The 55,691-nt window shown below is 72.5% G+C and carries 54 protein-coding genes and 1 tRNA gene (1 of these 55 running past the window's edge); 38 read left to right on the forward strand and 17 right to left on the reverse strand.

Annotated elements, in window-relative coordinates; translation table 11 throughout:
• Positions 1-527: 527 nt before the first annotated feature.
• The 7 genes from ACGFNF_RS16145 (at position 528) to ACGFNF_RS16175 (ending at position 6,295) form a co-directional block, all read left to right on the forward strand.
• Positions 528-803 (forward strand): hypothetical protein, encoded by a 276-nt coding sequence (locus ACGFNF_RS16145; protein WP_393168650.1) that lies wholly within the window; start codon positions 528-530, stop codon positions 801-803.
• The gene (locus ACGFNF_RS16150; protein ID WP_393168652.1) at positions 803-1,039 is read left to right on the forward strand and encodes a hypothetical protein; all 237 of its coding nucleotides are present in this window, start codon (positions 803-805) and stop codon (positions 1,037-1,039) included. Before ACGFNF_RS16145 ends, ACGFNF_RS16150 begins: the two co-directional genes overlap by 1 nt.
• 104 nt (positions 1,040-1,143) lie before the next feature.
• Positions 1,144-2,499: an ATP-binding protein gene (locus tag ACGFNF_RS16155; protein WP_393168952.1), complete on the forward strand. Its 1,356-nt coding sequence runs from the start codon at positions 1,144-1,146 to the stop codon at positions 2,497-2,499.
• On the forward strand, positions 2,463-3,440 hold the full coding sequence (locus ACGFNF_RS16160; protein ID WP_393168954.1) for a hypothetical protein: 978 nt from the start codon (positions 2,463-2,465) through the stop codon (positions 3,438-3,440). Before ACGFNF_RS16155 ends, ACGFNF_RS16160 begins: the two co-directional genes overlap by 37 nt.
• A 137-nt stretch (positions 3,441-3,577) precedes the next feature.
• Positions 3,578-4,873, forward strand: a complete 1,296-nt coding sequence (locus ACGFNF_RS16165) for a replication initiator (protein WP_393168956.1) — start codon at positions 3,578-3,580, stop codon at positions 4,871-4,873.
• Positions 4,870-5,055: a helix-turn-helix transcriptional regulator gene (locus tag ACGFNF_RS16170; protein WP_393168654.1), complete on the forward strand. Its 186-nt coding sequence runs from the start codon at positions 4,870-4,872 to the stop codon at positions 5,053-5,055. The genes ACGFNF_RS16165 and ACGFNF_RS16170 overlap by 4 nt, the downstream gene beginning before the upstream one ends.
• Position 5,056: 1 nt before the next feature.
• Positions 5,057-6,295, forward strand: a complete 1,239-nt coding sequence (locus ACGFNF_RS16175) for a tyrosine-type recombinase/integrase (RefSeq protein WP_393168656.1) — start codon at positions 5,057-5,059, stop codon at positions 6,293-6,295.
• Between the two features lie 62 nt (positions 6,296-6,357).
• Here the strand turns inward: ACGFNF_RS16175 and ACGFNF_RS16180 are convergent.
• Positions 6,358-6,432: transfer RNA gene (locus ACGFNF_RS16180), tRNA-Lys, on the reverse strand.
• Positions 6,433-7,041: 609 nt separating this feature from the next.
• On the opposite strand from ACGFNF_RS16180, the gene ACGFNF_RS16185 reads away from it, so the two are divergent.
• The 10 genes from ACGFNF_RS16185 (at position 7,042) to ACGFNF_RS16230 (ending at position 18,131) form a co-directional block, all read left to right on the forward strand.
• Positions 7,042-8,097 (forward strand): ROK family transcriptional regulator, encoded by a 1,056-nt coding sequence (locus tag ACGFNF_RS16185; RefSeq protein ID WP_393168658.1) that lies wholly within the window; start codon positions 7,042-7,044, stop codon positions 8,095-8,097.
• 73 nt (positions 8,098-8,170) lie between these two features.
• Entirely contained in the window at positions 8,171-9,691 is a 1,521-nt protein-coding gene (locus tag ACGFNF_RS16190; RefSeq protein ID WP_357576893.1) for an ABC transporter substrate-binding protein, read from the forward strand.
• Between the two features lie 81 nt (positions 9,692-9,772).
• Positions 9,773-10,714, forward strand: coding sequence for an ABC transporter permease (locus ACGFNF_RS16195; protein ID WP_357576892.1), 942 nt, complete (start codon positions 9,773-9,775; stop codon positions 10,712-10,714).
• Positions 10,711-12,498 carry a dipeptide/oligopeptide/nickel ABC transporter permease/ATP-binding protein gene (locus tag ACGFNF_RS16200; protein WP_393168661.1) on the forward strand — a complete coding sequence of 596 codons (1,788 nt, stop codon included), beginning with the start codon at positions 10,711-10,713 and terminating at the stop codon, positions 12,496-12,498. Before ACGFNF_RS16195 ends, ACGFNF_RS16200 begins: the two co-directional genes overlap by 4 nt.
• Positions 12,495-13,337 (forward strand): ATP-binding cassette domain-containing protein, encoded by an 843-nt coding sequence (locus ACGFNF_RS16205; protein ID WP_357576890.1) that lies wholly within the window; start codon positions 12,495-12,497, stop codon positions 13,335-13,337. Before ACGFNF_RS16200 ends, ACGFNF_RS16205 begins: the two co-directional genes overlap by 4 nt.
• Before the next feature lie 29 nt (positions 13,338-13,366).
• Positions 13,367-14,254, forward strand: coding sequence for a sugar phosphate isomerase/epimerase family protein (locus tag ACGFNF_RS16210; RefSeq protein WP_393168663.1), 888 nt, complete (start codon positions 13,367-13,369; stop codon positions 14,252-14,254).
• Entirely contained in the window at positions 14,251-15,312 is a 1,062-nt protein-coding gene (locus tag ACGFNF_RS16215; RefSeq protein WP_393168665.1) for a Gfo/Idh/MocA family protein, read from the forward strand. Before ACGFNF_RS16210 ends, ACGFNF_RS16215 begins: the two co-directional genes overlap by 4 nt.
• A gap of 28 nt (positions 15,313-15,340) precedes the next feature.
• Positions 15,341-16,417: a Gfo/Idh/MocA family protein gene (locus ACGFNF_RS16220; protein ID WP_393168958.1), complete on the forward strand. Its 1,077-nt coding sequence runs from the start codon at positions 15,341-15,343 to the stop codon at positions 16,415-16,417.
• A 274-nt stretch (positions 16,418-16,691) separates the two neighbouring features.
• Positions 16,692-16,970, forward strand: a complete 279-nt coding sequence (locus ACGFNF_RS16225) for a hypothetical protein (protein ID WP_393168667.1) — start codon at positions 16,692-16,694, stop codon at positions 16,968-16,970.
• A gap of 78 nt (positions 16,971-17,048) precedes the next feature.
• Positions 17,049-18,131, forward strand: coding sequence for an NAD-dependent epimerase/dehydratase family protein (locus ACGFNF_RS16230; protein WP_393168668.1), 1,083 nt, complete (start codon positions 17,049-17,051; stop codon positions 18,129-18,131).
• A 25-nt stretch (positions 18,132-18,156) separates the two neighbouring features.
• Here ACGFNF_RS16230 and eis read toward each other — a convergent pair whose 3' ends face one another.
• From eis to ACGFNF_RS16255, 5 genes are all read right to left on the reverse strand, one after another.
• Positions 18,157-19,341: an enhanced intracellular survival protein Eis gene (gene eis, locus ACGFNF_RS16235; protein WP_393168670.1), complete on the reverse strand. Its 1,185-nt coding sequence runs from the start codon at positions 19,339-19,341 to the stop codon at positions 18,157-18,159.
• 81 nt (positions 19,342-19,422) lie between these two features.
• Positions 19,423-20,115: a hypothetical protein gene (locus ACGFNF_RS16240; RefSeq protein WP_357576883.1), complete on the reverse strand. Its 693-nt coding sequence runs from the start codon at positions 20,113-20,115 to the stop codon at positions 19,423-19,425.
• Complete coding sequence (locus ACGFNF_RS16245) at positions 20,112-20,930, reverse strand: ATP-binding cassette domain-containing protein (protein ID WP_393168673.1); 819 nt, start codon at positions 20,928-20,930, stop codon at positions 20,112-20,114. Before ACGFNF_RS16245 ends, ACGFNF_RS16240 begins: the two co-directional genes overlap by 4 nt.
• Positions 20,927-21,265 carry a PadR family transcriptional regulator gene (locus tag ACGFNF_RS16250; protein ID WP_151452587.1) on the reverse strand — a complete coding sequence of 113 codons (339 nt, stop codon included), beginning with the start codon at positions 21,263-21,265 and terminating at the stop codon, positions 20,927-20,929. The genes ACGFNF_RS16245 and ACGFNF_RS16250 overlap by 4 nt, the downstream gene beginning before the upstream one ends.
• Before the next feature lie 80 nt (positions 21,266-21,345).
• Entirely contained in the window at positions 21,346-22,065 is a 720-nt protein-coding gene (locus ACGFNF_RS16255; protein WP_151452588.1) for a PP2C family serine/threonine-protein phosphatase, read from the reverse strand.
• Between the two features lie 63 nt (positions 22,066-22,128).
• Here ACGFNF_RS16255 and ACGFNF_RS16260 point away from each other — a divergent pair, with 63 nt between their 5' ends.
• A complete protein-coding gene (locus ACGFNF_RS16260) occupies positions 22,129-23,166 on the forward strand; it encodes a LuxR C-terminal-related transcriptional regulator (RefSeq protein WP_393168675.1) in 1,038 nt (345 codons plus the stop codon).
• 18 nt (positions 23,167-23,184) lie between these two features.
• Here the strand turns inward: ACGFNF_RS16260 and ACGFNF_RS16265 are convergent, their stop codons facing one another.
• Complete coding sequence (locus tag ACGFNF_RS16265) at positions 23,185-23,652, reverse strand: helix-turn-helix domain-containing protein (protein WP_357576879.1); 468 nt, start codon at positions 23,650-23,652, stop codon at positions 23,185-23,187.
• Between the two features lie 149 nt (positions 23,653-23,801).
• On the opposite strand from ACGFNF_RS16265, the gene ACGFNF_RS16270 reads away from it, so the two are divergent.
• Positions 23,802-25,274, forward strand: coding sequence for a benzoate/H(+) symporter BenE family transporter (locus ACGFNF_RS16270; RefSeq protein ID WP_393168679.1), 1,473 nt, complete (start codon positions 23,802-23,804; stop codon positions 25,272-25,274).
• Here ACGFNF_RS16270 and ACGFNF_RS16275 read toward each other — a convergent pair.
• The 4 genes from ACGFNF_RS16275 to ACGFNF_RS16290 all read right to left on the reverse strand — a co-directional run bounded on the left by ACGFNF_RS16275 (position 25,216) and on the right by ACGFNF_RS16290 (position 27,231).
• The gene (locus ACGFNF_RS16275; protein WP_393168681.1) at positions 25,216-25,590 is read right to left on the reverse strand and encodes a hypothetical protein; all 375 of its coding nucleotides are present in this window, start codon (positions 25,588-25,590) and stop codon (positions 25,216-25,218) included. The genes ACGFNF_RS16270 and ACGFNF_RS16275 overlap by 59 nt on opposite strands.
• Positions 25,591-25,716: 126 nt before the next feature.
• The gene (locus ACGFNF_RS16280) at positions 25,717-25,953 is read right to left on the reverse strand and encodes a hypothetical protein (protein ID WP_132232264.1); all 237 of its coding nucleotides are present in this window, start codon (positions 25,951-25,953) and stop codon (positions 25,717-25,719) included.
• 81 nt (positions 25,954-26,034) lie between these two features.
• Complete coding sequence (mscL, locus tag ACGFNF_RS16285) at positions 26,035-26,508, reverse strand: large conductance mechanosensitive channel protein MscL (RefSeq protein WP_311412197.1); 474 nt, start codon at positions 26,506-26,508, stop codon at positions 26,035-26,037.
• Positions 26,509-26,547: 39 nt separating this feature from the next.
• The gene (locus tag ACGFNF_RS16290; RefSeq protein WP_393168683.1) at positions 26,548-27,231 is read right to left on the reverse strand and encodes a FadR/GntR family transcriptional regulator; all 684 of its coding nucleotides are present in this window, start codon (positions 27,229-27,231) and stop codon (positions 26,548-26,550) included.
• Between the two features lie 50 nt (positions 27,232-27,281).
• On the opposite strand from ACGFNF_RS16290, the gene ACGFNF_RS16295 reads away from it, so the two are divergent.
• Positions 27,282-28,619 carry an MFS transporter gene (locus tag ACGFNF_RS16295; protein WP_393168685.1) on the forward strand — a complete coding sequence of 446 codons (1,338 nt, stop codon included), beginning with the start codon at positions 27,282-27,284 and terminating at the stop codon, positions 28,617-28,619.
• 10 nt (positions 28,620-28,629) lie between these two features.
• On the opposite strand, the gene ACGFNF_RS16300 is transcribed toward ACGFNF_RS16295, so the two are convergent.
• On the reverse strand, positions 28,630-28,986 hold the full coding sequence (locus tag ACGFNF_RS16300; RefSeq protein WP_091624489.1) for an STAS domain-containing protein: 357 nt from the start codon (positions 28,984-28,986) through the stop codon (positions 28,630-28,632).
• 162 nt (positions 28,987-29,148) lie between these two features.
• On the opposite strand from ACGFNF_RS16300, the gene ACGFNF_RS16305 reads away from it, so the two are divergent.
• The 12 genes from ACGFNF_RS16305 (at position 29,149) to ACGFNF_RS16360 (ending at position 40,886) form a co-directional block, all read left to right on the forward strand.
• Positions 29,149-30,006: an STAS domain-containing protein gene (locus ACGFNF_RS16305; protein WP_357576875.1), complete on the forward strand. Its 858-nt coding sequence runs from the start codon at positions 29,149-29,151 to the stop codon at positions 30,004-30,006.
• Entirely contained in the window at positions 30,006-30,419 is a 414-nt protein-coding gene (locus ACGFNF_RS16310) for an STAS domain-containing protein (protein WP_357576874.1), read from the forward strand. The genes ACGFNF_RS16305 and ACGFNF_RS16310 overlap by 1 nt, the downstream gene beginning before the upstream one ends.
• Positions 30,416-30,835 (forward strand): ATP-binding protein, encoded by a 420-nt coding sequence (locus ACGFNF_RS16315; RefSeq protein WP_357576873.1) that lies wholly within the window; start codon positions 30,416-30,418, stop codon positions 30,833-30,835. Before ACGFNF_RS16310 ends, ACGFNF_RS16315 begins: the two co-directional genes overlap by 4 nt.
• Complete coding sequence (locus ACGFNF_RS16320; RefSeq protein ID WP_393168689.1) at positions 30,823-31,851, forward strand: SpoIIE family protein phosphatase; 1,029 nt, start codon at positions 30,823-30,825, stop codon at positions 31,849-31,851. Before ACGFNF_RS16315 ends, ACGFNF_RS16320 begins: the two co-directional genes overlap by 13 nt.
• A 29-nt stretch (positions 31,852-31,880) precedes the next feature.
• Positions 31,881-33,209: a sensor histidine kinase gene (locus tag ACGFNF_RS16325; protein WP_393168960.1), complete on the forward strand. Its 1,329-nt coding sequence runs from the start codon at positions 31,881-31,883 to the stop codon at positions 33,207-33,209.
• Position 33,210: 1 nt separating this feature from the next.
• Positions 33,211-34,749 carry a SpoIIE family protein phosphatase gene (locus ACGFNF_RS16330; RefSeq protein WP_393168691.1) on the forward strand — a complete coding sequence of 513 codons (1,539 nt, stop codon included), beginning with the start codon at positions 33,211-33,213 and terminating at the stop codon, positions 34,747-34,749.
• Between the two features lie 52 nt (positions 34,750-34,801).
• A complete protein-coding gene (locus ACGFNF_RS16335) occupies positions 34,802-35,377 on the forward strand; it encodes a TIGR03086 family metal-binding protein (RefSeq protein WP_357576871.1) in 576 nt (191 codons plus the stop codon).
• 85 nt (positions 35,378-35,462) lie between these two features.
• A complete protein-coding gene (locus ACGFNF_RS16340) occupies positions 35,463-35,999 on the forward strand; it encodes a PadR family transcriptional regulator (protein WP_393168962.1) in 537 nt (178 codons plus the stop codon).
• Complete coding sequence (locus tag ACGFNF_RS16345; RefSeq protein ID WP_132232244.1) at positions 35,996-36,697, forward strand: ABC transporter ATP-binding protein; 702 nt, start codon at positions 35,996-35,998, stop codon at positions 36,695-36,697. The genes ACGFNF_RS16340 and ACGFNF_RS16345 overlap by 4 nt, the downstream gene beginning before the upstream one ends.
• A complete protein-coding gene (locus ACGFNF_RS16350) occupies positions 36,694-38,217 on the forward strand; it encodes an FtsX-like permease family protein (protein ID WP_393168694.1) in 1,524 nt (507 codons plus the stop codon). The genes ACGFNF_RS16345 and ACGFNF_RS16350 overlap by 4 nt, the downstream gene beginning before the upstream one ends.
• Positions 38,218-38,322: 105 nt before the next feature.
• Positions 38,323-38,745 carry a hypothetical protein gene (locus tag ACGFNF_RS16355; protein ID WP_393168696.1) on the forward strand — a complete coding sequence of 141 codons (423 nt, stop codon included), beginning with the start codon at positions 38,323-38,325 and terminating at the stop codon, positions 38,743-38,745.
• 2 nt (positions 38,746-38,747) lie between these two features.
• Positions 38,748-40,886: a bifunctional polysaccharide deacetylase/glycosyltransferase family 2 protein gene (locus ACGFNF_RS16360; protein WP_393168698.1), complete on the forward strand. Its 2,139-nt coding sequence runs from the start codon at positions 38,748-38,750 to the stop codon at positions 40,884-40,886.
• Between the two features lie 12 nt (positions 40,887-40,898).
• Here the strand turns inward: ACGFNF_RS16360 and ACGFNF_RS16365 are convergent, their stop codons facing one another.
• Positions 40,899-41,090 carry a hypothetical protein gene (locus ACGFNF_RS16365; RefSeq protein WP_393168700.1) on the reverse strand — a complete coding sequence of 64 codons (192 nt, stop codon included), beginning with the start codon at positions 41,088-41,090 and terminating at the stop codon, positions 40,899-40,901.
• A gap of 159 nt (positions 41,091-41,249) precedes the next feature.
• On the opposite strand from ACGFNF_RS16365, the gene ACGFNF_RS16370 reads away from it, so the two are divergent.
• Entirely contained in the window at positions 41,250-42,467 is a 1,218-nt protein-coding gene (locus tag ACGFNF_RS16370) for an alpha/beta hydrolase (protein ID WP_393168702.1), read from the forward strand.
• A 37-nt stretch (positions 42,468-42,504) separates the two neighbouring features.
• On the forward strand, positions 42,505-43,446 hold the full coding sequence (locus ACGFNF_RS16375; RefSeq protein WP_393168704.1) for a threonine/serine dehydratase: 942 nt from the start codon (positions 42,505-42,507) through the stop codon (positions 43,444-43,446).
• Between the two features lie 49 nt (positions 43,447-43,495).
• Here ACGFNF_RS16375 and ACGFNF_RS16380 read toward each other — a convergent pair whose 3' ends face one another.
• Positions 43,496-45,592, reverse strand: coding sequence for a S9 family peptidase (locus tag ACGFNF_RS16380; RefSeq protein WP_393168706.1), 2,097 nt, complete (start codon positions 45,590-45,592; stop codon positions 43,496-43,498).
• Positions 45,593-45,682: 90 nt separating this feature from the next.
• On the opposite strand from ACGFNF_RS16380, the gene ACGFNF_RS16385 reads away from it, so the two are divergent.
• A complete protein-coding gene (locus tag ACGFNF_RS16385; RefSeq protein ID WP_393168708.1) occupies positions 45,683-47,032 on the forward strand; it encodes an FAD-binding oxidoreductase in 1,350 nt (449 codons plus the stop codon).
• A gap of 61 nt (positions 47,033-47,093) precedes the next feature.
• On the opposite strand, the gene ACGFNF_RS16390 is transcribed toward ACGFNF_RS16385, so the two are convergent.
• On the reverse strand, positions 47,094-47,525 hold the full coding sequence (locus tag ACGFNF_RS16390) for a hypothetical protein (protein ID WP_357576862.1): 432 nt from the start codon (positions 47,523-47,525) through the stop codon (positions 47,094-47,096).
• 45 nt (positions 47,526-47,570) lie between these two features.
• Positions 47,571-49,646 carry a SpoIIE family protein phosphatase gene (locus tag ACGFNF_RS16395; RefSeq protein ID WP_393168710.1) on the reverse strand — a complete coding sequence of 692 codons (2,076 nt, stop codon included), beginning with the start codon at positions 49,644-49,646 and terminating at the stop codon, positions 47,571-47,573.
• Positions 49,647-49,945: 299 nt separating this feature from the next.
• Between ACGFNF_RS16395 and ACGFNF_RS16400 the strand changes: the two genes are divergently transcribed.
• Together ACGFNF_RS16400 and ACGFNF_RS16405 are read left to right on the forward strand one after the other, a co-directional pair.
• Entirely contained in the window at positions 49,946-54,313 is a 4,368-nt protein-coding gene (locus ACGFNF_RS16400) for a HAMP domain-containing protein (protein WP_393168712.1), read from the forward strand.
• Complete coding sequence (locus tag ACGFNF_RS16405) at positions 54,310-54,864, forward strand: two-component system response regulator (protein ID WP_151455014.1); 555 nt, start codon at positions 54,310-54,312, stop codon at positions 54,862-54,864. The genes ACGFNF_RS16400 and ACGFNF_RS16405 overlap by 4 nt, the downstream gene beginning before the upstream one ends.
• 124 nt (positions 54,865-54,988) lie before the next feature.
• On the opposite strand, the gene ACGFNF_RS16410 is transcribed toward ACGFNF_RS16405, so the two are convergent.
• Positions 54,989-55,324, reverse strand: a complete 336-nt coding sequence (locus tag ACGFNF_RS16410) for an STAS domain-containing protein (RefSeq protein ID WP_089002478.1) — start codon at positions 55,322-55,324, stop codon at positions 54,989-54,991.
• A gap of 224 nt (positions 55,325-55,548) precedes the next feature.
• Between ACGFNF_RS16410 and hemL the strand changes: the two genes are divergently transcribed.
• A protein-coding gene (gene hemL / locus ACGFNF_RS16415; RefSeq protein ID WP_393168715.1) for a glutamate-1-semialdehyde 2,1-aminomutase crosses the window boundary here: on the forward strand, positions 55,549-55,691 show its 5' end (the start). It continues 1,195 nt past the right edge of the window; the window shows 143 of its 1,338 coding nt (coding positions 1-143); it begins with the start codon at positions 55,549-55,551; its stop codon lies beyond the right edge, outside the window.

Genomic DNA, 55,691 nt, shown 5'->3' on the forward strand with positions numbered 1-55,691 from the left:
CGGAGGGGATCGAGGAAGGCGACCTGGTGGAGCTGATCGGGGCCACGGTGTCGCACTGGGAGCGGGACGGGCGTAGCGGCCTGACGTGGAAGGCGCAGGCCCTCAAGGCGGCCTGAGCAGTCTCGCCCCGCCCCTTTCCGGTGGGTGACCCGTTCGAGTCGGGTCGGGGCACTTTGTCAAGGCAATGCGGTCCGCGTGCGGACTTCATTCTTGGCTACTCGTTCATTGAGAATTGCACAGTGGATAGAACCTTGCCTAAAACAGGACCATTGTTGCTATCTAGATTTTCGATACACGGAAAGGGGGTTGTCATGTCGGACTTCGAATTGATTCTTATCGGCCTGCTGTTGCTGTCGTTTTCCCTGAACGTCGGTCTTATTCGTCGTGAGGGACGTCGATTGCGGCGGGTGTGGCGTCTGTCCGGTCGGGAGTAGTCGCCGATCGGTGGCCTCTATCCGTCCCTCGGAGCGCATCTCCAGGGGCGGGTGGTGCCCACCGATGGTGGTGCGGAGACCGGAAGGAGAGGCATGGATTTGGTGCCGGAGATCGTGAAGTCGTTGACCGGCAGGTCTCGGTATGAGGCGCTGATGGGCAACGTGCAAGGGCTGTCGATGCTGCTGGACGGCGCCACGAGCTTGATCAAGGGGTGCGAGCCTCCCCCGGGGGCGCTGTACCAGTTCTCGGCTCGGGTGGAAGAGCTGGAGGACGCGCACAAGCAGGCGGCAGAGGCGCTGAGGGCGTTTCACACGCGGGTGAAGACGTACGAAGCGGATTTGGTCGCCAAGCCCTGGAAGGTGAGCTGATGTCGTACCAGATTAGCGACACCTACGACGGTATCGACAAGGCCATGCGGCTGATGCGCGCATCGATGAAGGGGATGCCGGAGCGGTACCGGTACATGCGGCACTACGACGATCTTCGTCGGGCAGTCGCGGTGTTGCTGGTGCTGCTCGAAGAGGCCGCGCCGTGGATGGAGGAAACGCGCGAGGCGAAGCAGGCTACGACTCGCGCAAAGCAAATGCTCGCGGCGGTGCGCTGACAGTAATTACTCAATGGAAAGGCCCGGATTGGCGATCCGATCCGGGCCTTTTCTCTACCCCAAAACAATTGCGATTGAAGAACTGATGAAGGTAGGTGCGGGAGATGGGTAAGCGTACTCAGGGGTGGGAATGGAAGGTCGCGGGTTGGGCGGCGCGGCACCCGGGTTTCGTGGCTGCTCCGGCGGCGGTGGCTGCCAGCGTGGCGCAGCTCGGGCCGGTGACCACGGGTGGCGTGGCGGCGGGCGTGCTCGCGGCGGGTGTGGGCTGGTACCGGGGCCACCCGGACTCCTGGTCAACGCTGGCGGCTCCGAAGCTGCGGGCGATACGTCGGCGGTGGCTGTCGCGGACTTACCTCGGTCCGTGGTGGAGCCGGGTCACCGAGGAATGCGGCCTGGTCACGGTGAACCGGCGAACCGGGGCCGTCAACGTGCCGCGGATCATCCGCATCCGTAGTCACTCGCCGTCGACGGAGACGGTGTACGTGCGGCTTCTCCTCGGGCAGACCGTGAAGGTGTGGGAGGAGGCAGCCGAAGCCCTGGCGGTCGGGTTGAACGCGGAACGGGTGGGTGTCGAGCGGGTCCGCTCGCAGGTTATCGCCCTGGTCGTGCAGCGGTCCGAGCCGTTCACTGAGGTGATCGTCCCGCCGGACATCCCGGCCGACGCCGACGCGGTGAGCCTGGCCAACGTGTACCTCGGCGAGACCGAGCACGGTACCGACTGGATCGCTCCGCTGATCGGGCAACACTGGCTCGTCACCGGCGCCACCGGGTCGGGCAAAAACTCGGTCACCTGGATGGCAGCGCGGGCGTGTGCACCGCTGATCCGTGACGGCCTGGTGCGGGTGCACGTGGTCAACCCCAAGGGCACCGAGTTGAACGCCCTGCGGCCGGTGTCGCACCGCTACGCCGAGACTGACGGCGACATCGTGGAGGTCATCCAGGAGTACTGGGCCACCATGCAGGCCCGCAAAAAGACCTTGGCAGAGCAGGGCCGGCGCACCTTCGAGCTGTCCCGCGAAACCCCGTTGGATCTGCTGGTGATCGATGAGCTGGGGGCAGTGACCGGCTACGGCGACCGGTCACTCACCAAGGGCGTCCAGGCGGTGTTGCCGCTGATCCTGTCGCAGGCTCGCGCCCTGGGCGGCAGCGTCATCGGCGCGCTTCAAGAGCCCACCAAGGACGTGATCCCTCAGCGTGACCTGTTCTCCCTGCGGGTGTGCCTGCGGGCCACGTCGGCCGGACACGTCGACATGGTGCTCGGAGACGACATGCGACGCCGGGGCGCGCTCGCCGACGAGATCCCGAACGTGCCGGAGTCGGCCGGTATCGGCTTCGTGGTCAAGCAGCGCTCACGAACCCCGATGCGGGTGCGGGCGGCCTACTGCGACGACTCCGACATCCGCGAGCTGGTGCGGGTCGCCGGCTGGCCCCACACCGAACTCGCCGCGGCGGGCCGGTGATCGCGGTGAACAACCCCGACACCGACAAGCCCGCGAAGCAGCCCCGCCCGGTCCGGAAGCTGAGCAAGCGTCTCGACGTCGCCCGGCAGCTTCACGACCTGGAGCAAGACTCCGCGCTAGAGATTGTGGAGATCGACCGGTTGCGGGTGAGCGTGAACCGCAATCTGTGGCTGTTCCTGGCGGTCGGCCTGTTCTTTACGACCACGGGTGTTCACGACTTCTTGGCCGGTGATCGGACTCCGGCCGACCCGGTGTGGTGGGGAAGCTGGGGCGTCGAACCCTGCCTCGCGGGAATCTTGATCACCGTCCTGCGATGGGAAGCCGCAATGATCGCCCGGGACATCAAGATCGATTCCAGGGCGGTCGACTGGTTGAAGCGCTTCCTCCTCGGTTGCACTTTGATCATGAACGTGGTGCCGGTCCTGATGCCACGCGCAGGCGGTATCAGCCCGGGAATGCTCGCCGCACACGTGATGGTCCCGGTCCTGGTGTTCCTCCTGGCCGAAGTCATGCCGGTGGTTCAGGCCCGGTGTATGCAGGCACGCCGGGCCGTAGCTCTACCCACCAACACCCCTGCCCCTGCCTCGGCTCCGGCTCCGGCTCCGGCTCCGGCTCCGGCTCCTGTGACCGTGCCGGCCGCCGTGGTCGAACCCATCGCCCCGGCACCGGTCCCGGTTGCGGCGCCCGCTCCGGTTGAAGTTCCGGCCTCGATCCCGGTCGCCCGGGTGGAGCCGTTCACTGACGCCGTTACGGAGCCTCCGCCCCTGGACGGGTTGGGGATTCCGGTCGGAATGCAGGCACAGATTCGGCGACTCGTCGCGGACCTGGATCGACCGGTGACCGCCGTCGACATCCAACAGGCCACCCGGCTACCGGCGTCGATCGCGTCGAAGGTCGCTGATCGGTTCGCCCCGGCCACGGCCAACGGCTACACGCACTGATCGACCTACCTTCTCTCGCTCGCTCTGACCTGCCGTGCTCCGCGTCCTGGGGCACGGCAGGTCCGTCTACGGAGGAGACACCCATGGCAACACCACCACGTCCGGCGTACGACGGTGAAGCGGCGTTGGCGCAGTGGATGCGCTCGCCGGCGTACAAGCAATGGCGGGCCGGCGTCGAGAGCGTCAAGGGCTGCCTGCAACCGGTTCGGCTGCTCGGCAAGTTCGAGGTCCGGCACATCGGCAGCGGTGACCTCATCGCCTCTCGGCAGGGCAAGGTGTGGGCGTCCTGCGGCACCCGCCGATCGGCCGTGTGCCCCTCCTGCGCCGACCGGTACGCCGCCGACGCCTGGCACCTGATCCACGCGGGCATGTCCGGCGGCAAGGGCGTCCCTGACACCGTGGCCCGGTCGACGCGGCTGTTCGTCACCCTGACCGCCCCGTCGTTCGGCGCGGTGCACAACCGGCCCGGCAAGCGGCCCTGCTCCTGCGGACGCTGGCACCCCGAAGGACATCCGCTCCTGGGTAGCCCGGTCGACCCCGCAACCTACGACTACGCCGGGGCCGTGCTGTGGCAGGCACACAGCGGCCAACTCTGGCACCGCTTCACCATCGCCCTACGCCGCGCCGTCGCTGCCGCTGGTGGCCTCACCGTCCGCGCATCCGGGGCGCACCTGCGCATCTCCTACGCCAAGGTGGCCGAATACCAGCGGCGCGGCCTGGTCCACTTCCACGCCGTCATCCGTGCCGATGGTCCGTCCGGGCCGGACTCGTCGCCTCCGACGTGGCTCACCGCCGATGTCCTGGCCGACGTGGTGCGTTCCGCGGCTTCCTCCGTCGAGCTGGACACCGCCCGACCGGACGGGACCGCGCTGCCCCTCGGGTGGGGCGCACAGGTCGACGTCAAGGACATCACCGCCACCGATGTCGACATCGACGACGCAGACGACGACGGGGACCAGGCCGTGGCCGACACCCGGCTCGCCGGCTACATCGCCAAGTACGCCACCAAGGGCACCGGCGCCACAGAGACCGGCGACCGTCGTATCCGCTCACAGGCGCACATCGACCGGCTTCGGGTGTCCGCCCACCACAGGGCGATGATTCAAACCGCGTGGGACCTTGGCGGACTCGACCAGTACGCCGATCTGAAACTTCGTCACTGGGCGCACATGCTCGGCTTCCGAGGTCACTTCCTCACCAAGTCGCGGATCTACTCCACGACCTTCAAGAGCCTCCGCGCGGAACGCCGAACCCACCAGATCCACACCGCGCTCACCGAAGCCGGTCTACCCGAAGACGCTGACGTCTTGGTCGTCAACGACTGGCAGATCCTCGGCATCGGCTACGACTCGCCCGAGCAACTCGAACTCGCCACCGCGATCGGTGACCGCATTCGGGCCGCACGACAGCAAGCCAGAAAGGAACCCCGATGACCACCCTCACCACCGAACGGCTGTGGAGCGTTGCCGACGTGTCGGCGTTCCTCGGCATCCCCGTCGGCACCCTCTACCAATGGCGCCACCGCCGAATCGGCCCCCGGGCGTCTCGCGTCGGCCGCCACCTCCGATACGACCCCGCCGACGTGCGGGCCTGGTTCCACGACAAGGCGGCCTGACATGCCCATCGATGACCTGTGGTACCTGACCAAGCGCGGGCCAGACAAGAAGCGGCTCCCCTCCAAGCGGCACGGCAGGGGCAAGCGGTGGCGAGTGCGCTACGCCGACGCCGCTGGTGAGCCCCGGGAAAGGCTCTTTGAGCGCAAGGTCGACGCGGACGCCTTCGACCTCGAATGTCGATCGGGCGTCGCGGCAGAGGTCAAGGCCACGCGTGAGTTGGACCGGCTCACCTTCGCTGAGTACGCGCAGCGTTGGAGGGAATCGCGCGAGTCGGGATGGGCCACGGAAACGCGACAGCGCATCCCGCAGAACCTGCGAAAGCACCTGCTGCCGGTCTTCGGTGAGAAGGCCATCCGTTACATCAACCTGACTGACGTGTTGGCCTGGCTCGGCCGGCTGCTCGACAACGGCATACCGAAATCGTCGGTGAGCCTGTACTTCGGTCTGTTCAAGACCATTATGAACGCCGCCGTGGTCGACAAGGTGATTCCCGACAACCCCTGCAACGGCGTGAAGCTCGCGCAGATCCTGCGCGGTCTTTCGCGGGCGCCCAAGTGGGTTCCCACCAGCGACCAGGTGCTCAGGCTCGTTGAGGTGGTGCCGCGTCGATTCCGGGCGGCCATCTGGCTGGGAGCCGGGGAAGGGCTTCGCCTCGGTGAGGTCCTGGGCATGGAGGACGGTTCTCGTTGCGCGGACTACGTCCGTGGCGAGCTGCACGTCAGACAGCAACTTCGGCACTCGCCGCAGTACTACGGCGGTTTCTACCTCTCGACGCCCAAGAGTGGTTCCACTGGCACCGTGGACCTGGACGCGGTGGTTGCCGAAGAGCTCGCCGCGCACCTCACCGAGGTCGGCCCCGTCGAGTTCGAGCTTCCCGACATCACCACGGGGGAGCGGTTGACTCGCTCGGTGGCGGTGCTGTTCACGTCGTCGCGGGGGAAGCTGCTGACGGATACCTACTGGTCGGAGTTGTGGGCGGGCTGGCGCGAGGCGGCCGGCTGGCCGAAGGAAGGAACTTTCCACTCCTTGCGCCACTTCTTCGCCACCACGCTGATGAGCAACGGCGTGGAACCTCAGGAGGTACAGAAGGCGCTGCGCCACGCCAACCTGCGGATCACGTTGGAGACCTACGTTCACTGGATGCCGAAGAAGGACCGCCCGCGCGGCCTGGTCGGCGGCCTCCTGCGGAACGCGGACAGCATCCGGCGGGAACCTCGCGCGGACCAAGATCGGAGTTGAGTTGTGCCCTGGTTGTGCCCGATGATCTTCGTCCGGCGTTCTCACAGCTCAGAGGCGGTTTGTGGTGGGCCGCCAGGGACTCGAACCCTGAACCTATGGATTAAAAGTCCACAGCTCTGCCATTGAGCTAGCGGCCCGCGCGCTCAGGTTACCGGAAGGCGGCCGGTTGCGACTCTCGGCTTTCGTGCCGTAGGCGGAACCGGCAGCTCAGGTGAGGAACGCCCGGCCATGACGGCGCTTCCGGGCGTACGGGAGGAATCAGGCCGGGCGGCGCGGAGGGTGCCGGTTCAACTGCCCGGCCTTCGGGGGCCTTTGATCTTGGGAACCCGGGGCCGGTCGTGGTCCGGCGGTCGATCCCGAAGAAGGCTGGCGAGCCTCCGGTCGGACCTTATCGGAGAGGCGGCGCCCGTGGTGTCCCTCCTCGTCGCCGTGTCGGCGCGCCGGGGTGCTGCCGGGCCCGTTCAGCGCCGTGGTCAGCGGCTCTACCAGGGGTGTTAACTGGCGGAAGCCGCCGCAAAAAGCGGGCCATGGGAATGTAACAACTTGGGAACAACGCGAGCCGCGTTCTTGTCCACAGTTTGTTAGCCGCCTGTACTAACCGGGTGACCTGCATTGATGAGACGGGAACCACACCACCGGAGCCTCAGGACCGCGCGGTGGGGACCCTGCGGCGAGACCGGGTTCCGGCCCGGGTCCGCTCCGGCGAGAAGGTGCTCCCGGAGCAGGCCCGCGTGCACAACCGCGAGTTGCTGCTGCGCACGCTCTACCGGGAAGGGCCGCACAGCCGGGCGGATCTGGCGCGACGCACAGGGCTGACGAGGGTCTCGGTCTCGGACGTCGTGAGCGACCTCCTCGCGGACGACCTCGTGGTCGAGGTCGGTACGCGGGCGGGGACGCGGCCCGGGAAGCCGGCCATGATGCTCGAGTTCAACGAGCGCGCCTACCAGGCGGTCGCCGTGGACCTGAGCCACTCGACGCTCTACCGGGGGGCCGTGCTCGACCTCGGCGGATCGGTGGTGGCTCGTCAGCAGGTCGAGAACGAGGGCAGCACCGGAGCCGACGCGTTGGCGAAGGTCGTCGGTCTCGTCGGGGCGTTGCGCGAACAGGTGACGGCGCCGCTGCTCGGCATCGGCATCGGCACCCCGGGGATCGTGGACCTCGGCGGCGTCGTCCTCAGCGCACCCAACCTGGGGTGGAAGGACCTGAACCTCCGGTCGGTGCTGACCGAACAGTTCGGCTGCCCCGTGGTCGTGTCGAACGACGCCAACGCCACCGCGCTCGCCGAGCGCAGTTACGGCGAGAGCGCGGCGGACACCCTCCTCGTCCGGGTCGGTGTCGGCGTGGGGGCGGGTCTGCTGCTCGGCGGCACGCCCGTCCTGGGCAGCAGGTTCGCGGCCGGCGAGATCGGCCACGTGGTCGTGGACACCGGCAGCGAGCGGGCCTGTGTCTGCGGAAAGTTCGGCTGCCTCGAGACCTGGCTGTCGACCCGGCGCATCCAGGAAGACCTCTCGGAAGCGCGTACCGATGCGGAGCACACCCGGGTCCTCGCCGCCGCGGGCGAGGCGCTCGGTTCGGTGCTGGCCCCGATCGTGGCCGCCATCAACGTCTCGGAAATCGTCCTCAGCGGGCCGCGCCGGGTGCTGGAAGGACCGCTGGCCGCCGCGGCGATGGAAACCATCCGGCAGCGCGCCCTGACAGAGGTCCACGGCGACATCGTCCTGCGGCTCTCGGAGCTTGGCGACGACATCGTCCTGCGCGGCGCGACCGCCATGGTCATGAGCCAACAACTCGGGATCGCCTGATCCGCTGATCCGATCCCCGTCACTCATAGCGACGCCGACCGGCGCTGGCTTTGCAGCAATAGAAGGGAACACGGTGCAACTGACACGCACGCTGACGGCAGCGTTTGCCGTAGTCGCTCTCGCCCTCGCCGGTTGTAGCGGTGGCGGGCAGGCGAATGAAGCAGGCTCGTCCCAGCTCGTCCTGGGCAACAACGGCGACCTGCTGACCTGGGACCCCGCTGAGATGAAGGAAGGCGCGGTCATCCACTACGCGGAGGCCGTCTACGACCCGCTGCTCCGCAAGACGGCCGAGTCGAAGATCGAGGGCAACCTGGCCACCTCGTACGAGTACAACGCCGACCTCACCGAGCTCACCCTGAAGCTGCGCGACGGTGTCACCTTCAGTGACGGCGCGGCCTTCGACGCCGACGTGGTGAAGGTCAACCTCGAGGCGCGCAAGAAGGGGGCGGGCAGCGCCTCCGAGGGGGCCCGGGCGATCGAGCGCGTCGAGGTCGTGGACAAGGCCACGGCGCGCCTGCACCTCAGCGAGCCCAGCCCCGGCCTCCTGGCGGCCCTGGCGACGTACACGGGGTACATGGTGAGCCCCACGGCGCTCAGCGCGGGCAACATCGCCTCGAACCCGGTGGGCTCCGGGCCCTACACGTACGACGCGGGCGCCTCCGAGAAGGGCGTCAAGTACACGTTCAAGGCGCGCGACGGCTACTGGAACCGCGAGGCGTTCCCCTTCGAGAACGTCGTGATCCGCCCGTACGAGGAGTTCACCGCCCGGTACAACGCGCTCGCCACCGGCCAGATCCAGTTCATGTACGGCACCCCCGACATGGTGCCGAAGGCCAAGACCGACGGGCTCACCGTCAAGACGGTGCCCGGCGAGTGGCAGGGCATCATCCTCCAGGACCGCGCCGGCAAGGCGTCGGCGGCACTCGGCGACGTGCGGGTGCGGCAGGCGATCAACCACGCGCTCGACCGCAAGGCCATCCTCGAGACCCACTACGGCGGGTTCGGCCAGGTCTCCACGCAGACCTTCAACCCGGCCAGCGAGGCGTGGGTGCCGGAGCTGAACGCGCGCTACCCGTACGACCCGGCGAAGGCGCGCGAGTTGCTTGCCTCGGCGGGCTACGGCAGCGGCTTCAAGATCAAGGTTTCGTACAGCGAGGGCTTCATGTCCCCGCTGGTGCCGATCGTCGCCCAGTACCTGGGCGACGTGGGCATCACTGTCGAGCAGGTGCCGGTCAACGGCTTCGCCAACGGCGGCCTGGAGACCCTGAAGGGCCAGCCGGCCTTCATGCTCTCGTTCTCCACGAACATCCCGGCGTGGACGGACGTGCTGAACAAGCTCACCCCGACGTCGCTGTGGAACAACTTCAAGTACACCGACGAGACCGTCACCCGGCTGCTCAAGGAGATCCCGGCCGCGCAGGGTGACAAGCAGGCCGCCCTCTACAAGGAGCTGAACACCCACCTCGTCGAGCAGGCCTGGTTCGCGCCGATCGTCACGCAGGAGAACGTCTACCTGTTCAAGTCGGACATCGACGTGACCATGCAGCAGGCGCAGCTCATGCCGAGCCTCCGCTTCTTCGCCCCGGCGAAGTAACAGTCGATCGACCCCGGATGGGCCGGGCAACCGGCCGGCCCATCCGGTGGATCACTACAGCTCATCTAGGAGGTAGCAGGCATGCTGGGCTTCATCGGTCGGCGGTTGGCCACGGGCCTGCTGCTGGCGTTCTCCGTCGTGACGGGGATGTTCTTCTTCCTCATGCTCACCGGCTCCGATCCGGCCCGGGGCGCGCTCGGCCTCTACGCGACGGAGGAACAGGTCGCGGTCAAGCGGGAGCAGCTCGGGCTCGACCGGCCGCTCGTCGAGCAGTACCTGAGCTGGCTGGGCGGGGTCGTACGCGGTGACCTGGGGGTCTCGTCCGCGCAGAACACCGACGTGAGCGAGCTCATCGTGACGCGGCTGCCAGTCACCGTCTCCCTCGCGTTGGGCGCCGTCCTGGTGGCCGCGGTCCTCGGCATCGTGCTCGGGCTGCTCGCGGCGACCCGTCCCGGGACGTTCGACCGCGTACTCCAGGTGTTCATGGTGTTCGGCTTCAGCCTGCCGAACTTCTGGGTCGCGATCATCCTGGCCCTGGTCTTCGCCGTGCAGCTGGGCTGGTTCCCCGCCACGGGCTACGTGCACCTGAACGACTCACCCAGCGGTTGGCTCTGGTCCATCACCCTGCCGATCGTCGCGCTGTCGATCGGTTCGATCGCCGCCATCGCCCAGCAACTGCGGAACTCCGTGATCACCGTCAACAGCCAGGACTACGTCCGTACGCTGCGCAGCCGGGGCCTCTCGCAGCGCGAGATCCTGCTCACCCACGTCCTGCGCAACGCGGCTCCGCCGGCGCTGACGATGCTCTCCCTCCAGTTCATCGCGGCGATGAGCGGCGCCGCCATCATCGAGCGCGTGTTCGGCCTCCAGGGCATCGGCGCCGTCGCCATCAACGCCTCGGGCAACAGCGACATCCCCGTCATCATGGGCGTCCTGCTCTTCACCGTGCTCGTCGTCGTACTCGTCAATCTCGCGGTCGACATCCTCTACGCCGCACTGAACCCGAAGGTACGGAACGCATGAGCGCCGACGTGACGCCCCGCGCGGGCCTGACAGCCAGGAGATTCCGCTCCTTCCTGCGTAACCCGACGGGCGTGGTGGCGGGCGGCGTCCTGCTGGCCATCGTCGCGGCGAGCCTGCTCGCGCCGCTGCTCGCCCCGCAGGACCCGAACCTGGTGGTGCTCTCGGAGGCGCTCCGGCCGCCGAGCGGCGACCATCCGCTCGGCACGGACGGCAACGGGCGCGACATCCTCAGCCGCCTGCTGTGGGGCGGCCGGGTGAGCCTCCAGGCGGGCGCGATCATGGTTGCCGTCGCCCTCCTGTGCGGGATTCCCGCAGGTCTGCTCGCGGGCTACCGCGCGAAGCGGTTCGACGGGGTGTCGAGCTGGATCTTCAACATGCTGATGTCCCTGCCGGAGATCCTCATCATCATCGTGGTGATCGCCTCCCTCGGCAGCGGCCTCGCCCCGACGATGATCACCCTTGGCGTGCTGGCGTCGCCGGACATCTTCCGGCTGACCCGGAGCGCCGTGATCGCGGTGCGCGAGGAGCTCTACCTTGACGCCGCCCGCGTCGCGGGGCTGTCCGACCTGCGCATCATCTTCCGCCACGTGCTCTCCGTGGTGCTGGGGCCGGTCCTCGTGCGGTCCTCGTTCATCTTCGGCATGGCGATCATCGTCCAGTCCGGCCTGGAGTTCCTCGGCTTCGGCGACCCGCAGCGCCCCAGCTGGGGCGGCGAGCTCAGCAACGCCTTCCAGAACTTCCACCGCGCGCCCGAGCTGGTCATCGCGCCCGGCGTCGCCATCGGCCTCACGGTCATGGCACTCGTGCTCTTCGGCACGGCCCTGGCGGATTCGCTGGGGGTCAGCCGCAAACCCAAGGCCAAGCGGGCCGCGCGGTCCGCCGGCCGGGACGACACGACGGTCGTCCAGGGCGAAGCCGAAGCCGACCGTACGCCCGCGACCGCCCTCCCCGCGGACACCCTGCTCCGCGTCGAGGACCTGTCGGTGCGGTACGTGGCGGAGGACGGAGCCGCCAAGGACGTGGTGCGGGGGGTCTCGCTGCACGTCGCGCGGGGAGAGGTGCTCGGCCTGGTCGGGGAGTCCGGCTCCGGGAAGTCCCAGACGTCCTTCGCGATCCTCGGACTCCTGCCGCCCGACGCCTCCGTGTCCGCCCGGCACCTCTCCCTCGACGGGCGGTCCCTGATCGGGCTGCGCGAGGGCGAGTTGCAGAAGCTGCGCGGGCCGCAGATGGCCTACGTGCCGCAGGAGCCGATGTCCAACCTGGACCCGTCCTTCACCGTCGGCGCCCAGCTGACGAAGCCGATGCGGCGCAAGCTCAACCTGTCGAAAAAGGCCGCGCACGAGCGGGCCCTGCACCTGCTCGAACGCGTCGGCATTCCCGACCCCGCCCGTACGCTCGCCGCCTACCCCCATCAGCTCAGCGGAGGAATGGCACAGCGGGTGCTCATCGCCGGCGCCGTCTCCTGCGATCCCGAGCTGCTGATCGCGGACGAGCCGACCACCGCCCTCGACGTCACGGTCCAGGTGGAGGTCCTCGAACTCCTTCGCGACCTGCAACGGGAACGCAACATGGGCCTCATCCTGGTCACCCACAACCTGGGTGTGGTCGCCGACCTCTGCGACCGGGTCGCGGTGATGCGGGACGGCCTCGTCGTCGAGCAGCAACCCGTCGCCGAACTCTTCGCCAACCCGCAGCACGAGTACACCCGCATGCTCTTGGACGCGACCCTGGAGGACGCCCCTCCCCGGCGGTCGCGCGACGACCTTCAGGAGGTGCAGTCATGAGCACCCGCAACGATTCCGACGCCCCGCTGCTCGACGTCCGCGACGTCAACGTCGTCTATCGCGGGGCCCGGTGGCGCAGTCCGTCCTTCCACGCGCTGCACGACGTCTCGATGCAGATCCGGGCGGGCGAGACGGTCGGCCTGGTCGGCGAGTCCGGCTCGGGAAAGACGACCCTGGGCCGCGCGCTCCTGGGGCTCGCCCCGATCAGCGCCGGAACTGTCACGTTCGACGGCGCCGACATCACCCACGCGAACCGACGCGCCCGCCGGGCCCTGAGCCGGGACATCCAGGTCGTCTTCCAGGATCCGTACTCGTCGCTCAACCCGGCGATGTCCGTCGAGAGCATCCTCGCCGAGCCGCTCAGGGCGCAGGGGGTGCCCGGGGCCGAAGCCTCCGCGCGGATCGGTCAGCTGCTGGGCCAGATCGGCCTGGAAGCCGACGCCGGGCGGCGGTACCCGCGCGAGTTCTCCGGCGGGCAACGGCAGCGGATCGCCATCGCCCGCGCCCTCGCGCTGAAGCCCCGACTCATCGTCTGCGACGAACCGGTCAGCGCCCTCGACCTCTCCACCCAGGCACGCATCCTCGACCTGCTCATCGACATCCAGGAGCAGACCGGCGTCGCGTACCTCTTCATCTCCCACGACCTGTCGGTGGTCCGCTACATCTGCCACCGGGTCGCGGTCATGCTCAAGGGCCGCATCGTGGAGACCGGTGACGGTGACACCGTCACGTCACGACCGCGCCATGCGTACACGAACCGGCTGCTCATGGCGTCGCCCATCCCCGACCCGGCGCGGCAGGCGGAACGACGCCGCCAGTACGCCGCGCTCTCCTCCTGACCCCTGCAATCCGACCGAAGGAAGTACCCGTGCAGTTCGGCTTCAGCTCCTACTCCTTCTACCAGCACCTGCGCACCAACCGGATGAGCCTCCTCGAGGTCATCGACTGGATCGGCGCCAGCGACGCCACCCACATGGAGATCGCGACGGTGTCGCTCTCCCCGGAGATCTCCAACGACACCTCCACCCTCGACCAGGACCCCGGGTTCGTCCAGGAGATCAAGACCCGCGCGGCGGACCAGGGCGTCGCCCTGTCCAACCTCGTCGTTCCGGCCGACCTCCTCGGCGCGGACGCGGAGAAGAGCATGCAGCGGGTCAAGCGGCACATCGAGGTGGCCGCCGCGCTGGACATCAAGCTCTTCCGCCACGATGTCGCCAAGTGGGCCCACCGGGCGAAGGACATCGCCGAGTTCGAGGCGCTGCTGCCCCGGATGGTGGAGGCGTGCAAGGAGATCGCCCAGTACGCAGCCCCGTACGGCATCACCACCAGCGTGGAGAACCACGGGCTGCTGATGAACGGCGGTGAGCGCGTACGCCGGCTCATCCACCTCGTCGACGAGCCGAACTTCAAGACGACCCTCGACGTCGGCAACTTCATGTCGGTCGACGACAACCCGGTGGTGTCGGTCGCCGAGAACGCCCCGTACGCCAGCATCGTGCACCTGAAGGACTTCTACGTCCGCTCGCAGTACCCCGGCGAGGGCTGGCACCACACCCCCGGCGGCAACTACCTGCTCGGCTCCATCGTCGGCTACGGCGACCTCGACATGCGCAGGATCGTGCGGGGCATCGTCGACGCCGGCTACGACGGCTTCGTGTCCATCGAGTTCGAGGGCATCGAGGAGTGCCTGATGGCCAACCCGATCGGTCTGGCCAACGCGAAGCGGCTCTTCGCCGAGGCGGAGGCGGCGAAGTGAGCCGGCTCGGCGTGGGCGTGATCGGCGTCGGGAGCATCGCGGAGATGCACCTGGGCGCGTACGCCGCCAACCCGGACGTCCACCTCGTCGGGGTGTTCGACGTCAACCAGGAGCGGAGCGCGCAGAAGGCCGAGACCTTCGGCGTGACCCGCGTGCACCCGACGCTCAACAGCCTGCTCGCCGACCCCGAGATCGACGCGGTGAGCATCTGCACGTGGAACGACAGCCACGCGGAGATCGCCACGGCGGCGCTCGACGCCGGCAAGCACGTGCTGGTCGAGAAGCCCCTGAGCCGTACGGCCGGCGAGGCCGAGGCGCTCGTCGAGGCCGTCGAGCGCAGCGGCAGGCACCTGGAGGTCGGCTTCGTCCGGCGCTTCGGCGCGAACGCCAAGGTCCTCAAGTCGTTCGTCGACGCCGGGCTGCTGGGCGACGTCTACCACGCGCGCGCGACGAACATCCGACGGCTCGGCAACCCCGGTGGCTGGTTCGCGGACCACAAGCGGTCCGGCGGGGGACCGCTCATCGACATCGGCGTGCACGTGCTGGACCTCTGCTGGTACTTCATGGGCACCCCGAAGGCCGTCACGGTCAGCGCGGTCACCCACACCCGGCTGGGCAACCGGGCCAACGTCACGTCGCTGTCGCGGTACAAGGTCGCGGACTACGACCCGACCCAGAGCGACGTCGAGGACTTCGCCACGGCCCTCATCCGGTTCGACAACGGGGCGTCCCTGACGTTGGAGACCAGCTACTCCCTGCACGCCCTCGAGGACCGCCTCGAAGTGGCGGTCTTCGGCGAGCGCGGTGGCGCGGAACTCGAACCGAAGCTCCGGATCGCCACCGAGATGCACGACACCGTCCTCAACGTGGGCCCCCAGATCGACCACCTCAGCTTCGACTTCGCCGAGGGGTTCGCCAACGAGATCGCGCACTTCGTCTCGCTGTGCCTGGGAGAGGCCGAGCAGGTGGCCCCCGTCTCCCACGGCACGGAGGTCATGCGCATGCTCGACGGGATCTACGAGTCGGCGCGGGCCGGCCACGAGATCAGGCTTTCCTGACGTGGTCCACGACGGGGGGTCCGTGCGGGTGGGGGTCGTGGGGTGCGGAAACGTCAGTTCCCGCTATCTGGCCAACCTCGCCGGGGACCCGGCGGTCACCGTCGTCGCCTGCGCCGACGCCGACCCGGCGCGCGCGCGGGCGCTCGGCGCTGCCCACGCGGTGCCGGAGGTGCACCCGGTCGACGCCCTGTTGACCCATCCGGACGTCGACCTGGTCCTCAACCTGACCCCACCCAGGGCGCACGCCGAGGTGACCCTGCGCGCCCTGAAGCACGGCAAGCACGTCTACACGGAGAAGCCCCTGGCGACCACCATGGCCGACGGGCACCGCATCGTCGAGGCCGCCCGGGCGCGGTCGTTGCAGGTCGGCACCGCGCCGGACACCTTCCTGGGCGTCGGGGCGCAGACCTGCGCGGCGCTGATCGCCGACGGCGCGATCGGCACCCCGACCTCGGTGAACGCCGCCATGATGAACGCCGGGCCGGAACGGTTCCACCCCGAGCCGGAGTTCCTCTACCAGGAGGGCGCCGGACCCCTGTTCGACATCGGTCCGTACTACCTCACGGTGCTGACCGAACTCATGGGTTCCGTCGTGCGGGTGGGGGCGCTGGGCGCGACCGCGCGTACCGAACGCGTCGTGTTGGCCGGACCCCGCGCGGGGTCGACCTTCAGCGTGCAGACACCCACCCACATCAACAGCGTCCTGGAGTTCGCCAGCGGGGCCATGGGCATGCTGGTGACGAGCTTCGACGTCGTGGCGACGCGTACGCCGCACCTTGAGATCCACGGCACCGAGGGCACGATCGTCGCGGCGCAGGCCAACTCGTGGGGCGGCCCCGTGCTGCTCAGGGCAGCGGGCGGCACCGACTTCGTCGAGGTGCTCCCCGGCCCACGCGACTCCGACGGATTCATGGGGATGGGCCTGGTCGAGATGGCCAGGGCCATCCTGGCGGGGCGGCCCGCGCTGGCCGCGGCGACCCGGGGGCTCCATGTCCTCGAGGTGCTCACGGCCATCGCCGGCGCCGCCCGCTCCGGCGGAGGCTTCACGACGATCAGTTCGAGGCTGGAGACCCCCGGTCGACGCGACACGGGTGTCGTCGGGTGAGGGCCGGCCGAGCGCAGGCAACCGCCGCCGGAGACGCCGGCCCGTCGTGGGCGGGCGTCTCCGGGCGTACGGGATGAGGCAGGCCCGGTACGGGCGGACGGCGACCCAGATAGCGCCGATCATGCAGTCGTGGCGCCCCGCAAAAGTGGTAGACACCCCCATTCCGCCCACCACAACTGCATGATCGACCCGGTGGGGGCGGGTGGTGGAGGCAGGCATGGCGGGGGTGGCGCCGGGGAATCGTGGCCGTATGAGGATGAGCAGTGTTCCGGCCGTGGCGGCCTCCAGTGAGGGGGCGGGGCCGGACGGGGTGCGGGAACCGGCCGGCGAGGTGCACGCCTGGCTGCCGGGGCAGAACCAGACCGTCTGCGGGCTCCCGCTCAGCCGGACCCGGCTGCGCCGCTTCCCCCACGTGCGGTTCGAGTACGCCTCGACGGACGTGCTCACCGAGGCGGACCCCGTCGGCCGGATCTGCCCGCGCTGCCTCGCCGCCTCGCAGGGCCGCCGCCGGGGCGGGCAGAAGAACTGGGTCCGCCACTCGCCCCGCCCCTGACGGGCGCGCCGCTCGCCGTACTCCCGACGGTGGCCGTGATCGGCGATTGAGCCGGGGCTGACCGGGTACGGGGCGGGCATGCGGATCGTGGTGGTAGGGGCGACCGGCAACGCGGGCACCGCCCTGTTGCGCCGGCTGCGGCGGGAACGCGGAGTGGAACTCGCCGGGGTGGCCCGCCGGCTGCCCGGGCCGGACTGCGGCGAACCGTACGACCAGGTGGAGTGGCACTCCTGCGACGTCGGCCTGCCTGGCGCTGCCGACCAGCTCGCCGAGGTCTTCGCCGGCGCCGACGCGGTGGTGCACCTGGCCTGGCAGATCCAGCCCAGCCACGACCAGCGGGTGCTGCACCGGACCAACGTGGGCGGCAGCGCGGCCGTGATCGACGCCGTGGTCCGCGCCGGCGTGCCGGCCCTGGTGTACGCGTCGTCGGTCGGCGTCTACGCGTCCGGCCCGAAGGACCACCCGATCTCCGAGCGCTGGCCGGCGACCGGGGTGCCCGGCTCGTCGTACAGCCGGGACAAGGCCGAGGTGGAGGCGCTGCTCGACCGGGCCGAGCGCGAGCACCCGGAGCTGCGGGTGGTGCGGTTGCGGCCCGGCCTGAACTTCCAGCGGGCGGCGGCCACCGAGATCACCCGCTACTTCCTCGGCCCGTTCGCGCCCGTCCGGCTGCTGCGCTTCGGCCGGATCCCGCTGGTGCCGACGAACCCACGGCTGCGGATGCAGGCGGTGCACACCGACGACGTCGCCGACGCGTACGCCCGGGCGGTCCTGGGTGACGCGCGCGGCGCGTTCAACGTCGCCGCGGACCCGGTGCTGACCCCGGAGCTGGTGGCCCGGCACTTCCACGGCTGGACGGTGCCCGTCGCCGCCCCGGTGCTGCGCGTCGCCGCCGCCCTGACCTGGCGGGCGCGGCTGCAACCGATCGACGCCGGCTGGGTGGAGCTGGCGCTGCACGCGCCGCTGATGTCGAGCGAGCGCGCCGAGACGGAGCTGGGCTGGCACCCGAGCCACGACGCGCTCAGCGCGCTGAAGGAACTCTTCGCCGGCATGGCCGACCGGGCGCACACCGCCAGCCCGCCGATGTCGGCGGCGCGCCACCTGCCGGGCCGCCCCACCGCCCTGCTGCGCGGTCGCCCCGCCGGCCACGGCAACCCCTACTGACACGTCCACCCGCCGGAGGCGGGGGTCAGAAGTCGGCGAAGACGTACGGGTTCTGGCGGGGGAAGAGGCGGCGCAGTTCCGCCGCCGCGTCCGTCGACACGTCGCCCAGCCCCCGCAGGCCCACCTCGACCGGGTCCAGGACCCCGTACGCCAGGGCGGAGAGGCCGGCGGCCGTCAGCGTGGCGGTCGGCGGCGAGCCTGCGGTGGCGGCGGCGCCGGTGACCAGCTCCAGCGCGCCGGTTGTGCCGTCCAGCAGGTACGACCCGGCCAGCCACCGGTCGCCGGTCAGCTCCACCCGCACCCGGCCCGCCCCGACGGGCAGCCCGGCCAGCGCGTCGATCGACAGCAGCCGGGCCATGGGCGCGGAGTAACCAGGTCGGGCCACCCGCGCCTCGACGTGCACGGCCAGGTCGGTCAGCCACAGCTCCGGCACCTCGTCGACGGGCACCTGGACGGTCACCCGCTCCACCTGGTCGACGTGCCGGCCGAAGAACTGCAACATGAGTGCCCGGGCGACCGGATCGGCGGCGAGCAGGTCGCCGGCGGCGAGCGTGCCGCCGTGGTCGTCGATGCGGTAGAGCACCGCGCCGGTGACCGTACCGCCCGTGCGGGCCGTCAGCAGCCAGTGCTCGTCGCGGTCGCGCAACCCCACGTCCCGGTAGCCGGGGAAGATCGCGAAGCCGTGCCGCTCGTTCAGGCACCGCTCGGTGAACGCGCGCCAGTCCCGGTAGCCCTCGCCGATCCGCTCCCAGCCGACCTCGCCGGGCAGGTCGGCGCCGAGCAGCTCGCCCAGGTCGGCCGGCGAGAACGTGACCGTACGCGGCTTCGGCAGCCCCACGTAGCCGAACCGGGCGTAGAACGACGGCCGGAACGGGTAGAGCGCGCTCAGCTGGTGCCCCTCGTCGCGCATCTCGTCGAGGAGCTGGTGCATCAGCGTGCGTACGTGCCCCTGCCGGCGGGCCAGCGGATGGCTCGCCACCCCGGCGACGCCGGCCATCGGCAGCACCTCGCCGCGCAGGTTCTGCCGCATCGGGATGGCCGAGGCGGCGGCCAGCGTGGTGCCGCCCTCCTCGACGACCAGCGTCCGGTTGCCCTTGTTGTAGGGCAGATAGCCGCGGAACTCCTCCGCCCGGGCCGCGCTGCGCGGCGACGCCTCGAAGGCGTACGCGCCGAGCGCGAAGCTGGTGGACAGTCTCTCTTCGGCGTTCACCCGGCGGACGGTCATCCGCCCATCCCATCCCGGCCCGGCGGTCGCCGCAACCGCAATCGCCGGTGAGACGGCGACGCCCGGTCAGCCGATCGGCAGGTGTCGAAGGTGCCGGCGGCGGCGCAGCCGGACGCTGAACACGGCCGCCACGGCGCCGATCAGCAGCGCGGTGACGGCCAGCCCGTGCAGCGAACCCCGCGCCAGGTAGCCGGAGTCGGCGTGGTCCACGGCCCAGGTGGCGATCTCCCGGCTGGACCAGAACGGGGTCAGCTTCGCGCCGGTGCCGGCCGGGTCGATAAGCATCTGCACCGCCACGATGGTGAGCAGCAGCAGCGTCCCCTCCAGCTCGCGGGGGAGCAGCGCGCCGATCAGCATCCCGAACGGCGCGGCCACCCCCACGCAGCAGAGCAGCGCCACCGCCACCCCGCCGTGCCGCAGCTCGGGCGCGTCCACGACGGTGAGCACGAAGAACGGCACGGACAGGATGAGCCCGGCCGCCCACAGGCCGAGCAGCCGGCCGAGGTAGAGGTCGTGCGGGCGGTAGCCGGCCAGCCGCAGCCGGGGCTCCAGCTCGCGGGCCGCGCCGGTGGCGAAGAGGGCGGCGGTGCTGACGGCCCAGCTGATGCCGAGCAGCAGCGAGCGTACGGACTGCCCGACGTGCGAGTCCCGCCGGATCAGCCAGAACGCCAGCGGCATCAACAGCAGCAGCAGGAGCACGCCCCGACGGCGCAGCAGCTCCCGCAGGGTCATCTCGGCGACGGTGACGAGGCGGTTCACGCACGCCCTCCCTGGGTGGCCGGGGTCAGGTCGAGCACCAGGTCGACCCGGTCGAGCTGGTTGAGCAGGTGGGTCACCACGACGATCGCCCGGCCCTCGTCGCGCAGCCGGGCGAGCTGGTCCCAGAAGTTGACGTAGGTGCCCTGGTCGAATCCCTGGTAGGGCTCGTCGAGCAGCAGCACGTCCGGCTCGCTGAGGGTGGACATGGTCAGGTTCAGCTTCTGCCGGGTGCCGCCGGAGAGGTTACGGGCGAGGACGTCGCCGTCGGCCTCCCAGCCGAGGTGGCGGGCCGCCGCCCGACCGGCGCGGCGGGCCGGTCCCCGGGCCACACCCCGGCCGGCGCCGACCAGCACGAAGTGCTCGTCGGGCAGCAGGAAGTCGGCCGTGCCGCCCTGCTGGGGGCAGTAGCCGACCCGGCCGGAGACGGTCACGTCCCCGGCGTCGGGGGAGACCAGCCCGGCGCAGACGCGCAGGAAGGTGCTCTTGCCGCAGCCGTTCGCCCCGATCACGGCGGCGATCTGTCCGGCCCGGACGGTCAGGGACGCGTCGCGCAGGACGGTGCGTCGCCCGTACCGCTTGGTGATGCCCCGGGCGTGCAGCCGGACCGGTCCGGGACGCGCGGCGGGCGAGGTGCCGATGGTCTCGACGATCGCCGCGGCGTAGTCCTGCGGCCGGCCGAAGACGACCCACGGGTCGCCCCCGCTGTCGCGCAGGTGCGTGGCGGCCTCGGCGACCACGTGCCGGGCGGCGTCCGCCCGGACCCGGCGCCGGTCCAACTCGGCCGCGAACACCCGCAGCCACTCGTCGGCGTTCATCCGTCGACCCCCTTCGTGACGAGGCCGGTCACCGGGGCGACGAACGCGAGCCAGGCGCTGCCGCCCTGGCGCAGGGTCGCCCGCCCGCTGTCGGTGATCCGGTAGTACTTGCGGGCCGGACCGGACGCGCCCTCCCGCCACTCGGCGGTGACCAGGCCGGTGCGTTGCAGGCGCAGCAGCACCGGATAGAGCGTGCCGCCCTGGATCGGCCCGATGCCGGCGGCCTCCAGCGCCTGGGCGAGCTGGTAGCCGTAGGACTCGCCCTCGCGCAGCAGGGCCAGGACGCAGAGGTCGAGCACCCCGCGCAGCCACTGCCCGCGCCGGTCGGAATCCACCCGAGGAACATAGCGGCACTACCTAGATGGCACAACTACCTAGCTGGCGGCGGCTGCCCTCGGCAGGAGCCGGGACGCGCTCAGCCGGCGACGACGTCCGAGACCACGACTGTCACGTTGTCCGGCGCGCCGGCCTGGTGGGCGAGCTTGACGAGCTGCTCGCCGCAGTGGTGGCGGTCGCCGTACGTGATCAGCGTCGCGGCGATCGTGCCGTCCTCGACGTAGTCGGAGAGCCCGTCGCTGCACAGCAGCAGCCGGTCACCGGCCACCACCGTGAGCACCCCGACCGCCGGGGGAGTGTCCGAGCCCTGCACCGCCCGGGTCACCAGGGACCGCTGCGGGTGGTGCCGTGCCTGCTCGGGCGAGAGCGCCCCCTGGTCCACCAGCGCCTGGACGAAGGTGTCGTCGCGGGTGAGCTGGGTCAGCTCCCCGTTGCGCAGCAGGTAGCAGCGGGAGTCACCCACCTGGGCCAGCACCAGCGCGTCCCCGGCGAGCAGGGCGGCGGTCAGCGTCGTACCCATGCCGTCGCGCGCCGGGTCGACGGTGATGGCGGCGTGGATGCGCCGGTTGGCGGTGCTCACCACGGCGCGCAGCGCCGCGGCCGCCTCGTCGGGGGCGGTCGGCGGGCTCAGCTCGTCCAGGATGCGGATGACGATCTCGCTCGCCACCTCGCCCGCGGGCAGGCCGCCCATGCCGTCCGCGACCGCGACGAGGCGGTCACCGGCGAGGGCGGAGTCCTCGTTGTTGGTGCGAACCAGGCCGATGTCGTTGAGGATGGCCGAGCGGAGGATCAGCGTCATGGGGTCAAGCTTGCCAAGAACACCCTCCCGCCGTCTCTACGCACTACTGCGTAGGGTTGGGGAATGATGCCGGTGTCGATGGTCGGACGCGCCGGCGAGCTGCTTGAGCTCGACCGGGTGTGGTCCACCGTGGTCGCCGGCCGACGGTCCGCGCCGACCGTCGCGGTGATCACCGGAGCCGCCGGGGTGGGCAAGTCCCTGCTGGTCTCGGCCGCCCTCGACGCGTTCGCCCCCCGACCGGCGGTGGTGCTCTCCGGCGCCGCCCGCGTGCACAGCCCCGCCCCGTACGACTGGCTGGCCGCCGTTCTCACGGGCCGGGACACGAGCCGGCTCGACCTGCCGCCGGACGCGCTGGCCTGGCTCGCCCAGCAGCCGACCGCGCCGCGCGAGCGCTACGCGCCGGGCACCCTGCTCCGCCTCGCGGTGCGGGTCGTCCGGCTGCTCGTCGGCGCCGGCCCGGCCGTGGTGGTGGTGGAGGACCTGCACGCCCTCGACCCGGCCAGCCTCAACCTGGTCGGCGAGCTGGCGACCGCCGCCGACCTGCCGGCGTTGCTGGTGGTGGCGAGCCGGCCCGCCGAGGACGCCGTCGCGCCGGACCTCGCGGTCCGCGCCCTGGCCCGGCTCTGCGGCGTCCGGGGCGCCGTCCGCCAACACCTCGGACCGCTGCTCCCGGCCGAGGTCGCCGAGGTGCTGACCCAGGTGTACGCGGACCCGCGCCCGTCCGGCCGGCTGGTGCGCGCCGTCTGGCAGCGCACCGGCGGCAACCCGTACGCGCTGACCGAGCTGCTCGCCGCCCACGCCGGCCGGGAGCCCGAGGCGCTGCTCCGCCCGCCGCCCGCCGCGCGCCCGCCGAGGGTGGCGTCGCAGCGGCCGGTGGATCCGGTGGACGCCGAGCTGACCGGGCGGGAGATCGAGGTGCTGGGCTGCCTGGTCGCCGGGATGTCCAACAAGCAGGCGGCGCGGGCCCTCGGCATCTCGGTGCGGACGGTCACCGTGCACGTGTCCAACCTGCTGCGCAAGACCGGCTCGGCGTCGCGTACGGAGGCGGCGATCTGGGCGGTGCAGCGGCGGCTACCGGTGCCCACCCCCGTCGACGGCTGACCCCACGACACCTGGTGCTCACCTCCGGGGGTAGCGGAGCAGGAGGCTGGCGGCGACCTCCTCGTCGCCGACGGCGGCGTACACGTGCGGCACGTCCGAGGTCCAGCGCAGGTGCCCGCCGGCGGCGGCGGTCAGCGGCGCGTCGACCGGGCCCGCGCGCAGCACGCCCGCGAAGACGGTGACGTGCTCGGTGACCCCCTTCTGGTGCGCGGGGGAGAGCTGCTCGGGACCGGGCGCGACCAGCATCCGGTACAGCTCGTAGGTGGCGTCGGCGTCCTCGAAGACCTCCAGCAGGATGGCGCTGACCGCGGCGCCGCGGACGACCGGCCCGGCTGCCGGGCCGGAGAGCACGGCCGTCAGCGGTACGCCGAGCTGCGCGGTGATCGCGTAGAGCGTCTCCAGGGTCGGGTTGCGGGTGCCGTTCTCCAGGCCGGAGAGGGTCGCCTTCCCCACCCCGGCGAGCCGGGCGAGGGCGGACAGCGACATCCCGCGTTCCTCGCGCAGGGCGCGTACCCGGCGACCGACGGCCTCGGCGCCCGGATCGGGGGCCGATCGGTGGACTGGTGACGTCTGCGGCACCCCGCTATGGTGCTACAGGCTCTTGTTCCGTAAACGGAACGGTCGGGGGAGGCGGGATGGCGGGACGGTCGCAACCGGTGCTGGCGGGTGTGGTGACCGCCCTGGTCGGGTTCGCCAGCTCGTTCACGGTGGTGCTGGCCGGCCTGCGGGCCGTCGGCGCCTCGGACGCACAGGCCGCCTCGGGGCTGCTGGCGGTGTGCGTGGCCTCCGGGATCTCCGCCGTGTGGCTGGGCCTGCGGCACCGGATCCCGATGAGCGTCGCGTGGTCCACCCCGGGCGCGGCGCTGCTGGTCGCCACCGGCACGGTGCCCGGCGGCTGGCCCGTCGCCGTCGGGGCGTTCCTCGTCTCGGGCGCGCTGATCGTGGCCGCCGGACTGTTCCCCGCCCTCGGGCGGGCCGTCGCGGCGATCCCCCGGCCGATCGCGGGCGCGATGCTCGCCGGGGTCCTGCTGCCGCTCTGCACCGCCCCCGTCCGCGCGCTGGTCGAGGTGCCCCGGCTGGCCGTCCCCGTGGTGCTGGCCTGGCTGCTGCTGCACCGGTTCGCCCGCCGGTGGGCGGTGCCGGGCGCGCTGGTCGTCGCGGTGGCGGCGATCGCGCTGACCACCCCGGTCTCCGGGCTCGGTGGCGCGCGGCTGCTGCCCGCGGTCGAGTTGACCGCGCCGGCCTGGGACCTCTCCGCGATGGTGGGCCTCGCGTTGCCGCTCTTCCTGGTCACCATGGCCGCGCAGAACGTACCGGGGATGGCGGTGCTGGTCGGCTACGGCTACCGGCCGCCCTTCGGCGCCGCGCTGCGCGCCACGGGACTGACCACCGTGCTCGCCGCGCCCGCCGGCGGGCACGCGGTCAACCTCGCCGCGATCACCGCCGCCCTGGCCGCCGGCCCGGACGCCCACCCCGACCCGGACCGCCGCTGGATCGCCTCGGTCACCGCCGGGACCGGGCTGGCCCTGCTGGGGCTGGGCGCCGGTGCGGCCACCGCGCTGGTCGCGCTCGCCCCGCCGGTGCTGATCGAGGCGGTCGCCGGGCTGGCACTGCTCGGCGCGCTGGCCACCGCGCTCACCTCGGCGCTGGCGGAACCGGCGGACCGCGAGGCCGCCGTGGTCACCTTCGTGGTTACCGCCTCCGGGGTGACCCTGCTCGGCGTGGGCGGCGCGTTCTGGGGCCTGGTCGCGGGCGGGGTGATGCTCCTGCTCTTCCGCCGCCGCTCCGGCGGGCCGACCGCGCCGGAGCCGCCGCCCGAACCCGCCGCGACGGAGTCGCCGGGGCCGGCGGTGGAACCCGTCACGACCGGGGCGCCGGGGCCGGCGGTGGAGCCTGTCACGACGGCGTCGCCGGGGCCGGCGGCGGAGCCTGTCACGACCGGGGCGCCGGGGCCGGCGGTGGAGCCTGCCACGAGCGGGGCGCCGGGGCCGGCGGTGGAGCCTGCCACGAGCGGGTCGGCGGGGCCGACCGAGACCGGGCGGGTGGGTGTCACTCCTCGGGCGGCAGGTCGCGGGCCGGGACGTCGAGGCGTACCTGGTCGTCGGTGACGTCGGCGATCTGCTCGGCGAGCACGTAGACCGCGCCGGTGCGGACCAGGTCGGTGGAGACCTTCAGGTAGCCGCTGTGCAGCAGCCGGGCGGCCAGGTCGGCCGGTACGTCCGGCTCCTCCACGGCCGTCGACTCGATCAGCTCGTCCAGGCTGCTGCCGGGGTCGGCGGTCGGCGCCTGCACTGTCACCGCGTTGGGATCACCCCGCTGGACCAGGTCGACGGTGCCGAACTCGGTGCCGTCGACGTCGATCACCCGCATGCCCGTGGTGACCCGGGAAACTGTCGCCTGCCGCTCGGTGCCCTGCTGCTCCATCCCGGGGCGGTTCCCGGCCCCCGCTCCGGCTAAACCACCGTCGAGATCTTGGACAGTTGTCGCTCGGGCTGAACGCCAACTGTCCAAGATCTCGGGCGGGGTCCCTCACCAGGCGGGCGGGGTTCCTCACCAGGCGGTTGGGGGGCGGGGGGAGAGTTCGCGCCACGTGTCGGTGCCCTGGAGCAGCGCCCGGACCGTCTCCTCGGCCTCCTCGGCGGTGCCGTACTCGTAGAACCGGGAGACGCCCTCGGAACCGCCGGCACGCTGCTCGACGTGCCACCGGTCGGCGTCCACCCGGAGGAAGACGTCGCGCCGGGCCAGCCGGCCCCATTTCCCGTTCCACCAGTGCTTCCGCTGCTCCATGGCGGGACTCTATCGAACAGGCGTACGAAAATGTGTGGCCCCTGCGGGATTCCCGCAGGGGCCGATGTGCGTGCGCCGGGTTCAGCGCCCGGTGGGCGGTTCCTCCCGGCGGCCGAGCACCTCGTCGAGCGCCCCGCGCCGCTGCCCGGGGGTGGTGTGGCCGGCGGCGACCAGGGCGTCGCGGATCTCGGTGAGTAGCCGGACCTCCTCGCTCGGCGCCTTCGGCGGCGGCTCCTCGCCCCGCTTGCGCCGCTCGGCCAGCTTGTTCATCGGGTAGACGACCAAAAAGTAGAGCGCCCCCGCGGTGAGCAGGAACGTGATCAGCGCGTTCACGAACGCGATCCAGTCGAAGGCGATGCCGCGGAACATCGGGGCAGTGCCGGCCAGGCCCTTGTCGCTGCCCGTGATGAGCAGCACGAAGACCCGGATCAGCGGTTCCAGGAACGACTTGGTGAGCTGGGTGACCACGCCCGTGAACGCGGCGCCGATGACGACACCGACCGCCAGGTCGACGACGTTGCCGCGCATGATGAAGTCTTTGAAGCCCTTGAGCATCCGTACTCCCGAGGTGTCCGGTCTTCCGTCCGGCACAACCTATGCCCTGGGCGAGGGCTCCAGAAAAGCGCCGGCCTCGATCGCCGCGCGGCCCGGGTCGCCGGCCCGGATCGCCTCGACCAGCCGGGAGTGGTCGACGTAGCGGTCCGGCTCCAGCGCGCCGCCCATCGACTGGGCGATCGTGCTGTGCAGCGCGGCCCCGACCGAGGCATACAGCTCGGCGAGCATGCCGTTGTGCGCCGCCGCGACCACGGCGGTGTGCAGCGCCGCGTCGGCCGCCACGAACTCGTCGAACCGGCCGTCGTGCCAGGCCGCCTCGCGGGCGGCGAGCGCGCCGTCCAGGGCCGCCAGGTCCTCGGTCGTACGCCTCAACGCGGCGAGCCGGGCGGCCTCCACCTCGAAGGCGCGGCGCACCTCGACGACCTCGGCCATCCGGTCGGCGGTGAGCCGGCGGGCCACCACCGGGGCCAGCTCGTCGGTCGACACCACGTACGTCCCGGAGCCCTGCCGGCACTCCAGCACCCCGGCGTGCACCAGCGCCCGCACGGCCTCGCGGACCGTGTTGCGGCCCACGCCGAGCGCCGCGACCAGCTGTGGCTCGGTGGGGATCCGCCCGCCGACCGGCCACTCGCCGCCGAGGATCCGCTCCCTGAGCTGGGCGATGGTCTGCCGCACCCGGTGGCCCCTGGGCGGCGCGGCGGCGGAATCAACCGACGGTGGCACTGGTTACAACACCTGCCTGAAATTCATCCCATGATTGTAGGTTCGGACACATGACCCCGCCAACCACCGCCGCCGTCGACGCCGGAACCCCACCGCGTTCCGTGCCGGAGACGATCGCCGGGCCGGACGACGTGCCCGCACCGGCGGATGCGACGGCTCCTGCCGCCGGTACCGTCGGCGCCACCCCCAAGCCCGCCGGACCGGTCGCCGGTGGGCTGCTCGTGCTCGCCGGCATGCTGCTCGTGGCGCTCAACCTGCGGGCCGCGATCACCAGCCTCGGCGCCCTGCTCGACGAGGTACGCGGCGGCCTGGCCCTCTCCGGGGCGCTGGCCGGGGTCGTGACCACCCTGCCCGCGGTGGCCTTCGCCGTCTTCGGGTCGCTCACCCCCCGGCTGGTCCGCCGGAACTCCCCGGCCCGGGTGCTGGTGGTGGCGATGCTGATCCTCGCCGCCGGGCAGCTCGTCCGGGTCGGCACCGACTCCGCGCTGGTCTTCATCGCCGGCAGCGCCCTCGCGCTGGCCGGGATCGCGGTGGCGAACGTCCTGCTCCCGCTGCTGGTCAAGCAGTACTTCCCGCACCGGATCGGACTGGTCACCGGGGCGTACTCGATGACGCTGACGGTGGGCGCGACGGTGGCCGCCGCGGCGGCGGTGCCGGTGGCGCACCTCTTCGGCACCTGGCGGGCCGGGCTCGCCGTGTGGGCCGGGCTGGCCCTGGTGGCCGTACTCCCGTGGGTGCCCCTGGCGCTGCGGGCGCGCGCGGCCCGACGGGCGGCGACCCCGGCGGCGGTGGCGCCCCGTGCCCGCCGGATCCGGCCGGGGCGGACCCGGCTCGGCTGGGCGATGGCGGTCTACTTCGGGACGCAGTCGCTGGGCGCCTACGCGATCATGGGTTGGCTGGCCCAGCTCTTCCGCGACGCCGGCTACCGGCCGCAGGACGCCGGCCTGCTGCTCGCCGGGGTGACGGCGCTGGGCGTGCCGATCGCCCTGCTGATGCCGACCCTGGCCGGGCGGCTGCGCACCCTGCACCCGCTGGTGCTGACGCTCTCCGCCGCGATGGCCCTCGCCTACGTCGGGATGGCCGTCGCGCCGCACGACGGGGCGCTGCTCTGGGTGGTGCTGCTCGCGATCGGGCAGAGCGCCTTCCCGATGATCCTGGCCACCATCGGGCTGCGGGCCCGGACGACCGAGGGGACGGTGGCGCTCTCCGCGTTCAGCCAGAGCGTCGGCTACCTCATCGCCGCGCTGGGGCCACTGCTGGTGGGCATCCTCTACGGGACGACCGGCGGGTGGACCGTCCCGATCGGGTTCCTGCTGGCGGCGCTCGCCGTGCAGACCGGCGCGGGCATGGTGATCGCCCGTCCCCGACACATCGAGGACGAGGCGTGAGGAGGAACCGTCAGGAGGTGGCCGGCGTGGGATCGCCGGCCACGGCCTGGTCGACCGTCGGGTAGGTGTGCAGCACCTCGACGAGACCGCTCACCTCGAGGATGCGCAGCACGCCCCGCTGCGGGGCGGCCAGCCGTACCACGCCGCCCGCCTCGTCGCAGCTGTTCTTGGCCCGGACGAACACCGACAGCCCCGTGGAGTCGCAGAACGAGACGTTCGCCAGGTCGAAGACGAGCCGGCTGCGGCCCTTGTCGAGCAGGTCGGTGATCTGGTCCTGGAGCTGCGGTGCGGTCGCCATGTCCAGCTCGCCCGCGACCGATACGACGACCACGTCGCCGCGTTGTTCCGTGTGCACCGTCAAGGACATTCGCCAGACCTCCTGTTATCGGGGAAACGGTATCCCACGATCGGGGTGGTACGCAGAACGGGATGCGGCATCCGGGGGCCGTCCTCATTCGTTTGCCCTGCGACAAGTAGCGCTGCGACCCCCGGTGATAGAGTCCGCCGTCGAGGTCGAAGGGGGTCCACCATGGCGTTGAGCGCCGAGGAAAGCAGCCGGCTGGCCGGTCTGCTGACCGGTCATGCCGATCGGATCATGCAGCGCTGGACGGAGATCGTCGCCGGGTCCCTGCGCGGGCGGCTCAGCCAGGGCGAGCTGCGCCGGCAGCTGCAGGAGCTGCACTCTAGCATGATCACTGTCAGTGAGCAGGGTGCCGTCGACCTCGACTCCGAGCGGGCCGCCGAGCTGCGCGCCGTGCTCTCGGAGCTGTCCCGGGGACGCGCCCGGCAGGGCTTCTCCGCCTCCGAGACCGCGATCAGCGTGTTCTCGCTCAAGGAGGTGCTGCTGGAGCGGATGGAGGCCGAGGGCGGCGCCCAGACGCTGCGCGACTACGTCGCCTTCTCCGGGCTGATCGACCAGATGGGTCTCTTCACCTTCGAGAGCTTCGTGCGCACCCGCGAGAGCCTCATCGCCGACCAGGCGGAGCAGCTGCTGGAGCTGTCCACCCCGGTGGTGAAGCTCTGGGAGGGCGTGGTCGCCGTGCCGCTGGTCGGCACCCTCGACTCGGCCCGGGCCCAGGTCGTGATGGAGCGGCTGCTCCAGACCCTGGTCGACACCGGTTCGCCCTACGCGATCATCGACATCACCGGCGTACCGGCGGTGGACACCCAGGTCGCCCAGCACATCCTCAAGACCGTGGTGGCCGCCCGGCTGATGGGCGCCGACTGCATCATCTCCGGCATCCGGCCGCAGATCGCCCAGACCATCGTGGCCCTCGGCATCGAGTTCGGCGACATCGCCACCAAGGCCAGCCTCGCCGACGCGCTGCGGCACGTGCTCCGGCTCACCGGGGTCGAGACCGGGCGCCGCCAGCGTCGGGAGGCCTGATGGAACGGGTGCCGATCCTCAAGATCGGCGACATCCTGCTGGTCTCCATCCAGGTCGACATGTCCGACCAGACGGCCGTCCAGCTCCAGGAGGACCTCGCGGAGCGGATCGTCGCCACCGGCTGCCACGGCGTGATCATCGACATCACCGCCCTGGACATCGTCGACTCCTTCGTCGGGCGGATGCTGTCGACCATCGCGTCGATCTCCAAGGTGCTCGACGCGGAGACGGTCGTGGTCGGGATGCGTCCCGCCGTCGCCATCACCCTGGTCGAGCTGGGCCTGTCGCTCAACGGCATCCGGACGGCGCTCAACGTCGAGCGGGGCATGGAGCTGATCGCGGCGGCCCACGCCGACGAGCGCGAGCTCGCGTTCGACGACGAACCGGACGCCGAGACGACGGCGTTGTCATGACCACCGGAGTCGACCTGGGCCAGCCGCAGGCGCAGGCGATCCGCAGCGACGAGGACGTGGTACGCGTCCGGCAGTTGGTGCGTACGGTGTCGGTGGCGGTCAAGCTCTCGCTCGTCGACCAGACCAAGGTCGTCACCGCGGCGAGCGAGTTGGCCCGTAACACCCTGGTGTACGGCGGCGGCGGCTCGGTCGAGGTGGCCATCGTGGACAACGGCCGGCGGCGGGGCGTGCGGATCGTCTTCGCCGACTCCGGCCCGGGCATCGCCGACCTCGACCTGGCGCTGACCGACGGCTACACCACCGGCGGCGGGCTCGGACTCGGGCTCAGCGGCGCCCGCCGGCTGGTCGACGAGTTCGACATCCAGACCGCCGCGGGTGAGGGAACCCGGATCACGGTCACCAAATGGGCCCGATGAACGACGACGTGGTCTCCGACCGCGGAGTCTGGTACCGGGTCGAGAGCGGCGGCGCGGCGAGCACGGCGCGTCGGGCCGCCGAACGGCTCGGCGCCCAGCTCGCCCTGGGCGACGCCCGCATCGCCGACCTGTCCATCGTCGCCGCCGAGCTGACCAGCAACCTGGTCAAGCACGCCGACGACGGTGTCGTGCTGCTGCGGCCGGTGCGGCGCGACGGGGAGGCCGGCGTGGAACTGGTCGCCCTCGACTCCGGGCCGGGAATGGCAGACCTCACCGCCTCCTTCGAGGACGGGCACTCCACCGTCGGGACGCTCGGCATCGGCCTCGGCGCGATCGTCCGGCAGGCGAGCTGGTTCGACTGCTACTCCCGGCCGCAGCGCGGCACCGTCCTCGCCGTCCAGGTCTGGCCGAAGGCCGACGGCGGGCACGAGCGGCCCTGGGCCGGCGCGCTCAGCCGGCCGATGCCCGGGGAGTCGGTCTGCGGCGACGGGTACGCGTGGCGGATCGTCGAGGGCCGGCGCCAGGTGCTGGTCTGCGACGGCCTGGGACACGGCCCGCTCGCCTCCGCCGCCACCGACGCCGCGCTCGACGCGTTCCGCAAGGCGCCGGCGGGGCCCCCGTCGGCGGTCGTCGCGCACCTGCACCGCTCGATGTCGCACACCCGGGGCGCAGCGCTCGCCGTGGCTGAGCCGGACCCGTCGGCCGGGGTGCTGCGCTACTCGGGGCTGGGCAACATCTCCGCCGTCGTGATCGGCGGCGACGGCAAGCGGCGGGGCCTGGTCTCGCTGCCCGGCATCGCCGGGCACCAGCGACCCGCGGTCCGGGAGTACGACTACCCCTTCGACGGCGACGCCCTGCTGGTCATGCACAGTGACGGGGTGGTCGACCGCTGGCAGCTCGCCGACTATCCCGGTCTCGCCGACCGGTCGCCCCTGGTGGTGGCCGCGACGGTGCTGCGTGACGCCGGCACGCGCCGCGACGACGCCTGCGTCCTGGCCGCCCGGGCCTGGTCGTGACCGGGTCCGCCGGGGCGCCGCTGCTGCAGATGGCGCTGCGGGTCGAACACGACATCTTCGTCGTCCGGCAGCGGGGCCGTGAGGTCGCCGCCGCGGTGGGCCTTGAGCACCAGGACCAGGTACGCATCGCCACGGCGCTCAGCGAGGTCGCCCGCGACCTGCTGCACTCGGTCGGCGGGGCGGAGGTGGCATTCGTCCTCGTCCACGACGCCGTCGACGGCAGGCGGCACCTGCGGGTGGACCTCGTCCCCGTGCGCCCGCTGCCCGGCGGGCGGTACGAGCCGCAGTCCGGTGCGGTGGCGCGGTTGGTGGACAAGTTGGGCGTGGCGACACGCGAGGGGGCTACGGTCGTGAGGATGTCCCGACGTGTCCCGGTCACCGCAGAGGTGCTGACCCCCGAGCGTCTCGCCGAGCTGCGGTCCGAGCTCGACCGGAACGCCCCGGGCAGCGCCCTGGACGAGCTGGCCGCCCAGAACGCCCAGCTCATCGCCGCCCTCGACGAGGTACGCAGCCAGCGCGACGAGCTGGCCGTGCTGAACGAGGAGCTGGCCGAGACCAACCGGGGCGTGATGGCGCTCTACAACCAGCTCACCGAGGAGCTGGAGGAGACCAACCGGGGCGTGGTGGCCCTCTACGCCGAGCTGGACGAGAAGTCCGCGCAGCTGCGCGCGGCCAGCGAGTCGAAGAGCCGGTTCCTGGCGAACGTCAGCCACGAGCTGCGGGCCCCGGTCACCGCGATCATCGGCCTGGGCCGGCTGCTGGGCGACTCCGCCTCCGACCCGCTCACCGCCGAGCAGGCCCGCCAGGTCGGGCTGATCCGCTCCTCGGCGGGTGACCTCCTCACGCTTGTCAACGAGCTGCTCGACCTGGCCAAGGCCGAGTCGGGCCGGATCGAGCCCGACTGGGCGGAGGTCGACCTGCGGCCGGTCTTCGGCCAGTTGCGCGGCACGCTGCGGGCCCTGGCCATCCGGCCCGACGTCGAGCTCGTGGTGGAGGAGCCGCCCGTCCCGGCGACGCTGCGTACGGACGAGGTGCTGCTCGCCCAGGTCCTGCGCAACCTGCTGCACAACGGGCTCAAGTTCACCGAGCGCGGCGAGGTCCGGCTGCGGGCGGAGCGGCAGGACGAGCGCTGGTCGCTCATCGTCTCCGACACCGGCGCGGGCATCCCCCCGGAGCTGCAGGAGCGGATCTTCGAGGAGTTCTACCAGGTGCCCGGCGCGACCCGGGTCGGCGGAACGGGCCTCGGCCTGCCGTACGCGCGGCGGCTGGTGACCCTGCTCGGCGGCAGCCTCGTGGTGTCCAGCGAGCCGGGCCGGGGCAGCACGTTCACCGTCACCCTGCCTGTGGGCGGAGCGTGACGTGGAGGGCGGCCCGGCGACGGTACTGGTGGTCGACGACAGCCCCACCAAGCGCTACCTCCTGGTGAGCTGGCTCTCCCGGGCGGGCTTCGCGGTGCTGGAGGCCGAGAACGGCGCCGAGGCGCTGGCCCGGGTCGGGGTGGATCCGATCGACCTCGTGGTGCTCGACGTGCGGCTGCCGGACCTGAACGGCTTCGAGGTCTGCGAGCGGATCAAGGCGGCGCACCCGGCGATGCCGGTGATCCACGTGTCCGCGCACGCGGTGGACGTGGTGGACCGGGCGCAGGGGCTCACCCGGGGCGCGGACGCGTACCTGGCGGAGCCGATCGAGCCGGAGGAACTGGTCGCCACCTCCCACGCGGTGCTGCGCTACTACCGGGCCCGGCAGCGCGCGGAAGTGCTCGCCGAACGGCTCCTCGGCCTGGCCGACACCACCATGGCGGTGCACTCCGCGCCGAACTTCGCGCGGCTGCTGGAGGCGGCGGCGGCCGGCGCCGCGCAGATCTTCAGGAGCCCGGCCGCCGTGGTCGCCGAGACGTTCGACGGCGACTGCATCGCCGGGATCGCGGATGGCCCCGACTGCACGGCCACGATCGTCCCGTGGATCGTCGACGACACCGGGGTCCCGACGGGAACGACGGTCCGGGTGGACGATCCGGCCGCCTGGGGACTGGTCGGGTGGCCGGCGGGCGACACGGTCACGGTGGTCGCCGCCCGGCTGCGCGAGGACCGGGCGCCGCTCTACGTCGTCGTGCCCACCGCCACGCAGACCGCCCACACCCCCGTGCTGCGGCAGCTCGCCCAGGCCGTGGCGGCGGCCGTGGAAGCGCAGCGCTCCTTCGACGAGGAGCACCGCATCGCGGTCACCCTCCAGCGCAGCCTGCTGCCGCGCCGGATCCCGCAGGTCAACGGGCTCGACCTGGCCGTGCGCTACGAGCCGGCGAGCGCCCAGACCGAGGTGGGGGGCGACTTCTACGAGCTGGTGATGCTCGACGGCCACCTGCTGCTGGCGATCGGCGACGTGGCCGGTCACTCGCTGCACGCCGCGACGGTGATGGCCGAGCTGCGGCACGCGGTGCGGGCGTACGCGGTGGAGGGGCACCAGCCGGGCGAGATCCTGCACCGGGTCAACGAACTCATGCGCACCCTGCTCCCCGACGAGCTGGCCACGATCTGCGTGCTGCTGCTGCACCCGCCCAGCGGCCGGGTGCGGCTGGCCAGCGCCGGGCACCTGCCGCCGGCGCTCAGCCTCGACGGCAAGGTGGAGTTCGTGCAGCACTCGGCCCCGCTGCTCGGGGTTCGCGCGCCCCGGCCGCCCGACCTGGAGTTCGTGCTGCCGGCCGGGGCGACGCTGGTGTTCTACACCGACGGACTGATTGAGCGGCGGGACACCACCATCGACGACGGGCTGGCCGCCCTGGCCGTGGCCGCCACCCGGGTCGACGACGACCTGGACCGGTTCTGCGAACGGCTCCTGGTCGAGCTGGCTCCGCCGGAGATCCACGACGACGTCGCCGTGGTGGCCCTCCGCCGCAACTGAGCCGGCTGCGCGCGGGGCGGCGACGGCGGGGCCACGCTCGTACCCTGAGCGCATGGCCACGAAGACTGGTGATCTGCTCGCAGCCGCGGCGCCCCGTGCCGTCGCGGTGGTCCGGGGCGTCTCGGACGACCAACTGGACCTGCCGACCCCGTGCAGCGACTACGCCGTGCGCGACCTGCTCAACCACCTCTACGACGTGGTGGTCAACTTCCAGGCCCTCGCCGGCAGGGGGCAGCCGGAGTGGGCGGAGAAGCCCGACCACCTGGCCGAGGGCTGGCGGGACCGGTTCGAGGCGGAGGCCGCGAAACTGGTCGCGGCGTGGTCGGACCCGGCCGCGCTGGAGGGCGTCTCGCCCGGGATGGGGCTGCCACAGGAGACGGTCGGCACCATGGTGCTGCTCGACCTGACGGTGCACGCCTGGGACCTGGCCGTCGCCACCGGGCAGCCGTTCCGCCCCGCGCCGGAGGCGCTGCCCCCGCTGTACGCCCTGTGCGAGCAGATGGGGCCGGCGGCCCGGGAGCAGGGCGTCTTCGCGGAGCCGGTGGGGACGTCGTCGTCGGACGCTCCCGAGATCGACCGTCTGCTCGCCCTGACCGGCCGGGACCCGGGCTGGTCGGCGGGCGCCTGAGCTCGAAGCGCCACCAGGCCCGCGCGGCACCCCCACCGCGCGGGCCTCCTTGACAGTCACTATTCACCGGGTGAATAGTGACGCGGTGTCCACCTCGCACGTGTTGCTGGGCCTGCTGGCCGCCGGCAACCGGCACGGCTACGAGCTGAAGCGCGCCCATGACGAGCGCCTGCCCCGCGCCAAGCCGCTGGCCTTCGGGCAGGTCTACTCGACCCTCGGCCGGTTGCAGCGGGACGGCCTGGTGGCACCCGCCGGGCAGGAACGCGAAGGCGGCCCCGACCGCACCGCGTACTCGCTGACCGCCGACGGCCGGGCCGCGCTCCAGCGGTGGCTCGCCGAGGTCGAGCCACCGATGCCGTACGTCGCCAGCACGCTCTTCGCCAAGGTGGTCGTGGCGCTGCTGGTGGCCGACGCGGACCGGGCCCGGACCTACCTCGTCGCCCAGCGGCAGGCCCACACCGAGCGGCTGCGCGAGCTGACCGCGGTGAAGACGGCGCCCTCGGCCAGCCTCGACGACATCGTCGCGGCCGACTTCGCCATCGCCCATCTCGACGCCGACCTGCGGTGGTTGCAGACCACCCTGGGCCGCGTCGCCGACTGGCACCGGGAGGTGCACTCGTGACGCAACTTCAGGCTCGCGGCGTGGTCAAGGCCTACGGGCGGACACCCGCGCTGCGCGGCGTCACCGTCGACGTCGCCGAGGGGGAGATCGTCGCCGTCACCGGCCCGAGCGGCTGCGGCAAGTCCACCCTGCTGCACTGCCTCGCCGGCATCCTCCGTCCGGATGCCGGCGAGGTGAGCTGGAACGGGCACCGGATCGACACCTGGTCCGAGGCGGCACGATCCAGGCTGCGGCGCACCGAGTTCGGGGTGCTCTTCCAGTTCGGCCAGCTCGTCGCCGAACTGACCGCGGCCGAGAACGTCGCCCTTCCGCTGCTCCTCGCCGGCACCCGGCGGCGGGAGGCGCGGACGGCGGCGCTGTCCTGGATGGAGCGGCTCGGCGTGGCCGACCTGGCCGACGTCCGGCCGGGCGAGATGTCCGGCGGGCAGCAGCAGCGCTGCGCGATGGCACGGGCGCTGGTCACCGAGCCCCGGGTGCTCTTCGCCGACGAGCCGACCGGCGCGCTGGACACGCTCACCGGCGAGCAGGTGCTCGTCCAACTGGTCCGGCTCGCCCGCGAGCAGCGGACCACGGTCGTCCTGGTCACCCACGAGCCGCAGATCGCCGCGTACGCCGACCGCGAGGTCATCCTCCGCGACGGCATGGTCGACCACACCGGGCTCGGCCTCGACACCCCGCTGCCGGGCAGCCGCCGGTGAGACCGTCGACGCTGGTACGCCTCGCCCTGGCCGGCACCCGCACCGACACCGTCCGGGTGGCGCTGACCGCGCTCAGCGCCGCCCTGGCCACCCTCGTCGCCCTCGCCGCGCTCACCGTGCTGGCCATCCCCACCCCGCCCGCCACCGCCGACAACGGCAACCGTTGGTCGCTGCAGTACGCCAACGAGCTGCTCGTCGAGCCGGGGCTGCGCGGCGGCACCGCCTTCGCCCTGCTGCTGCTCATGATTCCCGTGCTGGCCCTGGCCGGGCAGTGCGCCCGGCTCGGCGCCCCGGCGCGGGACCGCCGGCTGGCCGCGTTCCGGCTGGCCGGCGCCACCCCCGGCCAGGTGACCCGGATCGCCGTGCTGGAGGCCGGCCTGGCGAGCCTGCTCGGCACGCTGGCCGGCGCGTCGGTCCACTTCGCCGGCCGGGAGCTGCTCGACCGGCCCGATGCGCAGGGACGGCTCGCGCTCCCCACCGACGTGCTGCCCGCCCCGGGCGCGCTGGTGGCGGTGCTGGCGGGGCTGCCGGTCGTGGCGGCGCTGGCCACCGCGCTGATGCTGCGCCGGGTGAGCACGACCCCGTTCGGCGTGCTGCGTACGCACCGCCGGGAACGCGGCCCCCGACCCTGGGCGGGCGTCCTCATCGGCGCCGGGCTGGCCGCCTTCGTCGCCGTCGAACCGGTCACCCGCCTCTACGACCGGCGCGCCACCGACCCGCCGTCGTGGCTGGTGCCGGCGCTGCTGGTCAGCGGCGGGCTGGCCGCGATGATCGGGGTGGTCGTCGGCACCGGCTGGATCTCCTGGACGGCCGGGCGGATGCTGCACCGCTACGCCCGGGGGCCGGCCGCGCTGCTCGCCGCCCGCCGGTTGACAGCCGACCCGTGGGCGGGCAGCCGCACCTTCGCCGCACTGCTGGCGGCGGTGCTCCTCGGCGCGGGCGCGGCCGGGCTGCGGGAGTACTTCGTCGCGGCGGGCGAGCTGAGCCGGCGGACCGGCGGCGGACTGGCCGGCGACGACGGCTTCTACCTGCGGACCATGGACCTGGTGGACCTGGCGGTGGCGGTGGCCATGCTGGTCGCCGCCGGTGGGCTCATTGTCGCGGTGGTGGAGGGGATCACCGCCCGGCGGCGTGCGTACGCGGCCCTGGTGGCGACCGGGGTGCCCCGGCCCACGCTCGGCCGGTCCATCGCCTGGCAGTCGCTGGCCCCGGCCGTGCCGGCGGTGGCCGTCGCCCTGGCGGTGGGCCTGCTCCTGGCCCGGGGACTGTTCCGCACGCCGACCGCCAGCCACTACGACGAGGTCTGCGACGCCACCGCGCAGCTCTGCGCCGACCCCGCCACCCGGGCGCGCCACACCCGGGTCGTGGCGATGCCGGACGTGACCGTGCCGCCCGACGTACCGCTGGAACAGCTGGCCCTGCTCGGGGCCGGCGCCCTGGCGGGGGTGCTGGCGACGGTCGGCGTCGGCCTGCTCTTCCTGCGCGCGAGTACGGCGGTGGAGGAGCTGCGGACGACCTGAGCTGTAACGCCGGCGGCGGTCCGGACGCTGTCTGCTCGGAGGCCGGGCCGACGGGCCCGGCGAGGGCCGGACGGCCCCGGTGTGTGCGGCAGCGGGAGTCAGTAGATGCGCAATCAGTCGAGCGGAGCGCCTCCGGTGTTCGTCGACCGGACGGGACGGCGGCGCCGGCTCACGGTGATCGCCGGCACCGCGATGGGCTTTGGCCTGCTCACGAGCCTCGGCCTGATCGCCGCCGGCCTCTTCATGGACTCGTCGGTGTCGCCGCCCGGCTGGTCGGACACCCGCCCGGCGGCACCGCGCGAAGCCGAGGCGGACGGCCGCAGCGAGGTGGGCGGCGCGTCGTCGGCCCGCCCCCGTCCGTCGCCCGTGACCAGCTCCGCGGTCCCGGTGCCCACCCGCACGGCCGGCGACGGCACCGCCCCGACCATAGGCGTTCCCACCGTCCGGCCGAGCCGGTCCGACGAGCCGGGCCGGGGTGACGAACGGCGCACCGCGAAGCCCAACCGGTCCCCGGGTAAGCCGAGGTAGCGGTGGGGCGGCACATCGCCCGCCGGGACCCGCGGGCGCACTGGCTCCTGCTCCTGCTCGGGCTGGCGCTGCTGCTGGCGGCGCTCACCGTCGACGGTCTGGTCACCGGGCTCGCCGGTGGCTCCGGCGGGGCACGGGCGGACACGTCCGCCGGGCCGGCGGTGCCGAAGGAGGTCGTCACCGGCGGGCCGGTGCTGCGGCTCGACCAGGACCGGCCGGTCAGCCGGACCATGCCCGACCGTACGGTCGCGCTGACCTTCGACGACGGGCCGGACCCGCGGTGGACGCCGCAGGTGCTCGACGCGTTGCGCCGGCACGGCGCGCGCGCCACCTTCTTCGTGGTCGGTGCCCGGGTCAACGAGCATCCGGAGCTGGTCCGCCGGATCCTCGCCGAGGGGCACGAGATCGGCTCGCACAGCTTCACCCACGCCGACCTCGGCTCCGCCCCGGACTGGCGGCGCGACCTGGAGCTCTCGCTGACCCGCAAGGCGGTCGCCGGGGCGGTCGGCCGCGAGGTAACCCTGCTCCGGCCGCCGTTCTCGTCCCAGCCGTCGGCGCTGACCCGTTCCGAGTACGCCGCGCTGAGCGCCGCCGCCGGCACCGGGCACGTCGCCGTGCTCGCCGACAGGGACACCAAGGACTGGCAGCGGCCGGGCGTGCCGGCCATCGTGAAGGCCGCCACCCCGGAACGGGGGCGCGGCGCGGTGGTGCTGATGCACGACGGCGGCGGCGACCGGGCCCAGACGGTGGCCGCCCTCGACCAGTTGCTGCCCGGGCTGACCCGGCAGGGCTACCGCTTCACCACCGTCTCCGAGGGGATCGACGCGCCCGCCTCCATGGTGCCGGCGGGCACGGGCAGCCGGCTGAGCGGCCGCGCCCTGCGGTGGACCCAGGCCGGCGCCGGCTGGCTCGCCGGGATGATGGACCTGCTGCTCGGGGTCGCATTGGTGCTGGGCGTGGCCCGGCTGGTCGCGCAGGTGGTCTGCGCCCAGGTGCACGTGCGGCGGGTCCGTCGGCCGAGGCGGAGGCGGACGCCGCCGACGGTCACCGCCCCGGTGTCGGTGATCGTGCCGGCCTACAACGAGGCCGCGAACATCGCCGCGACCGTCCGGTCGCTCATGGCCAGCGACTATCCCGCGCTGGAGGTGATCGTCGTGGACGACGGGTCCGACGACGACACCGCCGGGATCGTCGAGCGGCTCCGCCTGCGCGGGGTGCGGGTCGTCCGGCAGGCCAACGCGGGCAAGCCGGCGGCGCTGAAGACCGGCATCCGGGCCGCCCGCGCCGACCTGCTGGTGCTGGTCGACGGCGACACCGTCTTCCAGCCGGACACCGTGCACCGGCTGGTGCAGGGCTTCGCCGACCCCACGGTGGGCGCCATCTCCGGCAACACCAAGGTCGCCAACCGGCGCCGACTGCTCGGCCGCTGGCAGCACCTGGAGTACGTGATCGGCTTCAACCTCGACCGCCGGATGTACGACGTGCTGGAGTGCATGCCGACGATCCCCGGCGCGATCGGCGCGTTCCGCCGCGAGGTGCTGTTCGCCGTCGGCGGGGTGCCCTCGGACACGCTGGCCGAGGACACCGACCTCACCATGAAGGTGCTGCGGGCCGGCTGGCGGGTGGTCTACGAGGAGGCCGCCATCGCCTGGACGGAGGCGCCCTCCTCGCTGCGGCAGCTCTGGCGGCAGCGCTACCGCTGGTGCTACGGCACGATGCAGGCGATGTGGAAGCACCGGCACGCGCTGCGCGAGCGGGGCGCCGGCGGCAGGCTCGGCCGGCGCGGCCTGCCGTACCTGACGGTGTTCCAGATCGTGCTGCCGCTGACAGCCCCGGCGGTGGACGTCTACGCCGTCTACGGCCTGCTGTTCCTGCCCTGGTCGACCCTGGTGCTTGCCTGGGCGGGGCTGCTGCTGCTCCAGGCGCTCACCGCCGCGTACGCGCTGCGACTGGACCAGGAACGCTTCGGCCCACTGTGGAGCCTGCCGTTCCAGCAGTTGATCTACCGGCAGGTGATGTACCTGGTGGTGGTGCAGTCGGTGGTCACCGCGCTGGTCGGCAACCGGCTGCGCTGGCAGCGGATGGTACGCACCGGCGAGGCGGCCGCACTGGTCGGGACGCAGGGGCGGGCGCCCTTCTGACACCTGGCGGGGTCAACCGGCGGCGAACAGGCCGGCGGAGAGCGCGAGCAGCGTCCCGGCGGCGGCGGAACAGCAGCACACGAGCAGGAACGCGACCACCGCGAGGATCGCCCAGACGCGCCGGTCGCGCGCCGCCGCCCGCCACCCCGACGCCGGTACGCCCTCGGCCGGCCCGTCGTCGTCCACGCCGTCGCCCCCGCTCACTCCGGCAGTCTAGGCACCGGCGCGCGGGCCGCCGGGTGCCGGCGCCCGGACGGGTGAACGCGCCGCGGCCGGCCCGCGCGCCGCGAGGCGGCAGGCGATCCTGGCGTCACCGGGACGTATCCAGGCCAGCCCGGGGGCCGATTCACCGGAGTACGACCCATGCACTTCACCAGCGAGGACTTCGCGGTCAGCCACAAGTCGAACCTCGACGCGAACAACGGCGCGGTGATCCAGCTGTTCGTCCGCTGGTTCAAACCCGACCTTCCGCCGAGCCGGCCCCGCCAGCCGGTGCTCATGGTGCACGGCCGCAGCAGCCCGGGGCTCGTCTCGTTCGACCTGGAGTACGACGCGGGGGAGGGCGGGTACAGCTGGGCGAGGGAGCTGGCGGAGGACGGGTTCGACGTCTTCGTCATGGACCTGCAGGGGATGGGCAGGTCGACCCGCCCGGTGCAGATGAACGACCCCTGCAACATCAATCCGCTCCAGCAGCACCTCCTGCTGCCCCGGGAACCGTGCGCGGCCAGGTATCCGAAGCAGCTCACCAACTCGGCGAGCGACTGGGCGGAACTCGGTACCGTCCTGAACTGGATCCTGGGCCAGCCGGACATGCCACCGAAGGTCGATCTGATCGGCTACTCGGCGGGCGCGTACGCCGTGGGGCCGTTCGCCATGACGGTCGACCCCGCCAAGGTGGCCAGCGTCCTCCTGCTCGCACCGATCTTCGCGGTGACGGGCCCGTCGACGCCGCCGACGCTCCCGGTCAGCTCCCCCTGTTCCGTGTACGGCTTCCCCATGCACATCGTGCACAAGGCCGGTCTCAGGAAGTCGTGGGACAGCGAGGTCGACGTGGAGCCCCGCTACCCGGGCCAGCGGGACGACGCGCACGGCATCGTCGACGTGGTGTGGGACGCCTTCCTCGCCAACGACCAGCTGGGTCGCACCTGGGGGCCCGGTGTCTCGCGGTTCCGCAACGGATTCTGGTGGGGCTGGAACCAGGAGCGGGTGACCGCCGACCACACCAACCTCGGCGAGAAGGTGCCGGTGCTCATCGTGTACGGGCAGAAGGATGCCACGGCCAACAACATCGCGCTGAACTTCTCGGTCCCGGAGCTCTACAGGTCCATCCAGGGCCGGCACAAGCTGATGTACCGGCTCGACGGCACCGGGCACCTCGTCGTCTGGGAACGCCAGCGCACGTGGCTGCACAAGCTGTCCAGCAAGTGGCTGCGCAGCGCGCGGCACCCGAACCGGCCGTACAACGTCGACGGCAACACCACCGGGACCTTCGTCGTCCCGTGGGAGGGCGACCCGGTCGAGATGGACTACGCGTCAGGGCGGACGGAACAGCCGCTCGCCGCCCCGCTCGAACCGATGTAGGCCCGCCGGCGCCCCGTGCGTCGGGCAGGATGGGCCGATGGATCTGGTCTCGATCACCGACGTCCGGAACGCCGCCGCCGACATCGCGGGCACCGTGCTGCGTACCCCGCTGGTGCGCACCGGGTGGGACGCGCAGCTGTGGCTCAAGCCGGAGAGCCTGCAACCGGTGGGGTCGTTCAAGCTGCGCGGCGCGACCCACGCGGTCGCCCGGCTGACGCCCGAGGAGCGGGCGCGCGGCGTGGTCACCCACTCCTCCGGCAACCACGGCCTGGCCCTGGCGTACGCGGCCCGCGCGGCCGGCGTGCCGTGCCGGATCGTGGTGCCCGAGGGCGCCCCGGCCGCGAAGGTGGACCGGATCCGGGCGCTGGGCGTCGAGGTGCTGCTGGTGCCGCCCCCGCAACGCGGGCCGGAGGCGGAGCGGATCGCCGCGACGACGGGTGCGGTGCTGGTGCCGCCCTTCGACGACCGGCGCGTCATCGCCGGGCAGGGCACGGTCGGGCTGGAGATCGTCGAGGACCTGCCCGACGTCGATGTGGTGCTGGTGCCCGTGGGCGGCGGCGGGCTCTCCTCCGGCGTCGCGACCGCTGTCACCGCCCTGCGCCCGGCGGCGACGGTGATCGGCGTCGAGCCGGAACTCGCCGCCGACGCGCGGGAGTCGCTGGCGGCCGGGTCGGTGGTGGTGTGGGGCGAGGAGCGCACCTACCGGACGATGGCCGACGGGCTGCGCCTGCCCCCGTCCGAGCTGACCCTCGCCCACCTGCGGGCCCGGCTCGACCGCATCGTCACGGTGACCGAGGAGGAGATCCGCGCCGCGATGGGTCGGCTGGTCACCGACGCCCGCCTGGTCGTGGAGCCGAGCGGCGCGGTGGCGGTGGCCGCCCGGCTGTTCCGCGCCGCCGAGCTGCCGCCCGGCCGTACGGTCGCCGTGGTCACCGGCGGCAACGTCGACCCGGCGGTACTTGCGGGCGTCCTGCGCTGAGCGGGCGTCGGGGAGGGCCCTCGTCGGTGCGGGCCCTCCCCGACCCCGTTCAGGCGCGGCCGAGGCGGTCGAGGATCCAGGCGTTGACGAACGCCTCCTCGCGCCAGGAGTCGTAACGGCCGCTGGGGCCGCCGTGGCCGGCGCCCATCTCGGTCTTCAGCAGGTAGTCGCCCTGCGGGGCGACCGCCCGCAGCCGGGCGACCCACTTCGCCGGCTCGTGGTAGAGCACCCGGGTGTCGTTGAGGCTGGTCACCGCGAGGATCGCCGGATAGTCCACCGCCCGCACGTTCTCGTACGGCGTGTAGGACTTCATGTACGCGTAGACCTCCGGGTCGGCCAGCGGGTTGCCCCACTCCTCCCACTCGGTGACGGTCAGCGGCAGCGACGGGTCGAGGATCGAGGTGAGCGCGTCCACGAAGGGCACCTGCGCGACGATCCCGGCGAACGCGTCCGGGGCGATGTTGGCGACCGCCCCCATCAGCAGCCCGCCGGCCGAGGCGCCCCGGGCCACGAGCCGGTCGCTTGTCGTCCAGCCCGCCTTGACCAGGTGCCGGGCGCAGGCCACGAAGTCGGTGAACGTGTTCTTCTTGGCCAGCAGCTTGCCCTGGTCGTACCAGCTGCGGCCCAGCTCGCCGCCGCCCCGGGTGTGCGCGACGGCGAAGATGACGCCCCGGTCCAGCAGGGAGAGCCGGGCGACGGAGAACCACGGGTCCATGCTCGCCTCGTACGAGCCGTAGCCGTAGATCACGCAGGGGGCGGAGCCGTCCTTCGGCGTGCCGGCCCGGCAGACCAGCGAGACCGGCACCCGGGTCCCGTCGTCGGCGAGCGCCCAGTCGCGGTGCTGCTCGTAGTCGGCCGGGTCGTACGCCCGCCCGTCCGGCCCGGGCTTCACCGGCTTCTGCCGGCGCAGCACCATCTGCCGGGTGACCAGGTCGTAGTCGTAGACCGAGTCGGGGGTGACCAGCGAGGCGTAGCGGAGCCGGATCTGCCCGGTGCGGTACTCCGGGTTGTCGTGCAGGCCGACGCTGTAGAGCGGCTCCGGGAAGTCGATGTCGAAGGCGTCGCCGCCGCCGACGGGCAGCACCCGCAGCCCGGTCAGCCCGTTGGTGCGCAGCGAGACGACCAGGTGGTCGGCGAAGGCGTCCACGGCCTCCAGCCGGGTGCCGGGCGAGTGCTCGATGAGCGGCACCCAGTCGCCGGGCGCGTCCGCCGAGGTCCAGGCCAGCGCGAAGTCCTCCGCGCCGTCGTTGTGCAGGATCAGGAAGCGGTGCCCGTGGTGCTCGACGGTGTATTCGACGCCCTGCCGCCGGGGCGCCACGGACGCCGGCGCGCCGGTCGGGTTGCCGGCCGGGATCACCAGCACCTCGCTGGTGATCTTGCTGTGCACGTCGATGATGACGAACCGCTCCGAGCGGCTCAGCTCCACGCCGACCCAGAACCGCTCGTCGTCCTCCTGGTAGACCACCACGTCCTCGGTGGACGCCGTGCCCAGGGTGTGCCGCCAGACCCGGTTGGGGCGCCACGTCTCGTCCACCGTCACGTAGAACAGCACGGAGGCGTCGGTGGACCAGGCGGTGCCGTAGAACGTGTCGGGCACCTCGTCGGGCAGCAGCTCGCCGGTGGACAGGTCCTTGACCCGCAGCGTGAACCGCTCGTCGCCGGAGAAGTCCGTGGAGTAGGCCAGCCACCGCCCGTCCGGGCTGACGTCGAACGCGCCGAGCGCGAAGAAGTCGTGCCCCTCGGCGAGCAGGTTGCCGTCGAGCAGCACCTCCTCGCCGTCGAGCGGGGCGCCGTCCGCGCTGACCGGCGGCTCGGTCTCGCCGTCGCGGACCGCCCGGCGGCACTGCACGCCGTACTGCTGGCCCTCGACCGTCCTGGTGTAGTACCAGTAGCCGCCCTTGCGGCCGGGCACCGACAGGTCGGTCTCCTGGGTGCGCCGGCGGATCTCCTCGAACAGGTCGGCGCGCAGCCCTTCGAGGTGCGCCGTCCGGGCCTCGGTGTACGCGTTCTCGGCGGTCAGGTAGGCGATCGTCTCCGGGTCGTCCTTGGCGGTGAGCCAGGCGTACTCGTCGACGACTGTGTCGCCGTGGTGGGTGCGCTCGCTGGGCACCCGCTTCGCCGTGGGCACGGGGGTCTCGGTGGTCACGGCGTCACGTTACCGGCCGCGCGCCGCCCGCCGCGCGGCCTCGTCGGCGACCCGCCGCCACAGCTTTCGAACATGTGTACGATGGCCGGCATGGCGGCTGCAGCGAGTTCCACCGACCGGCCCGGAGCCCTCGACATCACCCGGCGGTTGACGGAGATCTGCGGCCCGCCGTTCGCCCGCTTCGCCGGCCCGGCCGACGAGGTGGCCGGCCGCCCGGCCCGCTGGGTGGCCGTCCCGGGCGGTCCGCGCGCGGCGGCCGAGGTGCTGCGGCTCGCCGCCCGGCACGACCTGACGGTGGTGCCGCGCGGCGCCGGCACGAAGATCGACTGGGGTGCCGCCCCCGACCGGGTCGACATCATGCTCGACACCGGCCGGCTCGCCGGGATCGGGCACGAGCCGGTCGGCGCGCCCACCACCGAGGTCGGGGCGGGCACCCCGCTGCGGGCGGTGCAGGCCACTCTGGACCGCACCGGGCAGCGCCTGGCGCTCGACGCCCCCTCGCCCGGGGCCACCCTCGGCGGCGTGCTCGCCGCCGGCGAGGCGGGACCGCTGCGGCACCGCCACGGCAGCCCCTGCGACCAGCTCGTCCGGGTGCGCTACCTCGACGCCGACGGCGAGCTCGTCGACGCCGGGGGCGGCGCGGCCGGGCTGGAGCTGGCCCGGCTGCTCTGCGGCTCGCAGGGGGCGCTCGGCGTGCTGGTCTCCGCGACCCTGCGGGTGCAGGCCGTTCCGGCCGGCCGGATCTGGGTCAGCCGACCGGTGTGGACCCCGCTGGAGGTGCACGACCTGGTCCGCACCGTGCTCGCCGCGCGCCTCGACCCGGCGGCGGTCGAGCTGGACCTGCCGGCCGGCGCGGGACCCCGGCCGCGCCCGGGCAGCCGGGCCGCCGCGATGGCCGCGCACCCGTCCATGGCGGGGCGCGCCGGCGGCGGCCCGGCCGGCGCCGGTCGGCTGGTGGTGCTGCTGGAGGGCGGCCCGGCCGACGTCGCCGAGCGCGCCGACCGGCTCGTCGCGCTCCTCGGCCCGGGCGCGGCCGCCAGCCACGCCGCGCCCGAGTGGTGGCGGCGCTATCCGTTCGGCCCGGGCGACACGGCGCTGCGCATCGAGGTGCCGATCGCCGACCTGCACGCCGCCGTCTACGCGCTGCGGGACGCCGCCGGCGGCCCCGTCCCGGTGCGCGGATCCGCCGGCCTCGGCGTGGTGCACGCGGCCCTGCCCGCTGCCATGTCCCCCGACCGGGTGGCGTCGATCCTGGCCGCCGTCCGGGGCGTGCTCCTCGCCCGGCAGGGCCGGTGCGTGGTGGTCGCCGCGCCGGCGGCCGTCCGGCGGGCCGTCGACCTCTGGGGCGAGCTGGCCGGGCTGGCCCGGCTGCGCGCGGCCAAGGAGCACCTCGATCCGCACCGCCGCCTCGCCCCGGGCCGCCTCCCGGGCGGCCTCTGACCGCGCCGGCCAGCTCCCGGCGCGAGCGGGGCGGAGGGCGGCGCGGCCGGGGTCGCGCGGCTCAGTCCATCCACCACCGGTGCAGGTCGGCGCCGACCGGCGTGAAACGGCTCGCGGCCACGACCACCGCGCCCACGGTCAGGGCGAGCAACACCCGCCACGTGCGGCGGGACATGGCCGACCGGTCCCGGGCCAGCAGGACCACGGCGTGGACCGCCAGCAGCGGCCCGGCGACCAGGCCGGCGAGGTAGAGCAGCGACACCGCGCCGTACAGCCAGATGAGGGGGTTCGCTGCGCTCAGGCCGAACGGCACCAGGTCCTTCGGGTCGTACGCCCCGCTGCGCATCTCCTCGGGGCCGACCCCGGCGGCGGCCATCCGGCCGACCCAGAGCGCGAGGACGACGACGAAGGCGGCGGTGAGCGCCGACTGGGCGGCGACGGTGCTGCGCAGCAGCGGCGGGCGCTCGGCGGATGCATGGACGGTGCTCGACATGCGGTCAACCTAGCGAACCCGTCCGGCCGGCCCCGCCACCGCTGCTCAGGTCGCGTCGTTGCGGAGCACCAGGATGGCGATGTCGTCGCGGGGCGCCTCGGCCGAGAAGCCGATCGCCGTCGAGCGGAGCCGGGCCGCGATCACGTCGGCCGGGTAGCCGGCCAGCGGGGCGGCGGCGTCGCGCAGCCGCTCGGTGCCGAACAGCTCCCGGCCGCGCCGCCGCTCGGTGACCCCGTCGGTGTAGAAGACCAGCGAGTCCCCCGGGGCGAGCGGCACCTCGGCCGTCGGGGAGGCGATCGAGTCGAGCAGGCCGAGCGCGGTGCCGCCGATGCCGACGAAACGCGCCCCGCCGCCGGCGGGCAGCAGCACCGGCCGGTCGTGGCCGGCGAGGTGCAGGGAGACGTCGAGCCGGTCGCTGTCGCCGGGGCCGACCGCCGCCAGGGCCAGCGTGCAGTAGCGCCCGCCGCCCCGCTCGAGCAGCGTCTCGTTGACCCGGGCCAGCGCCTCCGGCAGCGGCTTGCCGTCGCCCACCAGCACCCGGATGACGTCGCGGACCAGGCCGGTGACCGTCGCCGCCTGCACCCCCTTGCCCGAGACGTCGCCGATCACCACCAGCCAGCGGCCGTCCGGCAGGGGCACCACGTCGTAGAAGTCGCCGCCGACGTCGACGTCGCCGCCGGTCGGGACGTACTCGGCGGCGAAGCCGATGCTCTCGACCACGGGGAGCACCGGCGGCAGCAGCGACTGCTGGAGGGTGTGCGCGACGCGCCGGCGCTCGGCGTGGATCCGGGCGTTCTCGATCGCCAGCGCCGCCCGCCGGGCGACGTCCTCCAGCACGGCGACCTCGTCCGGGTCGTGCCGGTGCCGCTGGTGCCGGCCGACGGCCAGGGTGCCCAGCCGCTGACCCCGCGCGATCAACGGGACGGCGAAGCCCTCCATCGGCGCGCCGAGCGGCATCTGGGTGCCGTTGCGGGACGCCTCGCGCAGCCGGGCCTGGACCGAGTCCGGGCCGGTCTCCGCGAGCACCTGGTGCAGCTGGGGCAGCACCGACTCGTCGGCGTGGCTGGCCGCCGCGAGGCGGAGCCGGCCCCACTCGTCGGTCGTGTGGACCGCGCACCACTGCCCGAGCCGGGGCACCACGAGCTGGGGGACGAGCGCCATGGTCAACTCGACGTCCAGCGACTGCGCGAGCAGCTCGCTCGCCTCGGCGAGGAAGGTCAGCCAGGCCTGCCGGCGGACGTCCGCCCGGCGCAGCCGGTCGTTCTCCAGGTGCAGCGAGAGCCGCTCGGCCATCAGCACGGCCAGCGGTCGCGCGTACGCCGACGGTGCCGCGTCCAGCACCAGTTCACCGGTGTACGGCCGGTGCACGGCCAGCGCCACCCGGAGCAGCTCGTTGCCGGGCCGGGGCTGGCGGCCGTACCGGGCCAGCACCTGGGTGCCCTGCCCGTCCCCCCGGTCCAGCCGCACGACCCCGCCCGCCGCGCCGACCATCTCCGCCACCCGGGTGAGCAGGCTGGTCGCGAAGTCGGGCAGCGGATCCTCGGCGTACGGGTCGGGGGTGGTCTGCATCAGCTCGCTCATGGCCCCTGCGCTCGGCGCGGAGCTCTCCGGGGTCGCCGGTGCGCCGCCTCCGGCGGTCGCCGCGCCGGGTACCCGCGCGTGCCGGGTGCCCGTGGCCGGGCCGGGCAGGTCCAGCCGGAACCACACCCCCTTGCCGGTGGGCAGGTAGGTGGTGCCCCAGCGGCTGGCGAAGTGGTCGACAAGCAGCAGCCCTCGGCCGCGCTCGGAGACCTCGTCGATGTCGGTGGCGTCGTTGCGGACCCCGACGGTCAGCTCCTCCACCGGGCCGGCGGCGAAATCGGACACGGTGACGGTGATCCCGACCGGGTCGGCGACCACCTCGACGTCCAGTTCGGTGCGGGCGTGCTCCACCGCGTTGGTGGAGAGTTCGGTGGTGAGCAGCATGGCCTCGTTGGCCAGTTGGTCCAGGTGGGCCTCGGTGAGTACGGACCGCACGAGGGCCCGCGCCGCGGCCGGCGTACGCCGGTCTGCGGGGAGCCGGACGCGCCGGACGTGCTCGTCTCGGCCCCCGGTCGCCGCGGGCCCCGCCTCCGCTGACACCCCCGTATCCTCCACCGCCACCCGTGCGGGTGCCAAGCCGATGCCCGGACGGGCGGCCCCCGCCCCCGCCTCCCGCCTCGTCGATCATGCACTGGTGGTGGGCGATCGATGACGTTCGACCCGGTTCGTCAGGCCCCACAACTGCGTGATCGGCCCCTCAGGCGGGGCCCGGCGGGGCGGGGCCGGGGCGGTGGGGGTGGGTCGGGTCGGGCGCGTGGACGTGGCGCGGGCGAGGCCACGGGCACAATGGGGGCATGGCCGGTGTCGGCAGGAGCCGGTGGCCCCGAGCTGAGCGAGGAATGATGACCACGAAACAGTCGGCGACCGTGGACCAGTCCGCGCCCGACCACGAGGCGCTCCTCGGCGAGCTGACCGAGGCGCTGCGGCGGGTGCGCGGGGGCGACCTGAAGGTGCGGCTGCCCCGCCGGGCCGGCCGCGCCGGTGAGGTCGCGGACGCCTTCAACGAGGTCGTGTCGCTCCAGGAGCAGCAGTACCTCGACCTGCGGCGGATCAGCCGGATCGTCGGCCGGGACGGCCGGCTCACCGAGCGCCTGGACGACGAGGGGCTGGACGGCTCCTGGGCGGAGGGGCAGCGGGCGGTCAACTCGCTCATCGACGACCTGGGCCGGCCGACCACCGAGATCGCCCGGGTCATCGTCGCGGTAGCCGACGGCGACCTCTCCCAGCACATGGCGCTGGAGATCGACGGCCGGCCGCTGCGCGGTGAGTACCTGCGGATCGGCCGCACGGTCAACACGATGGTCGACCAGCTCTCGTCCTTCTCGAACGAGGTCACCCGGGTCGCGCGGGAGGTGGGCACCGAGGGCAAGCTCGGCGGCCAGGCCGACGTGCGCGGCGTCGCCGGCACCTGGAAGGACCTCACCGACTCGGTGAACACCATGGCGTCGAACCTGACCGGCCAGGTGCGGTCGATCTCCCAGGTGGCGACGGCGGTGGCCAAGGGCGACCTGTCGCAGAAGATCACGGTCAGCGCGCGCGGCGAGGTCGCCGAGCTGGCCGACACGATGAACTACCTCACCGACACCCTGCGGCTCTTCGCCGAGCAGGTGACCCGGGTGGCCCGCGAGGTGGGCACCGAGGGCAAGCTCGGCGGGCAGGCCGACGTGCCGAACGTGGCCGGCACGTGGAAGGACCTGACCGACAGCGTCAACTCGATGGCGTCCAACCTGACCGCCCAGGTCCGCAACATCGCCCAGGTCTCCACGGCGGTGGCCCGGGGCGACCTGTCGCAGAAGATCACCGTGGCGGCGCAGGGCGAGATCCTGGAGCTGAAGGACACCGTCAACACGATGGTGGACCAGCTGTCGTCGTTCGCCGACGAGGTGACGCGCGTCGCGCGCGAGGTGGGCATCGAGGGCAAGCTGGGCGGCCAGGCCCAGGTGCGCGGCGTCTCCGGCACCTGGCGGGACCTCACCGAGAACGTCAATCAGCTCGCCGGCAACCTGACCAGCCAGGTGCGCAACATCTCCCAGGTCTCCACGGCGGTGGCGAAGGGTGACCTGTCGCAGAAGATCACGGTCGACGCCCAGGGCGAGATCCTGGAGCTGAAGAACACCGTCAACACGATGGTGGACCAGCTCTCGTCGTTCGCCGACGAGGTCACGCGCGTCGCGCGCGAGGTGGGCACCGAGGGCAAGCTGGGCGGTCAGGCCCAGGTCAAGGGCGTTTCGGGTACGTGGCGGGACCTGACCGACAACGTGAACTCGATGGCGTCGAACCTGACGTCGCAGGTGCGGAACATCGCCTCGGTCACCACGGCGGTGGCGAAGGGTGACCTGTCGCAGAAGATCACCGTGGACGCCCGGGGCGAGATCCTGGAGCTGAAGTCCACGGTGAACACGATGGTGGACCAGCTGTCGTCGTTCGCCGACGAGGTGACGCGGGTGGCCCGCGAGGTGGGCACCGAGGGCAAGCTGGGCGGTCAGGCCCAGGTGCGGGGCGTCGCCGGCACCTGGCGGGACCTGACCGACAACGTGAACTCGATGGCGTCGAACCTGACGGCCCAGGTGCGGAACATCGCCCAGGTCTCCACCGCCGTGGCGAAGGGTGACCTGTCGCAGAAGATCACCGTGGACGCCCGGGGCGAGATCCTGGAGCTGAAGTCGACGGTGAACACGATGGTGGACCAGCTGTCGTCGTTCGCCGACGAGGTGACGCGGGTCGCGCGCGAGGTGGGCACCGAGGGCAAGCTGGGCGGTCAGGCCCAGGTGAAGGGCGTCTCGGGTACGTGGCGGGACCTGACCGACAACGTGAACTCGATGGCGTCGAACCTGACGTCGCAGGTGCGCAACATCGCCTCGGTCACCACCGCCGTGGCGAAGGGTGACCTGTCCCAGAAGATCACGGTCGACGCCCAGGGCGAGATCCTGGAGCTGAAGTCGACGGTCAACACGATGGTCGACCAGCTCTCGTCGTTCGCCGACGAGGTGACGCGGGTCGCGCGCGAGGTCGGCAGCGAGGGCAAGCTCGGCGGCCAGGCCCAGGTCAAGGGCGTCTCCGGCACCTGGCGCGACCTCACCGAGAACGTCAACCAGCTCGCCTCGACCCTCACCACCCAGCTGCGCGCCATCGCGCAGGTCTCCACCTCGGTGACCCGGGGCGACCTGACCCAGCGGATCGCGGTCAAGGCGCAGGGCGAGGTCGCCGAGCTGAAGGACAACATCAACCAGATGATCGTCACCCTCCGGGAGACGACCAAGAAGAACGCCGAGCAGGGCTGGCTCGACTCGAACCTGGCCCGGATCGGCGGGCTCCTCCAGGGGCAGCGCGACCTCGGTGAGGTCTGCCGCATGATCATGATGGAGGTGACACCGCTGGTCGACGCGCAGCTCGGCGCGTTCTTCCTGGCGGACACGTCCGAGGGCGTGATGCGGCTGCGGTTGACCGCCTCCTACGGCTACGTCGCCCGGGGGCACGAGGTCACCTTCGGCCCCGGCGAGGGGCTGGTCGGGCAGGCCGCCCTGTCCCGCCGCACCATCCGGATGGGCGGGGTGCCGGACAGCAAGCTGATGCTCCGCTCCGGGCTCGCCGAGACCCCGCCGGCCGACCTGGTCGTGCTGCCCGTGCTCTTCGAGGGCGAGCTGCTCGGGGTCATCGAGTTCGCCAGCGTGGCGGCCTTCTCCGAGCTGCACCTGTCGTTCCTGGAGCGGCTCGTGCTCACCACCGGCGTCGCCGTCAACACCATCCAGGCCAACCGGCGTACGGAGGAACTGCTCGCGCAGTCCCAGCGGCTCGCCCACGAGATGCAGGAACAGTCGGCGGAACTCCAGCGCACCAACGCCGAGCTGGAGGACAAGGCGCAGCTGCTCTCGGAGCAGAAGGGCAACATCGAGACGAAGAACCGGGAGATCGAGCTGGCCCGGCTCGGCCTGGAGGAGAAGGCCCAGCAGCTCACGCGGGCGTCGGCGTACAAGTCGGAGTTCCTGGCCAACATGAGCCACGAGCTGCGTACGCCGCTGAACTCGCTGCTGCTGCTGGCCCGGCTGCTGGCCGAGAACTCGGAGCAGAACCTCACGCCGAAGCAGATCGAGTTCGCCCGGACGATCCACGGCGCCGGCTCCGACCTGCTGTCGCTGATCGACGACATCCTGGACCTGTCCAAGATCGAGGCGGGGCGGATGGACGTCGAGCCCACCGCCGTCCGGTTCGACGAGATCCGCGGGTACGTGGAGCAGGCGTTCGCGCCGCAGGCCGAGGAGAAGGGCCTGGACTTCCAGGTACGGATCAGCAAGGACCTGCCGGAGGCGCTGGTCACCGACGCCCAGCGACTCCAGCAGATCCTGCGCAACCTGCTCTCCAACGCGGTCAAGTTCACCGACAACGGGGCGGTGACGCTGCGGATCGCGCCAGCGCCCGACAACACGGTCTTCGACGTGCCGGCCCTGACAAACGCGCAGCAGGTCATCGCGTTCACCGTGGTCGACACCGGCATCGGCATCTCCGACGACAAGCTGTCGCTGATCTTCGAGGCCTTCCAGCAGGCCGACGGCACCACCAGCCGTCGCTACGGCGGTACGGGGCTGGGGCTGTCGATCAGCCGGGACCTGGCCCGGCTGCTGGGCGGCAGCATCGTGGTGGCGTCGGCGCCCGGCCAGGGCTCGACGTTCACCCTCTTCGTACCGGACGTGCTCGCCCCGGACGCGGTGGTCGCGCCGCTGCCGCCGTCACCGGCGCGGGCCGGGCTGCCGTCCTCGCTGCTCATGCCCCCGCCGGAGCTGCCCGAGCCGGCCTCCACGCCGGCCACCCGGCGGCTGGAGGGCACCACCGTGCTGATCGTCGACGACGACGTCCGGAACGTCTTCGCGCTGACCAGCGCGTTGGAACTGCACGGCCTGACCGTGTTGTACTCGGACAACGGGGCGGACGGCGTCCGCCTGCTGGCCGAGCATCCGGAGGTGGACATCGTCCTGATGGATGCGATGATGCCCGATCAGGACGGGTACGAGACGACCCGACAGATCAGGCGCAACCACCGGTTCGCCGACCTGCCGATCGTCTTCCTGACCGCCAAGGCCATGCCCGGCGACCGCGAGTCGGCGCTGGCGGCCGGGGGAAGTGACTACATCACCAAGCCCGTCGACCTGGACGAGTTGATCGAACTCATGTCGTCCTGGATCAGCGGCAGCCGAACCGAGGAGAGTTCGTGACCCAGATGGCAAAGGCGCTGCTGGTGGACGACCGCCGGGAGAACCTGATGGCACTGGAGGCGATTCTCCAGGGCCTGCCGGTCCAGTCCGTCGCCGTGGAGAGCGGCGAGGCGGCCCTGAAGCAGCTGCTGGTCGACGACTTCGCGGTGATCCTGCTGGACGCCCAGATGCCGGACATGGACGGCTTCGAGACGGCCAGCCACATCAAGCGCCGCGAGCGTACGCGGCACGTGCCGATCATCTTCCTCACCGCCGCCGACCGGGACGCCCAGCTCGCGCTGCGCGGTTACGCGGTCGGCGCGGTCGACTACCTGACCAAGCCGTTCGACCCGTGGGTGCTGCGGGCCAAGGTGTCGGTCTTCGTCGAGCTGTGGGTGAAGACCCGGCAGCTCGCCGCCCAGTCGGACCTGGTGCGGGACCGGGACGCGCAGCTGCGGGTGCTGACCGACGCGGTCGACGAGGCCACCGCGATGCTGCGCCTCGACGATCAGGACTCCCGCGACCGCGCGGTGCAGCTCCTGGAACAGGCCCGCTGGGGCAACACCCCCTGACCCGGCATCGGAACTGCGCCGGGCGGGCTGACGTGCGCAGGCGAGATCTTGGTAGCTGGCGGCCCCGGGAGGGGCCGTAACTCGCCAAGATCGCGCCGCCGCACCACAGCGGGCGGGCGGGAAGTCAGCCCGTGGTCTGGTCGTTGCGGATCATCAGGGCGCTGCGCAGGCCGGTGATGTCCAGGACGCGGAGCAGGAAGTCGCCGACGTTGGTCAGGATCAGCAGGCTCTGCGCGTGGCTGGCCTTGCGGCTGAGTACGACGAGGGTGCCCAGGCCCTGCGAGTCGCAGAAGGTGACCCCGCCGAGGTCGAGCACGATGCGCGGCGGCGGCTCGGCGAGGACCTCGTTGACGACGGTCGACAGCTGGGCGGCCGTGAGCATGTCGATCTCACCGGCCAGGCGAAGCACAGCTTCGTCGCCCGTCCGGTGTAGCGTGATGGACAGTTCGGCACGATCCACCGGGTCAGCCTAGCGCGATCCGGGCCACCCGGCCCGTCGAGCGGTGGCGACCGAGCCGACCGGGCGCGGCGACCACGCTCCCGAGGAGGTCGGGAACGGGGACGTCCCGCGCCGCGGACGTGACGCCGCCGGGACGGCGGTGAGGGCCGACCCGGGTGAGCCTGGTAACCCCGGTACGGGGTGCCTGCCGATTCGCCGCCCGACGCTGACACAATGGCGGCATCGTGACCGATATGTTTCCCGCCGGATCCGGCCGCTACCCGGCCGAAGCACCGGCCTCCGAGGCCCTGTTCGACCGCGCCAAGGCCATCGTGCCCGGCGGGGTGAACTCTCCCGTGCGCGCGTTCCGTGCCGTCGGCGGCACGCC

The sequence above is a fragment of the Micromonospora sp. NPDC048868 genome (genome assembly GCF_043198195.1).
GTDB classification, from domain to species: domain Bacteria; phylum Actinomycetota; class Actinomycetes; order Mycobacteriales; family Micromonosporaceae; genus Micromonospora; species Micromonospora reichwaldensis.

What these genes read in the sequence shown, in the direction of transcription:
- ACGFNF_RS16145 (WP_393168650.1), top strand. Translation starts at nt 528, where the DNA reads ATGGATTTGGTGCCGGAGATCGTGAAGTCGTTGACCGGCAGGTCTCGG.
- ACGFNF_RS16150 (WP_393168652.1), top strand. Translation starts at nt 803, where the DNA reads ATGTCGTACCAGATTAGCGACACCTACGACGGTATCGACAAGGCCATG.
- ACGFNF_RS16155 (WP_393168952.1), top strand. Translation starts at nt 1,144, where the DNA reads ATGGGTAAGCGTACTCAGGGGTGGGAATGGAAGGTCGCGGGTTGGGCG.
- ACGFNF_RS16165 (WP_393168956.1), top strand. Translation starts at nt 3,578, where the DNA reads ATGCGCTCGCCGGCGTACAAGCAATGGCGGGCCGGCGTCGAGAGCGTC.
- ACGFNF_RS16170 (WP_393168654.1), top strand. Translation starts at nt 4,870, where the DNA reads ATGACCACCCTCACCACCGAACGGCTGTGGAGCGTTGCCGACGTGTCG.
- ACGFNF_RS16175 (WP_393168656.1), top strand. Translation starts at nt 5,057, where the DNA reads ATGCCCATCGATGACCTGTGGTACCTGACCAAGCGCGGGCCAGACAAG.
- ACGFNF_RS16195 (WP_357576892.1), top strand. Translation starts at nt 9,773, where the DNA reads ATGCTGGGCTTCATCGGTCGGCGGTTGGCCACGGGCCTGCTGCTGGCG.
- ACGFNF_RS16200 (WP_393168661.1), top strand. Translation starts at nt 10,711, where the DNA reads ATGAGCGCCGACGTGACGCCCCGCGCGGGCCTGACAGCCAGGAGATTC.
- ACGFNF_RS16205 (WP_357576890.1), top strand. Translation starts at nt 12,495, where the DNA reads ATGAGCACCCGCAACGATTCCGACGCCCCGCTGCTCGACGTCCGCGAC.
- ACGFNF_RS16230 (WP_393168668.1), top strand. Translation starts at nt 17,049, where the DNA reads ATGCGGATCGTGGTGGTAGGGGCGACCGGCAACGCGGGCACCGCCCTG.
- ACGFNF_RS16245 (WP_393168673.1), bottom strand. Translation starts at nt 20,930, where the DNA reads ATGAACGCCGACGAGTGGCTGCGGGTGTTCGCGGCCGAGTTGGACCGG.
- ACGFNF_RS16255 (WP_151452588.1), bottom strand. Translation starts at nt 22,065, where the DNA reads ATGACGCTGATCCTCCGCTCGGCCATCCTCAACGACATCGGCCTGGTT.
- ACGFNF_RS16260 (WP_393168675.1), top strand. Translation starts at nt 22,129, where the DNA reads ATGATGCCGGTGTCGATGGTCGGACGCGCCGGCGAGCTGCTTGAGCTC.
- ACGFNF_RS16265 (WP_357576879.1), bottom strand. Translation starts at nt 23,652, where the DNA reads ATGTCGCTGTCCGCCCTCGCCCGGCTCGCCGGGGTGGGGAAGGCGACC.
- ACGFNF_RS16270 (WP_393168679.1), top strand. Translation starts at nt 23,802, where the DNA reads ATGGCGGGACGGTCGCAACCGGTGCTGGCGGGTGTGGTGACCGCCCTG.
- ACGFNF_RS16275 (WP_393168681.1), bottom strand. Translation starts at nt 25,590, where the DNA reads ATGGAGCAGCAGGGCACCGAGCGGCAGGCGACAGTTTCCCGGGTCACC.
- ACGFNF_RS16280 (WP_132232264.1), bottom strand. Translation starts at nt 25,953, where the DNA reads ATGGAGCAGCGGAAGCACTGGTGGAACGGGAAATGGGGCCGGCTGGCC.
- mscL (WP_311412197.1), bottom strand. Translation starts at nt 26,508, where the DNA reads ATGCTCAAGGGCTTCAAAGACTTCATCATGCGCGGCAACGTCGTCGAC.
- ACGFNF_RS16295 (WP_393168685.1), top strand. Translation starts at nt 27,282, where the DNA reads ATGACCCCGCCAACCACCGCCGCCGTCGACGCCGGAACCCCACCGCGT.
- ACGFNF_RS16300 (WP_091624489.1), bottom strand. Translation starts at nt 28,986, where the DNA reads ATGTCCTTGACGGTGCACACGGAACAACGCGGCGACGTGGTCGTCGTA.
- ACGFNF_RS16305 (WP_357576875.1), top strand. Translation starts at nt 29,149, where the DNA reads ATGGCGTTGAGCGCCGAGGAAAGCAGCCGGCTGGCCGGTCTGCTGACC.
- ACGFNF_RS16310 (WP_357576874.1), top strand. Translation starts at nt 30,006, where the DNA reads ATGGAACGGGTGCCGATCCTCAAGATCGGCGACATCCTGCTGGTCTCC.
- ACGFNF_RS16315 (WP_357576873.1), top strand. Translation starts at nt 30,416, where the DNA reads ATGACCACCGGAGTCGACCTGGGCCAGCCGCAGGCGCAGGCGATCCGC.
- ACGFNF_RS16320 (WP_393168689.1), top strand. Translation starts at nt 30,823, where the DNA reads ATGGGCCCGATGAACGACGACGTGGTCTCCGACCGCGGAGTCTGGTAC.
- ACGFNF_RS16325 (WP_393168960.1), top strand. Translation starts at nt 31,881, where the DNA reads ATGGCGCTGCGGGTCGAACACGACATCTTCGTCGTCCGGCAGCGGGGC.
- ACGFNF_RS16335 (WP_357576871.1), top strand. Translation starts at nt 34,802, where the DNA reads ATGGCCACGAAGACTGGTGATCTGCTCGCAGCCGCGGCGCCCCGTGCC.
- ACGFNF_RS16355 (WP_393168696.1), top strand. Translation starts at nt 38,323, where the DNA reads ATGCGCAATCAGTCGAGCGGAGCGCCTCCGGTGTTCGTCGACCGGACG.
- ACGFNF_RS16370 (WP_393168702.1), top strand. Translation starts at nt 41,250, where the DNA reads ATGCACTTCACCAGCGAGGACTTCGCGGTCAGCCACAAGTCGAACCTC.
- ACGFNF_RS16375 (WP_393168704.1), top strand. Translation starts at nt 42,505, where the DNA reads ATGGATCTGGTCTCGATCACCGACGTCCGGAACGCCGCCGCCGACATC.
- ACGFNF_RS16385 (WP_393168708.1), top strand. Translation starts at nt 45,683, where the DNA reads ATGGCGGCTGCAGCGAGTTCCACCGACCGGCCCGGAGCCCTCGACATC.
- ACGFNF_RS16390 (WP_357576862.1), bottom strand. Translation starts at nt 47,525, where the DNA reads ATGTCGAGCACCGTCCATGCATCCGCCGAGCGCCCGCCGCTGCTGCGC.
- ACGFNF_RS16400 (WP_393168712.1), top strand. Translation starts at nt 49,946, where the DNA reads ATGATGACCACGAAACAGTCGGCGACCGTGGACCAGTCCGCGCCCGAC.